At 70.2% G+C, this 57,671-nt stretch carries 41 protein-coding genes (1 of these 41 running past the window's edge); 19 read left to right on the plus strand and 22 right to left on the minus strand.

All coding sequences use genetic code 11. The features are described from left to right. Positions 1-129: 129 nt before the first annotated feature. The 3 genes from ADL15_RS52745 to ADL15_RS09215 all read right to left on the minus strand — a co-directional run bounded on the left by ADL15_RS52745 (position 130) and on the right by ADL15_RS09215 (position 13,589). Positions 130-879: a hypothetical protein gene (locus tag ADL15_RS52745; protein WP_157441259.1), complete on the minus strand. Its 750-nt coding sequence runs from the start codon at positions 877-879 to the stop codon at positions 130-132. A 79-nt stretch (positions 880-958) separates the two neighbouring features. Further along, on the minus strand, positions 959-12,667 hold the full coding sequence (locus tag ADL15_RS09210; protein WP_067687170.1) for a LamG-like jellyroll fold domain-containing protein: 11,709 nt from the start codon (positions 12,665-12,667) through the stop codon (positions 959-961). Between the two features lie 199 nt (positions 12,668-12,866). After that, positions 12,867-13,589, minus strand: a complete 723-nt coding sequence (locus ADL15_RS09215) for a helix-turn-helix domain-containing protein (protein WP_067687172.1) — start codon at positions 13,587-13,589, stop codon at positions 12,867-12,869. A gap of 216 nt (positions 13,590-13,805) precedes the next feature. Here ADL15_RS09215 and ADL15_RS09220 point away from each other — a divergent pair, with 216 nt between their 5' ends. Next, the gene (locus ADL15_RS09220; protein ID WP_067687175.1) at positions 13,806-14,474 is read left to right on the plus strand and encodes a DUF4097 family beta strand repeat-containing protein; all 669 of its coding nucleotides are present in this window, start codon (positions 13,806-13,808) and stop codon (positions 14,472-14,474) included. Between the two features lie 78 nt (positions 14,475-14,552). On the opposite strand, the gene ADL15_RS09225 is transcribed toward ADL15_RS09220, so the two are convergent. From ADL15_RS09225 to ADL15_RS09240, 4 genes are read right to left on the minus strand one after another with little or no spacing between them, the layout of a single operon-like run. After that, a complete protein-coding gene (locus ADL15_RS09225; protein WP_083971036.1) occupies positions 14,553-16,166 on the minus strand; it encodes an MDR family MFS transporter in 1,614 nt (537 codons plus the stop codon). A gap of 46 nt (positions 16,167-16,212) precedes the next feature. After that, positions 16,213-17,538 (minus strand): cation:proton antiporter, encoded by a 1,326-nt coding sequence (locus tag ADL15_RS09230; RefSeq protein ID WP_232343978.1) that lies wholly within the window; start codon positions 17,536-17,538, stop codon positions 16,213-16,215. A 7-nt stretch (positions 17,539-17,545) separates the two neighbouring features. Continuing rightward, entirely contained in the window at positions 17,546-18,124 is a 579-nt protein-coding gene (locus ADL15_RS09235) for a flavin reductase family protein (RefSeq protein ID WP_067687184.1), read from the minus strand. Position 18,125: 1 nt separating this feature from the next. After that, positions 18,126-19,169 (minus strand): methyltransferase, encoded by a 1,044-nt coding sequence (locus ADL15_RS09240; protein ID WP_067687187.1) that lies wholly within the window; start codon positions 19,167-19,169, stop codon positions 18,126-18,128. Between the two features lie 142 nt (positions 19,170-19,311). On the opposite strand from ADL15_RS09240, the gene ADL15_RS09245 reads away from it, so the two are divergent. Next, the gene (locus ADL15_RS09245; protein WP_394326920.1) at positions 19,312-20,631 is read left to right on the plus strand and encodes a beta-ketoacyl-[acyl-carrier-protein] synthase family protein; all 1,320 of its coding nucleotides are present in this window, start codon (positions 19,312-19,314) and stop codon (positions 20,629-20,631) included. Next, on the plus strand, positions 20,628-21,884 hold the full coding sequence (locus tag ADL15_RS09250) for a ketosynthase chain-length factor (protein WP_067687395.1): 1,257 nt from the start codon (positions 20,628-20,630) through the stop codon (positions 21,882-21,884). Before ADL15_RS09245 ends, ADL15_RS09250 begins: the two co-directional genes overlap by 4 nt. Here the strand turns inward: ADL15_RS09250 and ADL15_RS09255 are convergent. After that, complete coding sequence (locus ADL15_RS09255; RefSeq protein WP_083971037.1) at positions 21,850-22,878, minus strand: acyltransferase domain-containing protein; 1,029 nt, start codon at positions 22,876-22,878, stop codon at positions 21,850-21,852. The genes ADL15_RS09250 and ADL15_RS09255 overlap by 35 nt on opposite strands. A gap of 166 nt (positions 22,879-23,044) precedes the next feature. Here ADL15_RS09255 and ADL15_RS09260 point away from each other — a divergent pair, with 166 nt between their 5' ends. Beyond that, positions 23,045-24,685 carry an FAD-dependent oxidoreductase gene (locus ADL15_RS09260; RefSeq protein WP_067687190.1) on the plus strand — a complete coding sequence of 547 codons (1,641 nt, stop codon included), beginning with the start codon at positions 23,045-23,047 and terminating at the stop codon, positions 24,683-24,685. A 29-nt stretch (positions 24,686-24,714) separates the two neighbouring features. Continuing rightward, positions 24,715-25,491: a cyclase family protein gene (locus tag ADL15_RS09265; RefSeq protein ID WP_067687192.1), complete on the plus strand. Its 777-nt coding sequence runs from the start codon at positions 24,715-24,717 to the stop codon at positions 25,489-25,491. 26 nt (positions 25,492-25,517) lie between these two features. Here ADL15_RS09265 and ADL15_RS09270 read toward each other — a convergent pair whose 3' ends face one another. The 3 genes from ADL15_RS09270 to accA form a co-directional block, all read right to left on the minus strand. Next, on the minus strand, positions 25,518-26,870 hold the full coding sequence (locus ADL15_RS09270; RefSeq protein ID WP_067687399.1) for an acetyl-CoA carboxylase biotin carboxylase subunit: 1,353 nt from the start codon (positions 26,868-26,870) through the stop codon (positions 25,518-25,520). Positions 26,871-26,878: 8 nt separating this feature from the next. Beyond that, positions 26,879-27,349 carry an acetyl-CoA carboxylase biotin carboxyl carrier protein gene (locus ADL15_RS09275; protein ID WP_067687401.1) on the minus strand — a complete coding sequence of 157 codons (471 nt, stop codon included), beginning with the start codon at positions 27,347-27,349 and terminating at the stop codon, positions 26,879-26,881. Positions 27,350-27,411: 62 nt separating this feature from the next. Continuing rightward, on the minus strand, positions 27,412-29,115 hold the full coding sequence (gene accA, locus ADL15_RS09280; protein ID WP_067687195.1) for an acetyl-CoA carboxylase carboxyl transferase subunit alpha: 1,704 nt from the start codon (positions 29,113-29,115) through the stop codon (positions 27,412-27,414). A 226-nt stretch (positions 29,116-29,341) separates the two neighbouring features. Here accA and ADL15_RS09285 point away from each other — a divergent pair, with 226 nt between their 5' ends. The 7 genes from ADL15_RS09285 to ADL15_RS09315 all read left to right on the plus strand — a co-directional run bounded on the left by ADL15_RS09285 (position 29,342) and on the right by ADL15_RS09315 (position 38,089). After that, positions 29,342-29,599: an acyl carrier protein gene (locus ADL15_RS09285; RefSeq protein WP_067687403.1), complete on the plus strand. Its 258-nt coding sequence runs from the start codon at positions 29,342-29,344 to the stop codon at positions 29,597-29,599. 18 nt (positions 29,600-29,617) lie between these two features. Then, a complete protein-coding gene (gene asnB, locus ADL15_RS09290) occupies positions 29,618-31,468 on the plus strand; it encodes an asparagine synthase (glutamine-hydrolyzing) (protein ID WP_067687198.1) in 1,851 nt (616 codons plus the stop codon). Between the two features lie 1,147 nt (positions 31,469-32,615). After that, the gene (locus ADL15_RS09295; RefSeq protein WP_198170664.1) at positions 32,616-33,254 is read left to right on the plus strand and encodes a LuxR C-terminal-related transcriptional regulator; all 639 of its coding nucleotides are present in this window, start codon (positions 32,616-32,618) and stop codon (positions 33,252-33,254) included. A gap of 78 nt (positions 33,255-33,332) precedes the next feature. Continuing rightward, a complete protein-coding gene (locus tag ADL15_RS09300) occupies positions 33,333-34,370 on the plus strand; it encodes a glucose-1-phosphate thymidylyltransferase (RefSeq protein WP_067687204.1) in 1,038 nt (345 codons plus the stop codon). After that, a complete protein-coding gene (gene dapC, locus ADL15_RS09305) occupies positions 34,364-35,452 on the plus strand; it encodes a succinyldiaminopimelate transaminase (protein ID WP_394326922.1) in 1,089 nt (362 codons plus the stop codon). The genes ADL15_RS09300 and dapC overlap by 7 nt, the downstream gene beginning before the upstream one ends. A gap of 45 nt (positions 35,453-35,497) precedes the next feature. Beyond that, positions 35,498-36,691, plus strand: a complete 1,194-nt coding sequence (gene metK, locus ADL15_RS09310) for a methionine adenosyltransferase (protein WP_067687207.1) — start codon at positions 35,498-35,500, stop codon at positions 36,689-36,691. A gap of 24 nt (positions 36,692-36,715) precedes the next feature. Further along, positions 36,716-38,089 (plus strand): NDP-hexose 2,3-dehydratase family protein, encoded by a 1,374-nt coding sequence (locus ADL15_RS09315; RefSeq protein ID WP_067687210.1) that lies wholly within the window; start codon positions 36,716-36,718, stop codon positions 38,087-38,089. Here ADL15_RS09315 and ADL15_RS09320 read toward each other — a convergent pair. From ADL15_RS09320 to ADL15_RS09335, 4 genes are all read right to left on the minus strand, one after another. Then, positions 38,074-39,054, minus strand: a complete 981-nt coding sequence (locus ADL15_RS09320) for an NAD-dependent epimerase/dehydratase family protein (RefSeq protein WP_067687407.1) — start codon at positions 39,052-39,054, stop codon at positions 38,074-38,076. The genes ADL15_RS09315 and ADL15_RS09320 overlap by 16 nt on opposite strands. A gap of 26 nt (positions 39,055-39,080) precedes the next feature. Then, the gene (locus ADL15_RS09325; RefSeq protein WP_269748323.1) at positions 39,081-40,016 is read right to left on the minus strand and encodes a putative sugar O-methyltransferase; all 936 of its coding nucleotides are present in this window, start codon (positions 40,014-40,016) and stop codon (positions 39,081-39,083) included. Continuing rightward, positions 40,013-40,798, minus strand: a complete 786-nt coding sequence (locus tag ADL15_RS09330) for an AfsR/SARP family transcriptional regulator (protein WP_083971040.1) — start codon at positions 40,796-40,798, stop codon at positions 40,013-40,015. The genes ADL15_RS09325 and ADL15_RS09330 overlap by 4 nt, the downstream gene beginning before the upstream one ends. Before the next feature lie 132 nt (positions 40,799-40,930). Beyond that, on the minus strand, positions 40,931-42,898 hold the full coding sequence (locus ADL15_RS09335) for an elongation factor G (RefSeq protein WP_067687215.1): 1,968 nt from the start codon (positions 42,896-42,898) through the stop codon (positions 40,931-40,933). Positions 42,899-43,141: 243 nt separating this feature from the next. On the opposite strand from ADL15_RS09335, the gene ADL15_RS09340 reads away from it, so the two are divergent. The 3 genes from ADL15_RS09340 to ADL15_RS09350 are packed head-to-tail and all read left to right on the plus strand — an operon-like array spanning position 43,142 to position 47,533. Beyond that, positions 43,142-44,350 (plus strand): nucleotide disphospho-sugar-binding domain-containing protein, encoded by a 1,209-nt coding sequence (locus ADL15_RS09340; protein ID WP_083971041.1) that lies wholly within the window; start codon positions 43,142-43,144, stop codon positions 44,348-44,350. A 42-nt stretch (positions 44,351-44,392) separates the two neighbouring features. Further along, positions 44,393-46,012 (plus strand): NAD(P)/FAD-dependent oxidoreductase, encoded by a 1,620-nt coding sequence (locus ADL15_RS09345; protein WP_067687221.1) that lies wholly within the window; start codon positions 44,393-44,395, stop codon positions 46,010-46,012. 15 nt (positions 46,013-46,027) lie between these two features. Further along, the gene (locus ADL15_RS09350) at positions 46,028-47,533 is read left to right on the plus strand and encodes an FAD-dependent monooxygenase (protein WP_067687223.1); all 1,506 of its coding nucleotides are present in this window, start codon (positions 46,028-46,030) and stop codon (positions 47,531-47,533) included. A gap of 67 nt (positions 47,534-47,600) precedes the next feature. On the opposite strand, the gene ADL15_RS09355 is transcribed toward ADL15_RS09350, so the two are convergent. Genes ADL15_RS09355 through ADL15_RS09365 form a run of 3 tightly spaced genes read right to left on the minus strand, consistent with a single transcriptional unit; the run spans position 47,601 to position 50,808 of the window. Beyond that, the gene (locus ADL15_RS09355) at positions 47,601-49,109 is read right to left on the minus strand and encodes an FAD-dependent monooxygenase (protein ID WP_067687226.1); all 1,509 of its coding nucleotides are present in this window, start codon (positions 49,107-49,109) and stop codon (positions 47,601-47,603) included. 14 nt (positions 49,110-49,123) lie between these two features. Further along, entirely contained in the window at positions 49,124-49,825 is a 702-nt protein-coding gene (locus ADL15_RS09360) for a class I SAM-dependent methyltransferase (RefSeq protein WP_198170666.1), read from the minus strand. Between the two features lie 35 nt (positions 49,826-49,860). Further along, positions 49,861-50,808: an aromatase/cyclase gene (locus tag ADL15_RS09365; protein ID WP_067687412.1), complete on the minus strand. Its 948-nt coding sequence runs from the start codon at positions 50,806-50,808 to the stop codon at positions 49,861-49,863. A 190-nt stretch (positions 50,809-50,998) separates the two neighbouring features. On the opposite strand from ADL15_RS09365, the gene ADL15_RS09370 reads away from it, so the two are divergent. After that, on the plus strand, positions 50,999-51,448 hold the full coding sequence (locus ADL15_RS09370) for a nuclear transport factor 2 family protein (protein ID WP_067687230.1): 450 nt from the start codon (positions 50,999-51,001) through the stop codon (positions 51,446-51,448). Positions 51,449-51,503: 55 nt separating this feature from the next. On the opposite strand, the gene ADL15_RS09375 is transcribed toward ADL15_RS09370, so the two are convergent. Genes ADL15_RS09375 through ADL15_RS09385 form a run of 3 tightly spaced genes read right to left on the minus strand, consistent with a single transcriptional unit; the run spans position 51,504 to position 54,494 of the window. Beyond that, a complete protein-coding gene (locus ADL15_RS09375; protein ID WP_067687233.1) occupies positions 51,504-52,529 on the minus strand; it encodes a methyltransferase in 1,026 nt (341 codons plus the stop codon). Further along, entirely contained in the window at positions 52,526-52,834 is a 309-nt protein-coding gene (locus ADL15_RS09380) for an antibiotic biosynthesis monooxygenase family protein (protein ID WP_067687236.1), read from the minus strand. The genes ADL15_RS09375 and ADL15_RS09380 overlap by 4 nt, the downstream gene beginning before the upstream one ends. Positions 52,835-52,850: 16 nt before the next feature. Further along, positions 52,851-54,494, minus strand: a complete 1,644-nt coding sequence (locus ADL15_RS09385) for a class I adenylate-forming enzyme family protein (RefSeq protein ID WP_083971044.1) — start codon at positions 54,492-54,494, stop codon at positions 52,851-52,853. Positions 54,495-54,717: 223 nt separating this feature from the next. Here ADL15_RS09385 and ADL15_RS09390 point away from each other — a divergent pair, with 223 nt between their 5' ends. Next, entirely contained in the window at positions 54,718-55,524 is an 807-nt protein-coding gene (locus tag ADL15_RS09390; protein WP_067687239.1) for an AfsR/SARP family transcriptional regulator, read from the plus strand. A 13-nt stretch (positions 55,525-55,537) separates the two neighbouring features. Here the strand turns inward: ADL15_RS09390 and ADL15_RS09395 are convergent, their stop codons facing one another. After that, a complete protein-coding gene (locus ADL15_RS09395; protein WP_067687242.1) occupies positions 55,538-56,518 on the minus strand; it encodes a carbohydrate kinase family protein in 981 nt (326 codons plus the stop codon). Positions 56,519-56,683: 165 nt separating this feature from the next. Between ADL15_RS09395 and ADL15_RS09400 the strand changes: the two genes are divergently transcribed. Both ADL15_RS09400 and ADL15_RS09405 read left to right on the plus strand, forming a co-directional pair. Further along, positions 56,684-57,106, plus strand: a complete 423-nt coding sequence (locus ADL15_RS09400; protein ID WP_067687245.1) for a PPOX class F420-dependent oxidoreductase — start codon at positions 56,684-56,686, stop codon at positions 57,104-57,106. After that, positions 57,103-57,671 carry the 5' portion of a DegT/DnrJ/EryC1/StrS family aminotransferase gene (locus ADL15_RS09405; protein ID WP_067687248.1) on the plus strand. The gene runs 553 nt beyond the window's last position, so 569 of the gene's 1,122 nt are visible here — the first part of the coding sequence; it begins with the start codon at positions 57,103-57,105; its stop codon lies off the right edge, out of view. Before ADL15_RS09400 ends, ADL15_RS09405 begins: the two co-directional genes overlap by 4 nt.

Below are 57,671 nucleotides of genomic sequence, written 5' to 3' on the forward strand. Positions count from 1 at the left end.
AACAGGACTCTTCGACAAGCCCTATTTTCCCTGATCAGAAGGCACTTCTGCGTTTCCGGCCCACTCCTTGGACAACCCTTAACGAAGGGCCGAGGCTAATCTGCGCCGACCGAACCGCAGTGCATATTCTCAGAATGGCGGATCATCGACCGGCCCTTCACTAGAATCCCAGTCACTGTTCGGTAAATCATCACCGACCCGCTCAGAGTCAACAACACTCCTGAGCGAATCCACATTCTCACCCCAGGTCGCCAATGCCTCGATCGCTATGCCCCGGAGCCACTTATCCGAACTAGCGGCAAGAAAGTTCCTAGCCAAAGGCACAAACAGCTGACGCTGGGATACCAAATCCGAGGATTCCAGCAACTGAACAGCCGCGATCAGAGCGGCTTCCCTAACCTTCGGATCCGGATCTTTTAGATATGCATCAACGCTTGGGAAAATAAGTGGATAGAGTTTCCGAATCTCCAGAAAACGAGGAAATGGAACTGTCGGCGCATATCCTGCCCAAGACCGGATTCGCCGTTCCGACTGCATACTCACATCGTAGGCGACATTGGACAACCATGTCAGCAATTTACCCCGAAGCGGGTACTTCCCCTTCTCCCAGTCCGGAGCGAGCAATTTCCGGCTTCTCGGATCACCCAAGAGCGCGGCGACGTACCGAACCGCTGGAGCTGTCGCGGAGTAAACCACCCCGTCGTTAAGCAAAGCATTGTCGAGGTGATCGAGAGCACCTTGAACGGCGCCCGGATCAGTCGCCACCAGGTCAGCGAGCTTGGCCGGGGTTTCGGGGTAAGCACATCCATCAGCATTCTCCAAGCCGGACCAGTCGACAGCCTGGAGAATCGTTGAAGGTTCAGGAAACTCGTCGATCATCTTTTATATTATGCCACACCCCACCTTCATACAGCGGTGGGCGCGGCTTGCATTGCCGCGCCCACCGTCTGCACTTATTCTAGTTCTCGAAAAGCTTTTCGCTAAATACTTGTCGCAGCTGAGATCGCACTGTCAATGCTGAACCCTCTGGCAACATTCCCGCCACATTGGGCAAGCAGAAGGAGCAGGGACCACCAGGCTTGGAAACCATCAGCCTAGCCTCCAGTTTGGGAGCACCCTGGCCAGCCTGTTTCGCCAGGATTCTCATCAACGTGGCGGCTTGCACCTCAACATGTGAACCAAAAAATGTGTCCGGGTCAGGGCGCGCTTCCGCCGGAATTTCGTCCATATTCTTCTTGATCAAGGAGTGAAGCTTGTCGGATGAAAGATCAAACGTTCCATGCCCCTTGATCCAAAGATAGCCACCAGTAGCTCCCGACTTTGATGTCGAATTTCCTGGCCGCGTCGAGTATGCAGCATTTTCTGAAGCTCTGGCATGCGCGCGCTCATCAGGCGTCAAACAATTGTTGTTGTGTACGAGAACCGGTCCGGCCCCGGCGACCACGTAGTACGTGTGGATGTCGGCGACTGTCAGGTCGCGCATGACCTTGGCGCCGGCGAAATTGTGGACCGCGGTGACGTACTGGAGTTCGCCGTTCGGGCCGGTCAGGGTCGATTTGCCCGCAACCAGGTCGGCGGCTTCTGCCCAATCACCGGTGGTCGCGTCCCAGAAGGGATGGTGTGACGTGGTGTGCAGGACCGTCGACTCGGTCGGGCCGCGGGTACTCCGGCCGCCCTTGCCCTCGGTCTGCTCCTCGGCCCCGGTCGTGGAGTCGGCCGGCTTCTCGGCGACCGTCACGTCGGTCAGGTCCAGGTCGCGGTTGGAGTGCAGCAGAGTGACCTGCCGCGAGGTGACGTCACCGGAGCCCGGGTCCTTGGTCAGGACCGAGTCACCGATGTTCACCTCGGCGATCGGCCGGGTGGAGCCGTCCGCCATCACCACCAGCGTCGACGGATCGAAGCTGTGCGGTTCGGTGCTGTCCTGCGGCGGCGGCGCGGTCGGGCACGTCTCCGCGGTCTCCGAACCCTCGCCGTCGTCCTGCTCCTGCTGCTTCTCCTTGGACTTCTTCTTCGGTTCGGCCTTGTCCTTCTGCTTCTGCTTGGTCTGCTGGGGCTTGCCCTTCGTGGGCTTGTCCTGCTTCTTCGGAGCCTTTTCCGGCTTCGGCTTCTTCGCCGGTTTGGACGGGGCCGGCTTCTTTTCCGGCTTCGGCTTGGGTTTGGGCTTCTTCTTCGCCGGGGGCTTCGGCTTCTTCTTCGGCGGCTTCGGTTTCTTCGGGACCTTCGACATCAGGTCGCCGAGCTTCTTGCGCGCCATGTTCATCAGGTCCTGGGCGCGGCGCATCACCGTGCGGGCGCCTTCGACGATCCGTTTCCACAACCGGTATCCGGCGAACGCCCGGTCGGCCGCCTTGTACAACGATCGGCCGATCTTCAGGGCCTTGATCGGGCCGACCGCGCTCAACGCCAGGTCGACGCAGTCCATGATGCTGCCGCCGAGGCAACCGACCACCGAGTTGTAGCCGATCATGTCGAGCAGCATCCCGATGCCGACCTGCAGCAGGATGTCCAGCAGGTTGGTGTTGCTCTCCCGCAGCGCGCGGACGTACTCGGCCTCCTGCCGGACGATCTCGGTGCCGACCGCCTTCATGTCCCGGTCGCGCGCCTCCATCGCCAGGTTGTAGACCTGGAGTGCGGCCTGGTACTTCTTCACCTCGCAGGCGTAGTCGTACTGGCCGCACTTGCCGCCGACACCCTCACCGCTGGGGTCGGTGTTGGTCATCGGGTTGCCCTCGGCGTACGCGAACCGGTTGGCCGCGCCCGAGTCCGGGGACGGGCTGTTGCTCGCGGCGTCGCGGGTGTCGAACGTGCCGGTCTCCGGGTCGTACCAGCGGGACAGCATGTTGACCTTGCCAGTGCCCTGGTCGGTCCACTCCTGCTGGTAGCCGAGCTTGCCGAGCATGCCGCCGCTGGCGACGACCTTGCCCCACGGGTCGTAGGACACCGACCCGGAGAGTGCCGTCCCGGACGCCTCGAACTCGCCGACCACGTCGGTGTGCAGGTCGGTCCAGGCGTACCGCTGGGTGGTGCCGGAGGCGACGCCGACCAGGTTGTCGCTGACATCGCGGACGTAGGCGGTGGCACCGTCGTTGGCGACGTCGTTGCCGAGGCCGGTGTAGGTCAGGTTCGGCAGGATCAGCCGGCCCAGACCGTCGTAGGAGTAGGTGGTCGTGCCGCCGGTCCTGGTGCCCTGCGAGATGACCTGGTTGAACGCGTCGGTGACGGTCTTCGTCTCCACCCCGTTGCCGGCCGTCGAAGTCAGCGTGCCGCGTGGCGAGTACGTGTAGGTGGTACCGGCGGAGTCCGAGACGAGCTGGTTGCGCTCGTCGTAGGTGAACGTCTTGGTGCCGGCCTGGATCCGGTTGCCGGACTTGTCGTAGGCGTAGACGAGCGGGGTGACGCCGTTGTCGTAGCCGGTGAGCCGGTTGGCCCAGTCGTACTTGTAGGTGTTGGTCGACGCCCCGTTGAAGCCGGTCGTCGTCTTCTTCGTCAGGTTGCCGTCGAGGTCGAACCCGTAGGCGATCTTCCCGACGCTGGCGCCGGCCGACGTCTTGACCTCGTCCGACTCCAGCTGCTTCAGCTTGTTGTAGGTGAAGGAGCGGGTGTTGCCGCCGTACGCGATCGTCTTCACCCGCGACAGGGCGTCGTAGGCGTAGGTCATGTGCACGCCGGCGGTGCTGTTGTCCACCTTCGCCGGGCGGCCCGCGGTGTCGTACCCGTAGGTGGTGACGCCTGCCCCGTCGGTCCGGGTGGTCAGCGAGCCGTCGGCGTTGTAGGCGTACGACGAGTTGCCGGAAACCCCGGTGATCGAGGTGACCAGGCCGCGGTCGTCGTACTCCAGGGTGTTCGCCCCGGCCGCGCCGCCGAACGACTTCACCCGTCCGACCAGGTCGTAGGTGAACGTCCGGTCCTTCGTCGCGACCTGCGCCCCGGTACCCGAACTCTTGGTCAGCCGGCCCATCACGTCGTACTCGGACGTCGCGGTCACGCCGCCCGGCGAGTCCAGGCGGACGGCCCGGCCCCCCGCGTCGTAGGACATCGTGAAGGTGCGGTCGGCCACCGCCGGCGTGCTCGCGGTGGGCGGTTCGATCTGCGACTCCGGCAGACCCCATGAGTTGTACGTGGTGACGAACCGGCTGCCCCGCCCGTCGGTGAACCGCGTCTGCTGCCCGCCCACGTCGTAGCCGAACGTCGACACGAGCGCGTCCGCGGAGCTGATCGGCTCGCGCTGGGAGATCAGCTGCCCGGCCTCGTCGTACTCGAACGTGGTCTCGTGCTTGCTGCCGGGCAGATCGGTGTTCGCGGCAACGGCGGGGTTGTACGCGTTGCTCGCCGCGAGCGTGTTCCCGACGATGTCGTACCGCTGCGACTGGGTGCTGACCAGCTCGCCGGTGCCCGCCGCGTAGTCCGACGTGCCGACGGTCCGGCCCAGCAGGTCGTACGCGACGGTGGTGTAGCTGCCGTCCGGCGCGGTCGACTTCACCGGCCGGCCGAGGCCGTCGTACCGCACCTTGGTGGCGTTGCCCGCGGCGTCGGTGACCACGGTCTGCTCACCGGCGCTGTTGTACTTGACCGTCGTGACCACCCCGCCGGCCGACTTCACGCTGGTCGGCCACGGGCTGTTGTCGTACGTGTAGCTCGTGGTGTATCCGGTGCCCGCCTGCCGCACCGCCTCCGTGGCGGTGAGGGTCCGGCCCAGGTAGTCGACCGTCGACAGGGCCTGCGCCCCGCTCGGGTCGGTGTGCGCGAGCAGTTCGCCGTTGTCGTCGTAGGTGTACCGGGTCACGCCCTTGTCCGGCGTGACCACCTTGGTGGTGCGGCCGAGCTGGTCGTAGGTGTAGTCGGTGACGGCGCCCAGCGGATCCGTGCTGGAGACGACCTGCCCGACGCTGTTGTACCGGACCGCCGTCTTCGCGTAGATCGGCGCGCCACCGGTAGGCGCGACGTAGCCGGGCGACGTCTGCTCCACCATCTGGCCGAGTCCGTCGTACCGGTTGGTCACGATCTTGCCGTTCGGGTCCTGCTGCTCGGTCACCTCGCCGAACGTGTTGTAGCCGATCCGGGAGATCGCGCGTTCGCGGGCCGCGGCGCCCTCGCCGGTGACCGTGGTGATCGCCGGGCCGGTGGTGGTCACCGCCCGGCCGACCTGGTCGTTGGCGATGTAGGTGACGACACCCTTGGCGTCGGCCGCCGAGGTGATCGTGCCGTCGCTGTCCAGCTGGTAGGTGCTCCGGCTGACCTGGGCCCCGGCCGCCGGCAGGGTGCCGGCCTGGAGCTGCCCGATCTCGGTCGCGGAGAGCGCCTTCTGGTACGCCTGCACGTCGTCGATCTGGCCGGAGAAGACCCCGGTCGTCTCGTTCTGCGCGCCGACGAGCAGGCTGGTCGCCTGGTTGTTGAACTGCTTCGTGGTCGACAGCGCCGCCTTGACCACACCGTTCACGTACAGCTGAGCGGTGTTGGTGCCGCCGGCCGCGGGGTTCGGCGTGACCGCGACCGCGAGGTGGGTCCAGTCCGCGGTCGCCGACCCGCTGGTGTACGTGCTGGCGCTGCTCGGCCAGCTCGTCTCGCCGTCGGCCTCGCGCACCGACATGGCCAGCCGCCACGAGTTGGTCTTGTTCTCGTAGTACACCTTCAGCGCGGAGCTGCCGATGTCACCGGCGAGCGCCGCCACGTACCGGTCGACGCTCTTGTCGTCCAGTTTGACCCAGGCGCTCAGCGTGTACGGCTGCAGCGTGTCCACCGGGGCCGGCCCGGCGATCGAGCCCGAGGCGCCACCGGCGAAGGTGGCCGCGCCGCCCCGGTCGGTCGACCAGCCGATGCCGGTCGCCGTACCGATGCTGTTGCCCGCCGTGTCACCCACGGTCGTGCCGGACTTCTCGTCCAGCTTCCACCGCATCGTCGGGGTGACGTCCGCGGACAGGTAGCTGGTCTGCTGCCGGACCCGCCCGAGCCGGTCGTACGCGCTGCCGGCCAGGCCGAGCACCGAGGTGCCGTCGCTGAACGACGTGCTCAGCAGCTCGTCCTCGGCCGAGTAGGTGTACGTCGTGGTCCGGGTGGTGGTGGTCTCGCCGTCCTCGGTCACCTCGAGCGTCGCGCTCGTGTTCCGGCCCGCGGCGTCGTAGGCCCGGGTGGTCTTGGTCCGCCCGTTGTTGGTGATCTGCGTGGTCAGGTTCCCGGCCACGTCGTACGTGTTGTTCTCCAGCACGTACGACTGCTTGGTGCAGCCCGGCGTCCTGGCCGGGTCACAGCCGTTGGTCCGGGTCACCGACACCAGCAGGTTGTTGTCGGTGTACTTGTACTCGTTGACGAAGCCCATGCCGTCGGTCTCGGACGCCAGCCGCCCGGCCGGGTCGTAGGCCAGCTGCCGGACCTTCAGGTCGCGCGCCGCCGTCGGCGCGTCCGGGTCGCCGGTGAAGCCCTTGACCACCGTCGACACCTCGTTGCCGGCGCCGTCGTAGTTGGTCAGCACCGTCGAGCCGTCCGCGTGGGTCTGCCGGTTCACCTGGCCGAAGCCGTCGTAACCCAGCTTGACCTCGTTGCCGTTCTGATCCCACTCGGAGGTCCGCCGGCCGTGCGCGTCGTAGCCGTAGACCACCGTCCGGGGAGCGTCCCCGCCGGTGGCGTCGGACACCGTCTCGGTGGTCATCAGGCCGTCGACGTCGTAGGACAGCGTCGTCACCGGCGTGTGCACCGCGTTGGTCACCGCGTTCGTCGTCGCGGCGTCGGTCACCGACACGACCCGGTCCAGGCGGTCGTGGACGTAGGACACCGTCGCACCGGCCACCCCGCCGACGACGTCGATCTCCTTGACCGTACGGCCGAGGCCGTCGTACTCGTACCGGGTCGTGGCGCCGGCCGGGTCGGTCGTCTGGGCGATGTCCCCGTTCGGCAGGTAGAGGATGGTCTGCATCCCGCCGCCCGGCTTGACCACCCGCCACGGCAGGCCGGCCGGCACGGATCCGCCCAGGTAGCCGCCTCGCATCGAGCCGTCGGCGAGCTTGACCCCGTCGGTGTAGCTGATCGTCGTACGGCGGCCCAGCGGATCGGTCTCGCTGATCCGGTTGCCCTGGTCGTCGTACTCGTACTTGGTCAGATACGTGGCATCGGTGACCGATTTCGATCCGGCGCCACGCATCTCGATGAGCCGGTCGTTACGGATGTTCGCCGGCGGACTGACCGTCGTCGCGTCCGGGTAGTACAGCGAGTACGACGTCGAGCAGTTGTTCTCCGACCGGTCCTGGCACGTCGTCACCGACACGACGTTGCCGCGCACGTCGTACTCGTTGATCGTCATGTTGCCGTTGCCGTCGGTGACCGTGCGCAGGTTGCCCTTGCCGCTGTAGCCGTACTGCAGCTCGTTGCCGAGCGCGTCGATCTCCGCGACCTTCCGGCCGTACAGCAGGTCGTTGACCGTGGTGGTCCGGGTCGCCTTGTCCTCGTGGTCCTTCGGCCCGGTGATCACGTAGTTGATCTGGCCGGAGGGCGCGTTCTTGACCGCGTCGCGCGCCTTGAACTGGTACTGCGCCTGGGACGCGTCGAGCTCGGAGGCGTAGAACGCCACCTCGGCGAGGCTGCCCTTGTAGTACGGCGTGGTGTTCGAGTCGAGGTAGTACCAGTTGGCGCCGGTGATCGACCCGTCGATATAGCCACCGCCGAGGGTGTACTTCGTCGGCTCGAGGAGCGTCATCTGGGACGGGGCCATCGCCACCGACCCGGTGGTCGACTGCGCTGCCGCACCGTCGACGTACAACGTCTGCGCGGTGCCGTTGGTGCTGAGCACCACGTGGTGCCACTTGCCGTCGTTCACCGCGGCCTTGCTCGCCAGCGACGGGATCCAGGTCTGTGCGGCGCTCTTGTTGCAGGTGTACAGCTGCAGGTCGGTGCCGTTGGTCTTGGAGCTGCCGGGCAGGTCCAGGCACAGGCCCGAGAACGAGTTCAGCAGCCCGCCGCCGGCCGGCTCCCAGTCCTGTGAGCTGTTGCCGTTACAGGTGGAGAGGACGATCTTCGTGCCACTGACCTTGGCGTTCCCGGCCGGGGTCAGGCACTTGCCGAAGGCCTGCACGGTCGTCAGGTCACCGCCGCCGAACCGGCCCGAGACCAGGGTCCAGTTCTGCGCGGCGGAGCCGTTGCACTCGTAACTCTGCACCACCGTGCCGTCGGCGGTGCCACTGCTGGTGACGTCGGCACACTTGCCCTTGACCCCGACGGAGTTCAGCGGGGCGGTCGGCGTCACCGAGGGCGACAGCGCACGCAGCCTGCCGTCCGGGGTGATCCACAGCGACGGGGAGTCGTACCGCAGCGTGCTGGAGGTCTGGCTCTTCATACCGAGCAGCACGTCGCTGGTGGTGGTCGTGTTGAACCACATCGAGACGGAGCTGTTGCCGGCCGGCGCCACCCCGGACGGCAGGGAGACGTACGAGCTGGTGCCGTTGAACGACGCCGCCTTGCCGAGGGCGGCGCCGAACGGGCCGTCGGCCGAGCCGAGGGTGACCGTGCTGTAGGTGGCGACGCCGCCGTTGACCTCGTTCTTCGCGTCGGTGACGCCGGACTCGGCCATCCGCCAGTAGTTCGTCGGCGCCCCGCCGAGGACACCGCTCTCGTACACCTTCGTCGAACCGACGATGGCCGGTGTCTCCGGCGTCCAGGTCTCGCCGTTGCCGTCGATCACCTTGCTCACCCGGCTGGTGGCGGTGTTGTAGGAGATCTCCGCGGTGGCGTTGCCGGAGGGCCGCACCACCGTGGTCAGCAGGCTGACCGAGGTCCGGGCCGCGTAGAGGTCGGCGGCCAGCTGACCGTCGACCGCGTTGTCGAACAGCGCCACGTCGGAGACCGACCCGGTGAAGTAGTCGCGGGTGCCCAGGTTGCTGTAGGTGCTGGGGTGCGACTGGTTCGGCCACGCGCCGCCGAGGAAGCCCTTGCCGACGAACGCCGAGGCCGGGGCGATGTCCTGCACGGTCACGCCGGTCTCGGCGGCGACCGGCTTGCCGTCGAGGTACAGGTCCTGCCGGTTGCCCGACGCGGACAGCATGACGTGGTGCCAGACGTCGTCGTTCACCTTGACCGGTGACGTCACGCCGTTCACCGTGGCGGTGGCCGCCATCGGGGTGTGGATCCGGGACAGGAACAGCTGGTCGACCGGGCGCGTCTTGCCGCACGCCCAGATCTGCATGAGCGCGCCGGTCTGCGAGCCGTCACCGACCGAGTCCAGGCACAGCCCGGAGTAGTCGCTGACGATCTGCCCGTCCGCCTGCACGTTCCAGTCCTGGCTGCCGGCGGTCGAGGCGCACGTGTTGATGACCAGGTCGGTGCCGTTGGTGCCCTCCTGGTCCTCGGTGTCGACGCACTTGACCACGCCACCGGTGGTCACCTGCAGCTGCCGGGTCGTGGCCCAGGTGAACACCTGGTTCGCGGTGCCGGCACAGTTGGCGAGCGCCAGCCGGGTCCCGTTCGTGGCGACGTTGCCCGGCACGGTGAGGCACTGGCCCTGGCCGACCGCGGTCAGCGTGCCCAGCGAGGCGCCGAGCTTCGAGGCCTTGGCGAAGCCGCCCATCAGCTGGCCGTCCGCGCCGACGTACAGCGTCGGGTTGTAGGCCCGATTGGTGGTGGCCGCGGTCGATGCGGCGGCCTCCATCGACTGGCCGTAGAGCACGCCGTCGCCGCCGGTCTTCGACGCCTTGAACCACATGCTGATCGCCTGGTTCGCGCCGTCGCTGGCCAGGTTCGCCGGGATCTGCAGCTGCGCGGACGTCCCGTTGAAGCCCGTGGCGGTGGCCGACGAGCCGGCCAGCGGACCGGTCTGGCCCAGCGTCACACCGCTGTAGACGCCGACGTCGGCGCCACCGTTCTCCAGCATCGAACTGGCCGCGATCTTGGTGTCGCCGGTCTCGTTCAGCCGCCAGTACGAGTGCGGCCGGGCGTTGACCGTCGCGGTCGGGAACAGCGAGCCGGTGGTCTCGTACTTGTAGGTGTTGCACTTCTCCCAGTTGTCCGGCGGGCACACCTTGGTCAGCGCGTCCCCGGTGTACGAGTACCACCAGGTGTTCACCGAGTCCCAATCGCCCGGCGTGACCGGGTCGGTGGCGACGTAGGCGACGTGCTTCGGCGCGGTCTCGGTCCAGTACAGGTCCAGGGTCCGGCCGGAGGCCGCGGTGATCGTGGCGAGCAGGCCGTCGGTGTAGGTGAACCTCTGCGCGCGCCCGGAGATGTCCTTGATCGACGCGACCGGGTACTCCTCGGACCCGTCCACGAGCTGCTTGAACTCGTAGCTGGTGCCGTCCTTCTCGGTCAGCCGGTAGGTCCGCTTCCCGTCCGTGGTGACCTCGGTGAAGGTGGCGGCCTGACCGGCCGGCGAGGAGTAGCTGCCGTTGTTGTTCCGCCCGAACGCCAGCTCCCGGCCGCTCGGGTAGGTCACCACGACGGTGTTGACCCGCTGCGAGCCGTTGATGGTGACCGGCTTCTCGGTGGCCTTGACGTCGATGATGCTCGACCAGCCGGCGCCGAACGCCTGCCCGGTGCGCGGGTCACCGCTGTTGTACGAGCGGGTGATCTCCAGCGGCGGGCCGACGGTGTTGACCATGGCGTCCTGGGCCGTGGTCGTGTAGTTGCCGATCACCGGGTCGAAGCCCTGCCCGGAGTTCTGCGACAGCACGGACGTGATCGACGGCTGCGGCACCGGCGTCACCAGCAGGTTCTTGATCAGATACTCGTGGTTGTCGGCCAGCCCGTCGCGGACCTGGACCGTCCAGTAGTACGACTCGTTCCAGCTGAACGTGCCGGCCGGCACCGTCCAGGACTTCTTGGCCTGCCAGTCCGAGGTGGCGATCTGGGTCTTCTGGTCCTTGTCGTAGACGAAGAAGTTGTACTCCAGCGTCTTGGGCCAGTTGTCCGGGTCGCTGGCGTCGGCGATCAGCTCGGGGGTCAGCGTCGCCGCCGACGCCCCGTACGCCGGGTACTGCTCGTTGACCTGCGGGTCGGTGTTGTAGTCGTAGGTCAGCTCGAGGCGCGGGTCGGTGTCGTACCCGCCGTAGTTGGCCGAGGTGAACCGCTTGAACGCCGACGAGTCGGTCTCCGAGGCGGTCAGCGCCAGGCCGAAGTTCGACATGGTGCCGGTCGACCAGCCGTTGAACGTCTGCGTCGGCAGCGCCACCGACCGCATCGCGCCCTTGCCCCGGTCCCCGCCGCTGTTGTTGCACGCCGGGGTGTTGTCACTGATCACCCACTGGGCGATCGGCGACGAGTAGCTCGGGCCGGCGCTCAGCTTGCCGTCGGCCGCCTCGATGTCGGCGACGGTCCACTTCGTGGTGGCCCGCCGCACGTAGATCGGCTCGTGGTCGGCGCAGTTGTACGACCAGGTGTGGAACATGAACAGCTTCGCCGACTTGATCTGCGTGCCGACCAGGCCGTTGTCGTCGAACTCGTCGAAGTGCATGAACGAGCGCGACCGGGTGGTGCCGCTGTCCCAGGTGCCGACCGGCAGGTTGTCGCCGTTGTGCTCGACGGTCGAGGTGCTGTCGTCGGTGAAGACGTCACCGGTGTCGGCCGTCTCGATGGTCGGGTCGACCCGGACCGGGTACTGCCGCGCCGGGTCGGCGAGCCACGCCTCGTCCGCGGTGACCTTCAGGGCCTGTCCGCCGTCGACGGTGATCAGGTCGTAGCGGACCGCGCCGGACTCGGCCGGTGCGCCCGAGTGCGGGTCGACCTTGGAGTCCTGCATGTAGCCCCGCGGGACCCGCATGGCGACCTTGCCGTCCGCGGCGACCAGCTCGAGTGAGCCGTCGCTCCGCTTCTTCGCGGTCACGCCGTCCAGCGTCAGCGGGAAGACCCACTCGTGGCCGGCCGCCGGCGACGCCAGGACCAGGGTCTCCTTCAGACCGTCGTTGGTGGTGCGCAGTTCGAGGTCGGTGCCGGGCAGGATCTCGCGGTACGTCGCGGTCGAGCCGTTCAGCACGGCGGGCACCGCGGCGGCGCCGGCCAGGTCGTAGGCCATCGAGTAGCCGGAGGCCGTGGTCACCGTCGCGAGGGCGTCGCCGGCCGACGGCGCGGACGAGGACGGCGCGGCGGAGGGCGGGGCCGAGGGCGTGACGGAGGGCGTGACGGAGGGCGTGACGGACGGCGACGACGACGGGGCGATCGACGCACTCGGGGTGCTGTCGGCGCCGGTCGCGCCGAGCGCGACGTCGATCGAGTTGGCGGCGGTCGCCAGGACGTCGCCGCGCTTGGTCAGCGTGGTGTCGATCGGCTGGTAGGACCCGTCCGCGGCCTTGAAGTTGACCCGCTCGTCGAAGAGCACCCGGGTGAACGAGCCGTCCTCGTTCTGGAACTCGTCGTACGTCGCCGTCGACCGTTTCGGCAGCCGCTTGCTGGTGCGCTCGTCGAAGCTGGTGGCGTCACCCGGCTTCCCCGGGGTGGTGAACTTCTTCTGCGCCGGTTGCCCGGGCTGCGCCGGGTCGGCGATGCCCTTGCCACGGCCGGGCGCCGTCCCGGCGCCGCCGTTCACCGTGGTCGTCGCGGTGGACACGTAATGGTCCACGTCACCGGTTGCGCCACCGCGCTCCTGCTTCGGCAGTCCGGTGACCGCGGCGAGCGCGGGCACCTGCCGGAGGGCGGACAGCAGCCCGGAGAGCGGCCATCCATCTCGTTCCGTGGGCACCACGTCCGGTGGCACACCCACCGACAGTCCCAAAGCGAGCGCTGTGACGACAGCGATCCGCCGCCTCATATGTCGAGCCCCGTTCTCAGCTTCTTCCAAGGATCGGCGAAGCATGAGGGAAGATCATCGATCTCCACAAGATCCTATTGAACGGGGCGCGTCTATCTACCCAGCGCTGGCGGGCCTAAACCCGAGTTCACGGCATCCACTGTGTACTTGATCACATTTCCGGATCGGGTTTGGCGTGCAGGATTTCGCGGGCCTGCTGGGCCGCGCGGACGATGCTCTCGCCGACGAACTCGACGAAGCGGGCGATGCCCTCCAGGCGCGCGGCGGCCGGGCTGTCCGGGCCCAGCACGCCGACGCCCTGGCGCGCGGTCTCGGCGAGCTGCTCGTGCGACTTGGCGCTGGCGATCATCGACTGGTACCAGACGTCGTCGTCGACCACGTAGCGCTCGTGGCGGCGCTCGCCGCGCTCCCGGCGGATCAGGCCCTGCGCCTCCAGGAACGCGACCGCCTTGGACACCGACGCCGGGCTGACCTGCAGCCGCTGCACCAGCTCGGCCGCGCTGAGACTGCCCGCGTCCGTGGTGAACAGGCAGGTCAGCACGCGGGCCATCATCTTCGGCAGGCCCTGCCCCATCAGCAGGGTGGTGAACACCTCCTCGTACGCGAGCACCGCGGCCGGGTCCCGCCCGTTGGCCGGCGCGGGTGCCTGCGCACCCCGGGGCGCGGTCTGCCGGCGCCGGTGGGCGCGCTGCTCGGTGGCGCGGTGCGCCAGGTCGCCGCGGTACCCGGCCGGGCCGCCGTTGCGCATCACCTCGCGGGTGACCGTCGAGGTGGGACGGTCCAGCCGCCGGGCGATCTCCGCGTACGCCAGCCCGTCGGCCAGGCCCAGCGTGATCTGCTGACGTTCCTGCTGGGTGAGCCGGCCACCGGGCATGTCGATCTCCTTACGCGCACCTGTCTGACGCACGGCAGCATAGCTTTTATTCTCCACTCAATGCAACGATGCGTTGCGTTGATTTTCCAACCGTTGCAACGATTACGGGGCATCTAGCTGCCAATATGTCGTCATTAAGCAACGATCCTGTTGCCCAATACGCGAACGCAACGTAGCGTTTTGCACATCGGAAACAACGGATCGAAGGAGCTAGTCATGCAGAAGTTCGCCACCACCGCCCCGATCGCCGCCGTCCTGGACATCCCGGCCGGCCGGCTCCAGCTGATCGCCGCCGACCGCGCCGACACCACTGTCGAGGTCCGGCCCGCCGACGCGTCGAAGGGCCGCGACGTGAAGGCCGTCGAGCAGGTCACCGTCGACTACCGGGACGGCGTGCTGCGGATCGCGACGGCCGCGCCGAAGCACAAGCTGCTCGGCAACTCCGGCGCCGTCGAGGTCACCGTCCAGCTGCCGGCCGGGTCGCGGGTCGAGGCGACGACGGCCGCCGGGGACCTGCGGGGTGTGGGCCGGCTCGGCGAGGTCACGTTCGACGGGGCGCAGGGCCAGGTCAAGCTGGACGAGACGGCGAGCGCCCGGCTGACCCTCCAGGACGGCGACATCACGGTCGGCCGCCTGACCGGGCCGGCGCGGATCAGCACCCAGCGGGGTGACATCCGGATCGCCGAGGCGGTGGACGGGGCGCTCGTCCTTCGTACCGAAGCCGGAAACGTCGCGGTCGCGGCCGCCAGCGGCGTCTCCGCGTCGCTGGACGCCGGCACCGGCAGCGGCCGCATCCAGAACTCGCTGCGCAACGGTGACGGCGCGGCCGCCCTGACCATCCACGCCACCACGGCCTACGGCGACATCACCGCCCGCAGCCTGTAGTCCCGCAGCCTGGGGTATGGACATGCCGACGAGTGGCGCACCGGCACGGTGCCGGTGCGCCGAGCGGTCTCGCCCGGGTCAGACCTCGATCTCCACGCCCTCGTCGATCCGGACGTCCTTGAGCATGAGGCTGAAGACGAGCGCCAGCACCATCAGCGGGATCGTCCAGAGGAAGACGCTGCGGATCGTGTGCGCGAACGCCAGCTCCACCGCAGCGCGCAGGTCGGCGGGGAGCGCGCGCAGATCCATCGGGGAGATCGATCCGTCCGAGGGGATCCGGGCCGCGGTGCCGGCCGGCAACCGCTGCGACAACTCGGCGCTGAGCCGGATGCTGAACAGCGCGGCCAGCGCGGCGAAACCGAGTGAGCCGCCGATGCGCTGGGAGAACGCACCGGTCGCCGTCGCGCTTCCCATGTCGCGCTCGGGCGCGGTGGCCTGGATGGCGACCATCAGCGGCTGCATGCAGAGCCCGACGGTCAGACCGAAGAACACCATGTAGGTGACGACGAGCCACAGGCTGGTGTCCGGGGTCATCGTGGCGAACAGGAGCAACGACGGCACGGCCAGGGCGCTGCCGAGAACCGGTGACCACTTGTATCGGCGCCATTTGGTGATCAGGCCGCCACCGACGATGGAGACCACCATCAGCCCGAACACGATCGGCAACTGCAGCAGACCAGAGTTGAAAGCGCTGATGCCCATGGCGAGCTGGATGAAAAGCGGCACGAACGTTCCGATGACGGTGACCCAGGTATGCACCATCACGTTGGCCAGGCAGGCGAAGGTGATCGACGGAATACGGAACAACCGCGGCGGCATGATCGGCTCGGGCGCCCGCAACTCGCGCATCACGAACAGTGCTACCAGCACCATCGCGCCGGCCGCCAGAGCGATAATGATCGGGGAGGACCAGGCATATTGCGCGCCGCCCCAGGACGCCAGCAGCGTGATGTCAGCGATCAATGCCGCGAGCAGGAAGAAACCCGCGTAGTCGATGGGAGCCGTGGATTTCTTCGGTGGCAGTTTCAGCTCCCGGACGATGGCGACCAGCGCGATCAGACCCAGTGGCAGGTTGATGTAGAAGATCCAGCGCCAGGAGAGCTGATCGGTCAGGATGCCGCCGAGCAGCGGGCCGGCGATGGCACCGACGCCGAGCACGGCGCCGAACATGCCCATGAACTTGCCGCGTTCGCGCAGCGGCACGATCTCCGCGACGACCGTCATCGTCAGCACGGAGAGGCCACCGGCGCCCACCCCCTGGACGGCGCGGAAAACGATCAGTTGGATCATCGACTGCGCCGCGCCGGACAGGACCGAGCCGACCAGGAACGCGCTGATGGCGAAGATGTACAACCGGCGCGTGCCGTACAGGTCGGCGAGTTTGCCGTAGAGCGGCGTGGTCACGCCCGCCACGATGATGTACGTGGTGAACAGCAGGGACAGGTACTGAACGCCGTCGAGCTGGCCGACGATCGTCGGCGCGGCGGTCGACACGATGGTCAGATCGAGGGAACCGAGCGCGGAACAGATCATCATCGCGATGACGACGATACGCATTGAGCTGCGACCCAGCGGCCCCTCACGCGACGGTGCGTCAACTGCCTCGGGTTCGGGAGTCGTCATCACTGTCTCCTCGGGAAAGATGGGCCGTTCCGAGCCAATGGAAGATATCGCAAACCCGTGCCGGACCATAGTTCGGCTCGAGTTCGGCGGGCCTCCTGAAGTGTGGGAAATTCGTTTACCGATATGGGGTTCGCTGTGCTGTCGATTCACCACTCCGGTCGCCGCGCAGGGATTCCTCCGCGGTCAACTCCACGCGACGCATGGCGATCCGGAGGATGGGCGGCGCCATCAGCGAGGTAGCGATGGCCACCATTACCACAATGGTGTAGGTCTCGGTATTGAGGACACCCAGACGCAACCCGACCATGGCGATGACGATCTCGACCACGCCGCGGGCGTTCATGCCGGCTCCGAGGGCGAGCGATTCCCACTTGGTGAGCCGGCTGGTCAGCCCGCCGATGAACGCGCCCGCGAACTTGCCCGCCACCGCCACCGTCAGCACGACCAGTCCGGCCAGCAGGACGACCGGCCGGCCCAGCGCCGTCAGGTCGACACGCAATCCCGCGGTGGCGAAGAAGAGCGGCGCGAAGAAGGCCAGCACCGTCGTGTGCAACGGCACGAGCGCCGCTCGCGGCACGCCGCCGCAGCTGCCCACCAGGAGGCCGCCCACGAAGGCCCCGAAGACTGCCTCCATGCCCAGCGCCTGTGTGCCCGCGGCGCAGGCCAGCATGCCGATGGCCGCGACGGTCACCACGCCGGTCGGCCCGGCCGCCCGGTCCGCCTGGCGTAGCGCGACACGGAACAGCGGCCGGCCCACGGTGGCCGCCGTCACGACGATCGCCAGCAGGGTCAGCACCGCCGTCACGATCACGCCGGCCTGCAGGGCGGTGGCCGCCATCGCCACGACGATCGACAACATCAGCCAGCCGAACGCGTCGTCGACCATCCCGGTGATCAGGATCAGCTGACCGATGTTGCGATGCAGCAGCCGCATGTCGGTCAGCGTCTTCGCGATCACCGGCATCGCGCTGAGGCACATCGCGACGCCCAGGAAGAGCGCGAAGACGATCCGGTCGGTGCCACCCGGCACCAGCGCGGCCGGCAGCAGCAGGCCGGTGGCCACGCCCAGCCCCAGCGGCAGCAGCAACCCCGCCGTCGCCACCCGCACCACGGTCGCGCTCCGCCGGCGCAGCAGCAGGAGATCGACTTCTATCCCCGTCACCCCGACCAGCAGCAGGACCCCGATCTGGGCGACGGCGTCGAGCAGGTGGAACTGGCCGGCCTGCTTGGGCAACAGCCACGCCGCCAGGCCGGGCGCGACGTGGTCCAGCAGGGTCGGCCCGAGCAGCAGCCCGGCCGAGAGCTCACCGACAACCGCCGGCATGCCCAGCCGGACGGCCAGCCGGCCGAGCACGAAGGCCAGCGTCAGCAGCACCGCCACCTGGAGCAGGAAGAGCATCAGCTGCGGCGCCGGGATCAGCGGAACGGGGGTGTGCGACACGGTCCGCTCACCCTTCCGCGGCGAGGGTGAGCGCGACGGTTCGCGTGTCGTCCTCGGCCGGCCAGCGTCCGTACCTGCGGCGCCAGTACATCAACGGTCCGCTCGCCTCGTCGTGCACGCCGCCGTCCACGGCCGCGCCGACGACGATCGTGTGGTCGCCGGCGTCGATCACCCCGGCGACGTCGCACTCGGCGTGCGCGAGGGAATCGGCCGACAGCAGCGGGAGCCCGCCGCGCCGGGAGGGCTGCCACCTCGCCGTCTCGAACCGGTTCATCGTGCTCGACGCGAACAGTGACGAGGTGCGTTCCCGGCTGTCCCGCAAGAAGTTGACGATGAACTGGCCGCGGTCGACCAGCGCGCTCAGCACCCGGCTGTTCCGGTTGAGGCACACCAGCAGCAGCGGCGGCTCCAGAGACACGCTGCACGTCGCGCTGCAGGTGACACCGAGTGGCGCGCCGTCGGCGCCGAGCGTGGTCACCACCGTGACGCCGGACGGGAACGCGCTCATCACCGACCGGAAAGTGGCCGGCTCGAGACAGGCCGCGGCCACCTCCGGAGACACCCGGAGGTCGTGCTGCCCGCGCATGTCACGCCGCCTTGCGGGCGACCACCACGTGGTCGCGGGTGATCGTGTCCGCCCGGAAGACCTGCTCCACCTCGAAGCCGGCCTCGCGCAGATACCCCTCGCAGTCGGACACCGAGTACGCGGAGTTGTCGTCGCGGATCATCGCGCTGTTGAGACGTTGCAGCAGAGTCTCCAGGTCGTCCCGGCTCGGGTCGATCATGACGTCGTAAACCGCGATCCGCCCACCGGGCGAGACCGCCCGGTACGCGCTGTGCAGCAACCGCATCCGCTTCTCCAGCGGCCAGTCTGCCAGCACGTGACCCATCACGATCACGTCCGAGGCGGGCAGCGGGTCGACGAAGAAGTCACCGCCCGCGAAGTGGACCCGGTCGGCCGTGCCCAGTTCCCGCATCAGCTCGTCGCAGAGCGGTCGCAGCGCGGGCAGGTCCACGACCGAGCCCCGCAGGTGCGGATGTGCCCGGGCGATCCGCGCCGCCACGTTGCCGCGGGCGCCGCCCACGTCGGTGAACGTCGTGTACTCCGACCAGTCGAGCCGGCGAGCCAGTTCATCGGCCGTGAAGCCGTTGTGCGCGTCCATGTGCGTCATGACCTGCCGAGCCTTGTCGAGGTCCCGGTAGTAGTCCGGATAGGCGGTCGAACCCTGCGCCGCCACCGCCGACTTCGCGTGGCCGTCCCGCAGCGCCTCGGTCAACCGGCCCCACGCGTGGTAGTGCAGTTTCGCGTGCTGGGCGCAGGTGCCGCCCAGGTAGGTCGGTTGCCCGGTCACCAGGAACTCGGCGGTGAGGTCGCTGTTGCGGTACTCCGCTCCGTCGCGTTCCAGCAACTCCAGCCCGACGAGCGCGTCGAGGAAGTCGGGGGTCAGCCGGTGCCGGACGGCCAGCTTCTCCTGAAGCGTGTCCGCCGTGGCCGGGCCGTCGGCGAGCAGGTCGAACACGCCGAGCTCCACCGCACTCTGCAGGACCTTCGTCTGGAAGTACGCCGTGTTGAGCCGGACGACGGCCCGGGCCCGGGCCACTGAACTGCGGGGAGGTACGCCAACGGTCATCGTCTGTCCTTACTCCCGATCGGTCGTTGCGGGGCACACCGTCGCACCGGTCGGTCGTGCTCACGTCGAGCGGCGGCCGAGCCCGCCGGCTGTCCAGCGCGGGTCAAGGGCGAATCGAGGTCGGCAGGACAGCCTTGGCCGGTTGGCAACGGTGAAGGGAGACGGGGTGCTGCGGAAGAGCGAGGAAGGACCGCGGGGTGGACGGCGGGTGGTCGTGACCGGGATCGGGGTGGTCGCACCGGGAGGCATCGGGACGAAGCAGTACTGGGACCTGCTGACCGCCGGGCGGACCGCCACCCGGACCATCACGGCGTTCGACGCCACCCAGTTCCGCTCCCGGGTGGCCGCCGAGTGCGATTTCAACCCCGTCGAGGCCGGCTTGACCCAGAGGCAGATCCGCCGGTGGGATCGGACCACACAGTTCGCGTACGTGGCGGCCCGGGAGGCGCTCGTCGACAGCGGCATCGTCGGCGAGCTGCACCCGGAGCGCACCGGGGTGATGGTGGGCACCGCGTGCGGGATGACCATCAGCCTCGACCACGAATACGCGGTGGTCAGCGACGAGGGCCGGATCTGGCAGGTCGACGAGGCGCACGCGATGCCGTACCTGTACGACTACTTCGTGCCCTCGTCCATGGCGGCCGAGGTCGCGGGCCTGGTGGGGGCGGAGGGGCCGGTGGGCATCGTGTCCACCGGGTGCACGTCCGGCATCGACGTGGTCACCCACGCCGTGGACCTCATCCGGGACGGCGAGGCAGATGTGATGATCGCCGGAGCGTCGGACGCCGCCATCTCGCCGATCACCGTCGCGTGCTTCGACGCGATCAAGGCGACCACGCCGCGCAACGACGAGCCGGAGACGGCGTCGCGGCCGTTCGACCGGACCCGCAACGGCTTCGCGCTGGGTGAGGGCTCGGCCGTCTTCGTCCTGGAGGAGCTCGGCCACGCTCGCCGCCGGGGCGCGCACGTGTACGCCGAGATCGCCGGATACGCCTCCCGGTGCAACGCCTTTTCGATGACCGGGCTGCGTCCGGACGGCGTGGAACTGGCCGCGGCCATCACCGGCGCGTTGGACCTGGCGCGCGTCGACCGGTCCGAGATCGACTACATCAACGCGCACGGCTCCGCGACCAAGCAGAACGACCTGCACGAGACCGGCGCCTACAAGCGCAGTCTCGGCGAACACGCGTACACGACACCGATCAGCTCGATCAAGTCGATGATCGGTCACTCGCTGGGAGCGATCTGCTCACTGGAGGTCGCGGCCTCCGTGCTGGCCATCGAGCACTCGGTCATCCCGCCGACGGCGAACCTCCGGGAACCCGACCCCGAGTGCGACCTGGACTACGTCCCCCTCGTGGCCCGGGAACAGCGCACCGACGTGGTGCTGAGCGTGGCCAGCGGCTTCGGTGGCTTCCAGAGTGCGATCGTCCTCGCCGGGCCGGGCCGGTGGGCGGCATGACCGCGCCCGGAACCGCCGGGACGGCGCCGGCCCGGGCAACCGGCACCGCGGTGGTCACCGGCCTCGGCGTGGTCGCACCCAACGGCCTCGGCGTGGCGGAGTACTGGGCGGCGACGTTGCGCGGCGAGTCCGGCATCGGCCGCATCACCAGGTTCGACCCGGCGCCGTACTCGGCGCAACTGGCCGGTGAGGTCACCCTGGACACGGCCCGCCGGCTGCCGAGCCGGCTGCTGCCGCAGACCGACCGCATGACCCAGCTCGCGCTGATCGCGGCCGAGGAGGCGCTTGCCGACGCGGGCGCCGACCCGCGGCAGCTGGCCGACTACGCCACCGGGGTGGTCACCGCCGCATCCGCCGGCGGCTTCGAGTTCGGGCAGCGCGAGCTCGAGGCGCTGTGGAGCAAGGGCGGCGCGTACGTGAGCGCGTACCAGTCCTTCGCGTGGTTCTATCCGGTCAACAGCGGCCAGATCTCGATCCGGCACGGCATGCGAGGGCCGGGCAGCACCCTGGTCGCCGAGCAGGCCGGCGGGCTGGACGCGATCGCCAAGGCTCGCCGGCACGTACGCGACGGCACTGCGCTCATGCTCGCCGGCGGGGTGGACGGCTCGCTGTGCCCGTGGTCCTGGGTCTGCATGATCCGCTCGGGCCGGGTCAGCCCGGTCACCGAACCGAGCCGGGCGTATCTGCCGTTCGACCGGGACGTCACCGGTCACGTGCCGGGTGAGGGCGGCGCCCTGCTCGTCGTCGAGGATCCTGCCGAGGCCCGGCAGCGCGGGGTGGACCGGATCTACGGGGTGGTCGCCGGGCACGCCGCCACCTTCGACCCGCAGCCCGGCTCGGGCCGGGAGCCGGGCCTGCGCCGGGCCATCGAGCTGGCGCTGCGCGACGCGCGACTGTCCGCGGCGGAGGTGGACGTGGTCTTCGCCGACGCCGCCGGGGTCGCGGCGCTGGACCGGGTGGAGGTCGACACCCTCGCCACCGTCTTCGGGCCGCGGGCGGTGCCCGTGACGGCGCCCAAGACCATGACCGGCCGGCTACTGGGCGGCGGGGCCGCGCTCGATGTGGCCACGGCGCTGCTGTCCCTGCGCGACTCGGTGATCCCGCCGACCATCCACATCGATCGCCCCGCCTTCGCCGAGGCGATCGACCTGGTCGGATCCGAGCCGCGGGAAGCCACGCTCACCAACGCGCTCGTCCTCGCCCGGGGGCAGGGTGGCTTCAACTCGGCGATGGTGCTCCGGCGTCCCGCCTAGCGTCCGGGCGCGCCGCGCCCAGCTCCAGCACCGCGGCGCACCAGGTGTCCCACGACCCGCTCGCGCCCCGGGGCAGCAACGGAACCACCGTGCTGCGCCCGGCGCGGACGGCGGGATGCCGGCGCGCCAGCATCGACAGCCCTTGGCCGGGACCCGCGTCGACCAGGGTGTAGTCGCCGCCGGTCAGCAGCGCGTCCAGGGCCGGCCAGAACAGCACCGGCGCGGACAGCTGCCCGGCCCAGAACTCCGGTCTCCCGGCCTGCTCGCGGTCCACCACCCGGCCGGTCCGGGTGGACCAGATCGGCACCGCCGGGGAGCCGAGTGGCAACGCCTCGAACGCCGTCGCGAAGGCTCTCGCCTGATCGGCCACGGCGGGACAGTGGAAGGGCTGCCGGGCGCCGACCCGCCGGCTGACCAGCCCGGCTGCCCGCAGCTCGCGCTCCACGGCGGACAGGCGTGGTTCCGGCCCGGCCAGCACCGTCTGCCGCGGCGCGTTCCGCGCGCCGATCACCACGCTGCCCGGCTCGCCGGCGACGCCCAGGTACGGTGCGAGTTCCGCGGGCGTCGCGCTCACGGCGAGCAGGCCACCGGGCGGTGCCGTAGCCATCACCACCGAGCGTGCCAGCATGACGGCGGCGGCACCGGGCAGGTCCAGCACGCCGGCGAGAGCGGCCGCGGCCAGTTCACCGACGCTGTGCCCGAGCAGTGCCACCGGCGGACATCCCCGGGCGTGCAAGGCGCGGCCGAGGGCGTACCCGATCGCGAACAACAGGGGTTGTGCGGTCCCGGCGTCGTCGAGCGAGACCGCTGGCCGGTCGGCGAGCCAGTCCGTGCGCAGCCGGTGCCCCGGTGCGCCCATGAGCTCGAAGAACTCGTCCATGACCGCGCTGAAGACGGGTTCACGGCCGTACAGTTCCACGGCCATGCCGTGATGCTGGGCCCCCTGACCGGCCATCAGCAGGGCGATCGGACGCCCGGTTCCCTCGTACGTCATCGGTTCTGGTCTCCGCTCCTCGTCGGTCACCGCGTGGCCGGATCCTCGCTCGCCGCCCTGGAGCGCCGATCGAGCGGGCGCGGCCTCCAGCGGCGTTCCGCCCGGAGTCGAGCCTCGCCCGGCAGGCTGCCCCGGAAACACTGCAACGCGGGGAGGTAGCAAGCCGATGAGCCCTTCTAGCTACGACGTGCTCGTGGTGGGTGCCGGCCCGGTCGGCCTGACGGCCGCCTACGAGCTGGCGCGGCGCGGCGCGGCGGTACGAGTGGTCGACCAGGCATCCGGGCCGGCCACCACGAGCCGTGCGACCGCCACCCACGCACGCACCTTGGAGACGTACCACCAGATGGGGCTCATCGACGAGTTCCTGCGGCGTGGGCAGCGGGTCGAGCACTTCACCATGCACCAACGGGGACGGCGGCTGATCCGTCTCGACACCGACTACTCGAGCGTGCCGACCCGGTTCCCGTTCACGCTCCAGGTGGACCAGGTCACCACCGAGGAGATCCTGCGGACCGCGCTGCGGCGCCTGGGCGTCACGGTGGAATGGGGTGTCGGCCTGACCGGGCTGGACCAGACCGACGACACGGTGACCGCCGCCCTGCAGCACGCCGGCGGTGGCATCGAGCAGGTCGAGGTGGGGTGGCTGGTCGGCGCGGACGGCGGCCACAGCGTGGTCCGCAGGCAGCTCGGTTTCACGTTGGTCGGCGAGTCCTCGGAGACCTGGCTGATCGCCGACGCGGTCCTCGACGCCGACCTGCCGCGCGACAGCCTGCACTGGATGCACGCCGGTAACGGCACGATCATGCTGGTGCCGTTCCCGGAGCCGGGCAAGTGGCGACTGCTGGACACGGTGGACGTCGACGGCGCCGACGACGCCGACGCGGTCGCCGGCCGATTCAGCCGCAAGATCACGAAGGCTCTCGGCACGCCGGTCCGGGTGTCCACCCCCAGCTGGGTCTCGGTCTTCACGATCCAGCAGCGCATGATCCGGCAGATGCGTTCCGGGCGTTGCTTCGTCGCCGGCGACGCGGCGCACGTGCACAGCCCGGCCTCCGGCCAGGGCATGAACACCGGCATCCAGGACGCGTACAACCTCGGCTGGAAGCTGGCCGACGTGCTGCGCGGTCACGCGGACGACGCGCTGCTGGACAGCTACACCGCCGAGCGGGTGCCGGTCGGCGCCACGCTGCTCGGCACGACCAGGACGGCCACCGCGCTCGTGGCGCTGCGCAACGCCGCCGCGCCCGTCACCCTGCCGATCGGGCTGGGTCTGCTCAACCTGGCCACGCCGCTCAAACGGCGGGTCGAACGCAAGATCATGGAGGGGATGTCCGGTTTGGCGTTGCACTACGGCGCCAGCCCGCTGAGCCAGCCGGTGGTCGCGGCCCGTGGCATCGGGCCGGGGTACCGCGTCGCCTGCTCCGGAGAGACGGCGCTGGCCAGCGCCGGTTGGCGGGACATGTGCACCGAGTTGACCGACCCGCGGTGGACGTTGCTCGCCACCACCGACGACACCGGACCGGACGGGCTCGCCGCGGTGCTGGCGGACGTGGAACGTGACTTCGGCCGGGCCCTCTCGGTGCGCACGGTCGCCGACACCGCCGACATCGCCGGCACGTACCCGGGGCCGCTCGGCGACCCGGGCGGCACGCTGCGCCGCCAGATCGGCCTGGACGCCGGGGAGTACGCCCTGATCCGTCCGGACGGTTACCTGGCGGGCAAGGGCCGGATCGCGGGCGACGAGGGGCTGACGGCGCTGCTGCGCCGGTGCAGCCTCGTCCCGCACGAGCCCGAGCCGACCCGCTGATCCCGCTGATCCCACCGAGGAGTGCCACCATGCGCATCATCGACCTGTCCACGCCGATCGACGCCACGGTCTGGGAACCGAACCCGACCGAGCACACGGTGCTCTCTCCCGCCGAGGGCGCCGTGCACATGGCGGAGAGCATGCGGGAGAACCACGGCCTCGACTTCGACCCCGCCGTGCTGCCGGACGGCGAACTGCTGTCGCTGGACACCCTGCGGCTGACCACCCACACCGGTACCCACGTGGACGCGCCCTCGCACTACGGCTCCATCACCGAGTACGGGCCGCCCCGCCACATCGACCAGATGCCATTGAACTGGTTCTTCCGGCCCGGCCTGGTGCTGGACGTCTCCGACGCGCCGGTCGGCACGGTGGGCGCGGACCGGTTGCGGCAGGCCTTCGACCATGCGGGCCGGGCACCAGAGCCGATGGACGTGGTGCTGCTGCACACCGGCGCGAACACCCTCGCCGGTACGCCCAAGTACTTCACCGACTTCGTCGGACTCGACGGCCCGGCCACCGACCTCCTGCTGGATCGGGGTGTGCGGGTCATCGGCACCGACGCGTTCAGCCTCGACGCGCCCTTCGGTCACATGATCGTGGAGTACCAGAAGAACGCGGATCCGAGCGTGCTGTGGCCGGCGCACTTCGCCGGTCGCCGGCGCGAGTACTGCCAGATCGAGCGGTTGAACAACCTGGAAGCGCTGCTCGACACGCCCCGCTTCACGGTGTGCTGCTTCCCCGTGAAGATCGCCAACGCGGGCGCCGGGTGGGCGCGGGCCGTGGCGCTGGTCCCGGAGGAATGAGCCACGGCCGGCCCGGCCCGGACGGGTCAGCCGGCCCCGGCACCGTCGTACACCCACTGGGTGCTGTGCGCCGCCGCGCGGAAGCACGGGTCCGCCAGGACCCCGCCGAGATGTGCGGCGGTGGTGTGCACGCCGGCTCCACTGACCCGTAGTTCGTCCAGGGCCAGACGCATCCGCGTGATCGCCTGCTCCCGGTCGGGCGCCCAGACGAGGACCTTGGCCAGCAGCGAGTCGTAGCTGGCCGGCACCCGGTATCCCGGAAAGGCGTGGGTGTCCACCCGGACGAACGGGCCCGACGGAGCGACGAACTCGGTGAGGACGCCGGGGGTGGGCATGAAGTCACGGGCCGGGTCCTCGGCGTTGATGCGGCACTGGATCGCCACCCCGCGCGGGCGTACGTCCTGCTGCCGCAGGTCCAGCGGCATGCCCGCGGCCACCCGCAGTTGCTCCCGCACCAGGTCGACGCCGGCCACCAGCTCGGTCACACCGTGCTCGACCTGGAGACGGCAGTTGGCCTCCATGAAGTAGAACTCGCCCGCGGCGTCCACCAGGAATTCGAAGGTGCCCACGCCCGCGTACCCGGCGGCCCGCGCGCCGCGGACCGCCGCCTCGGCGATCCGGCCGGTCAACTCCGCAGGCAGGCCGGGCGCGGGGCTCTCCTCGATGAGCTTCTGGTGCCGCCGCTGCACCGAGCAGTCGCGTTCGCCGAGATGCAGACAGTTCCCGTGCAGGTCGGCGAGCACCTGGATCTCGACGTGCCGGGGTGCGGCCAGGTACCGCTCCAGATACACCCGGCCGTCACCGAAGAGCTGCCGGGCGGTTGCCGTGGTCTCCCGGTACGCCTTCGTCAGCTCGTCCGGGCCCCGCACCACCCGCATGCCACGGCCGCCACCGCCGGCCGTGGCCTTGATGATCAACGGGTATCCCACGGCGCCGGCCGCCCGTGCGGCCTCCTCCTCGTCGCGCACCGGGTCCAGCACGCCGGGCAGCAGCGGCAGCCCGGCAGCGGCCATCGCGGTCCGCGCGCTCATCTTGTCGCCGAGCTGCCGCATCGCGGCGACCGGCGGTCCGATGAAGGTGAGTCCGCTCGCAGCGCACGCCTCGGCGAAATCGGCGTCCTCGGAGAGGAAACCGTACCCGGGATGCACCGCCTCGGCTCCGGTCATCAACGCGGCCTCGATGATCGCGGCCGCGTTCAGGTAGCTCGCGCGCGGCGCCGCCGGCCCGATCACGACCGTACGGTCGGCGAGCCGGGTGACGGCCGACCCACGATCGGCCTCCGAGCAGACGGCCACCACGCGGATGCCCAGTTCCCGGCAGGCGCGGGCGACCCGCACCGCGATCTCACCGCGGTTGGCCACCAGCACCGTCCGGAACATGCCGTCGGTCACGACGGGTCCAGCTCGAACAGCGGCTGGTTGTACTCCACCGGCTCGCCGTCGGCGTGCAGCACCTTGCCGATCCGCCCGGCCGCGGTGGCCTCGACGGGGATCATGAGCTTCATCGCCTCGACGATGCCTACCTGCTGACCTGCCACGACCAGGCTGCTGGGGCGGACGAAGGGCTCGGCGCCGGGCGAGGGCGCCAGGTAGAAGGTGCCGACCGCCGGCGCGGTGATGTAGTCGGCGGACGGCCGGCCGGCCTGCTCCACCGGCGCGGCCGGGGCACCCGCCGGGGCACCGGTCTCCGGTCCCGGCACGGCCCAGGTCATCTCGATCCACACCTCGCCGGCGCGCACGCTGAGCGTCGCCGGGGGCGGGCCGCCGAGGCGCAGCAGCCGGTCGGCCGCCTGCGTCGCCTGCCGGAGCGCGGACGAGGTCCCGGCGTCGTCGTGGGGTTCGCCGCTCCGTTCGGGCATGTCGGGCTGCGGCTCGGCGAGCGCGCGGCCATTCGGTGCGGGCCGGAAATTGTCCACTGTTCTCACTCCATTCCCATGCTGTCCGAACGGGGCGACGACAAGCCGCCGAACGCTGCGAACCGGCGGGAGCGACGGCAGCGGATCTCCCCCGCCGACAGGTCGCCCAGCTCCGCCAGCGTCGCGGTCAGGGCGGCGCGCAGCAGTTCCGCGGTGGCCGCGTGGTCGGTCTGCGCGCCGTCGCCCGGCTCCGGTATCACGCCGTCGACCACACCGAGTCGCAACAGGTCGGGTGCGCTCACCCCCAGCGCGGCAGCGGCGCGGGGCGCCTCGGCCGCGTCGTTCCACAGGATCGCCGCGCATCCCTCCGGGCTGATCACCGAGTACACGGCGTTGGCGAGCATCAGCACCCGGTCCGCGACGGCGAGCGCGAGAGCACCGCCGCTGCCGCCCTCGCCGGTGATGACCGCCACCACCGGCACCGGGAGTTCCGTCAGCAGGCGCAGGTTCTCGGCGATGGCCAGGGCCTGCCCCTGCGCCTCGGCCTCGATCCCGGCGTGCGCGCCGGGTGTGTCGATGAGTGTGACGACGGGTGCGCCGAGCTTCGCCGCCAGCCGCATCAGCCGAGCCGCCTTGCGATAGCCGGCCGGCGACGCCATGCCGAAGTGACGCGCGGACAGTTCGGCCGCCGTATGCCCCTTCTGGGTGCCGACCATCACCACGGGACGCCCGTCGAGGCGGGCCAGTCCGCCGATGATCGCGGGGCAGTCCTTGGCCAGGCGGTCGCCGTGCAGCTCCAGGAAGTCGGTGAAGACCCGGGCGGCGTAGTCCGCCGTGGTCGGGCGTGTGATGTCCCGCGCCCGGCGGACCGACTGCCACGGGTCCCGCTGGTGGAGAGCTTCCGGGTCGGTCACGGTGCCGGCGTCCAGCCCGGTCCGGTCCTCCGGGGCCGCCGGCGCGGTCAGCGCGAGCAGCCTGCCCAGCAGTGCCCGTTGGTCCCCTCGCGGGCAGACCAGGTCGAGGTGCCCCTGGTCGCGCAGCGCCTCGGCGGTCTGGAAGCCGGTCGGCAACGGCTTGCCGAGCAGCTGTTCGATCACCCGGGGACCGGCGAAACCGAGCCGGGCGCCGGGTTCGGCGAGGATGACGTCGGCCAGGGTGGCGTAGGAGGCCGCGACGCCGCCGAACGTAGGGTCGGTGATCAGCGAGACGGTGAGGATGCCGGCCGCGTCCAGCCGTGTGAGCGCCTGGGTGGTCCGGGCCATCTGCATCAGGGAGAGCACGCCCTCCTGCATCCGGGCGCCACCGGACGCGGTCACCATGAGCAGGGGAACCCGGCGCGCCAGGGCGATCTCGGCGGCCCGGGTGAGCAGATCGCCGACGGCCACCCCCATGCTCCCGCCCAGGAACCGGAAGTCCGACACCGCGGCCACCAGCGGCTGGCCGTGGATGGTGCCCGTGGCGACCAGCATCGCCTCGCGCATCCCGGTACGCCGCCGAACCCGCTCACGGCGGCGCGGATACGGCTCGGTGTCGCTGAACCCCAGCGGGTCGGTGTCCGTCGACGACGAGTCCACCAGCCGCGCCGAACCGGGATCGAACAGCGCGTCGAGCCGCTGCGCGGCGGTGATCCGCAGATGGTGCCCGCAGCCGGGGCACACCCACAGCCCGCGCAGGAGCCGGTTGCCGAGATGTACGGTCCGGCAGCCCGGGCAGAGTGCCCAGGACACCGCATCGGCCGCCCGATCCGTGCTCACCGCAGTACTGGTCATCGCAGGCCTCTCCGTTTCGACGCCGGGCCGCCAGTGTGCGAAGCGGGCATCGAAGGCGCGTCAAGCCGCGCTGGAACCGGACCGGCCGCCGGGATCGCGGCGGGCTCTCCACCGGGACTCGATCGTCGTTCGACGGGTGCGGCGCAGCGTCGTCACCGGCGGATCGGCTGTCCCGAGCGCCGGCGGACATCGCCGGCGCGTGGCCGCGGACCGGAAGGGTGACGACATGGCGGAGCTCAGCATCGAGACCCTGTTTCAGCTACTCAAGGAGAGCGCCGGTGAGGAGGAGGGCATCGACCTCAGCGGCGACAGCATGGACCGGGAGTTCGAGCTTCTCGGCTACGACTCGCTGGCGATGCTCAACACCGTGAGCCGCATCGAACGGGAGAACGGCATCCGGCTGCCCGACTCGGTGGTGGCGGACGCCCGTACCCCACGAGAGCTCCTCGACGAGGTCAACAACCGGCTTCAGGCGAACGCGTAGCGACGGAGAGGCAATACGGTGTGCGGAATCGTCGGCTGGGTGGACTTCCAGCGTGACTTGTCCGGTTCGCGAGCGACGGTCCAGGCGATGACCGACACGATGTGCTGCCGGGGGCCGGACGCGGAAGGGCTGTGGCTCGGCCGGCGGGCCGCGATCGGGCATCGCCGGCTCGCGGTCGTCGACCTGGCCGGCAGCACGCAGCCGATGACCGTGGAGACCGACGGCCGGACCGCCGTGGTGCTGACCTTCTGCGGCGAGCTGTACAACTTCGTGGAGCTCCGGCACGAGCTGGAGGGGTACGGGCATCACTTCCGCACCCGCGGCGACACCGAGGTCGTGCTGCGCGCGTACCTGCAATGGGGTGCGGACATGGTGACCCGGTTCAACGGGATGTTCGCGCTCGGCGTCTGGGACGAACGGAACCAGGAGCTGCTCCTGGTCCGGGATCGGATGGGCGTCAAGCCGCTGTACTACTACCCCACCCCCGGCGGCGTGCTGTTCGGCTCGGAACCCAAGGCGATCCTCGCCAACCCGCTCGCGTCGGCCCGGGTCGCCGCCGACGGGATGTGCGAGGTCCTGGACATGGTCAAGACGCCCGAGCACGCCGTGTTCTCCGGGATGGCGGAGGTCCGACCGGGCCACCTGGTCCGGGTCCGGCACACCGGTGTCACCCGCCACCGGTACTGGACCCTGGCGGCGCAGCCGCACGCCGACGATCCACTGTCCACGGTGCGACACGTGCGGGACCTGTTGGACGACACGGTCGCCCGGCAGCTGGTCGCCGACGTGCCGGTCGGCACGCTGCTCTCCGGCGGTCTGGACTCCTCGGCGGTCACCGCCCTGGCCGCAGGCACCCTGCTGCGCGGCGGCGCCGGTCCGGTGCGGTCGTTCGCCGTCGACTTCGTCGGTGCCGACGAGCATTTCGCCCCGGACGCGGTGCGCGGCGACGCGGACAGCCCGTTCGCCCGGGAGCTGGCCCGGCACGTCGCCGCGGACCACACGGAGGTCCGGCTCGACAGCGAGCAGCTCACCGACCCGGCGGTACGGGAGCGGGTCCTCGCCGCGACCGATCTGCCACCGGCGTTCTGGGGCGACATGTGGCCGTCGCTGTATCTGCTCTTCCGCGCCGTCCGCGACCGGTGCACCGTGGCGTTGTCCGGTGAGGCGGCCGACGAGCTGTTCGGCGGGTACCGCTGGTTCCACAATCCGAGGGCGGTCGGCGCGTCGACGTTCCCGTGGCTGACCTCCGGGTCGGCCCGGTACTTCGGCGGGCTGTCGCTGCTCGACCGGGGCCTGATCGAGAAGCTCGACATCCCCGCCTACCGGGCGATGCGGTACAGCGAGGCGCTGGCCGAGGTGCCGGTGCTGCCCGGCGAACCCGCCGCGGAGAGACGGATGCGTGAGGTGTCCTACCTCAATCTGACCCGCTTCGTGCAGACCCTGCTGGATCGCAAGGACCGGATGAGCATGGCCGTCGGCCTCGAGGTACGCGTCCCGTTCTGCGACCACCGGCTGGTCTCCTACGTGTTCAACGTGCCGTTCCCGATGAAGACCCTCGACGGCCGCCCGAAGGGCCTGCTGCGGGCCGCGATGGACGATCTCCTCCCGCGCTCGGTGCTGGACCGGGTGAAAACTCCCTATCCGGCCACCCAGGACCCCGGTTACGAGATCGCGCTGCGCGCCGAGCTGACACGCGTCCTGGCGGACCGTGATGCGCCGGTGTTGCCGCTGCTGGACCGGGACCGGGTGCGACGTCTGCTGGACCGCCCGCTGCACGGCCCGAGCCGGCCGTACGACCGGGGTGGTCTCGAGATGGCTCTCTGGCTCAACGACTGGATCATCCGCTACGACGTCGCCCTCGATTTCTGAGGTGCCGCCGGCATTCCCTTGCGCCGAGCCGGGGAATGCGGTCGCGTCCGATGACCGTAATGGTGCGGTCCGGAATCCGGTGCGGTGTCGCGCCCCGAACCGGAGAATGCGTCACGAAATCACCCACATCATCGCCCCGGCAAAACCATCCGGAGGAATCCACAAGGACCCGCACCGGGTGCAGAACCTTTTCCCGGACAAGGACACGTCATCATCCGGATCCCGCCAGGGGGAATAGCGGCGGGGCGAACAGACGTGCTGGCGAATCCGGCGGCACCGACAATGCCGGTGGCGCGGCGGTGGCGTCGAGAACGGTGGTGACGCCGGTCCGCGTCTCCGACGTGGTCGAAAAATGTCACGGAGAGTAACCTCACCTCGGGATGTCCGGATCGGCATCATCCGCAAGGGCTGCCGCACCTGCGGCTGCACGTGCAGAATGCCGTGCTCCTCACCATCAGTGACCGGGCCGACGAGGTGCCGATGCCACGCCGGCGACCGGACGACACGCCGGGAGGAACGATCTCATCGGCGGCCCCGGCTTCGGCGTGCCACTGCGGGCGGACGATCGCCATCGTCGACAAGGCTCGCAACGACCGCCGAATGCGCAGCTCAGCGCCCTTCCGGCGGCACACGGGTCAATGGTCACGATCCGGATTCCGCCTTGACGCCCAACAAGACCGAATCACGGAAATCAATGTTACATTCGTCACACAGGATGAATGTCGCGACCGCGCACCCCCGAGGGTCGGCCGGGCGGAATGGGAAATGTCAGCACCTTCACCATTCGCTCCGAGTGGCTCGGGGAAAGTGTGCAAGTTGCACGTTGATCAAGGACGATAATGCTACACTCTGCACCGTGATGGTTACGGAGAGTTGAAGTTTTGCGGGCGGCAATGATGCCGCATTGCGGCGCATCCACGACGGACTGTTTCGTATTCGCCGTGCTGGGCCAGCACGGCATCACTCTCCCCCGCGTCCCGCGTATCCCGGCCGCACCCGTTCCCGCGGAGCGGGGAACGGCCAGGGCTCGGCACCCTGTCCGGTCGGCCATGCGGTTCACGCCGAGCCGCTGCCCACTGACGCCGAGCGTTTCCACTTCCTGTCCAACCCCGGGGGCTTTCGCATGACCGTTGCCGTGATGTCATCAATGAGCGTGCTCGTGGTGGAGTCCCATCCACTGTTGCGTGGTGGCCTCGAGGCGCTGCTGAGTGCCAATGACGACATGACTGTCATCGCCGCCGTGTCCGGGATCGAGCAGGCCCTGCACGCCATCCCGCTGAGCCCTCCGGACGTCGTGGTGTTCGGCATAGACGAGCGCGTACACGAGGTGAGCGGAGCCCTGGCCCGGCTCCTCGCCGTGGGCGGCGGCCAGCGCGTCGTGATCCTGGGCCCCGACGACCATCCCGGCCATGCCGAGTCGCTGCTTCAGCAGGGCGCGCGCGCCTACCTGCCGAAGGACGTCTCCCACGGCTATCTGACCTCGGTGATTCGAGAGATGTGCCGGGAGGACGAGCGGGTCTTCATCTCCGCGTACCCGTCCGCCATCCCGTCCCTGACCCGCAGCGGCACCCGGGTGCTCTCCAACCGGGAACGCGAGGTGATCGTGCTGGTCGCCCAGGCGATGAGCAACGCACAGATCGCTCGCAAGCTCTCGATCACCAAGGGCACCGTCAAGCGCCATCTGCACAACATCTTCGCCAAGCTCAACGCGGTGTCGCGCATCGACGCCGTGAACAAGGCCCGCGCCCTCATGATGATCGCCGCGACCATACGACTGGACCTCTGATCCCGTCCCCGGCACGCCGGCCCGGCTGAACAGCGACGCTCGAACACGTCTCGACCGACCGGCCGCAGGATGCGGTGCATGAAGGCACTCGTGTTGGCCGGTGGCACCGGCAGCCGGTTGCGCCCGTTGACGTACTCCCTCCCCAAGCAGCTGATCCCGGTCGCCAACGAGCCCGTGCTGCGCCATTGCCTGGAGAACATCCGGGTGATGGGCGTGCGGCAGGTCGGCATCGTGCACGGCGAGCACGGCGAGCAGATCAGGGCGGCGTTCGGTGACGGATCGGCCCTGGGCCTGCACCTGACGTACATCCGGCAGGAGAGACCGGCCGGGCTCGCGCACTGCGTACGCATCGCCGCGGACTTCCTCGCGGACGAGGACTTCGTTCTCTACCTGGGTGACAACGTGGTCGTCGGCGACCTGGCGGGCGCGGCGGACGAATTCCGGGCCCACCGCCCGGCGGCGAAGCTGCTGCTCGCCACGGTCGCCGACCCGAGCAGGTACGGCGTGGCCGACCTGCGGCCGGACGGCGGCCTCCGTGCGGTGGTGGAGAAGTCACCCCGCCCGCCGAGCCACCTGGCGATCATGGGCGTCTACTTCTTCACCTCGGCGATCTGCGCCGCGGCCCGCCGGATCACGCCGAGCGCGCGCGGCGAGCTCGAGATCACCGACGCGATCCAGCACCTGATCGACGCGGGCCAGACCGTCTCCGCCCGGCCCTTCACCGGTTTGTGGAAGGACACCGGGACCGTCGAGGACCTGCTGGACTGCAACCGGTTGCTGCTGGACCGGCTGCCGCCGGAGATCGCCGGCGAGGTCGACGCCGGCACCGTCGTGCACGGCAGCGTGACCGTGGAGCGCGGTGCACGAGTGACCCGCTCGGTGCTGCGGGGCCCGCTCGTGCTCGGGGCCGGCACCGTGGTCGAGGACAGCCAGATCGGCCCGTACGTCGCCGTCGGGCCGGAATGCAAGGTGCAGAACGCGGTCGTGCGGGGCTCGATCCTGCTCGCCGGCGCCGTCATCCGGGGGCACCCGCCGGTGATCGGCGAGATAACCAACGGCTGGTGGCACATGCGCGCCCCGGCGAACCCCTCGGTTCAGGACTGGAGTGCATCGTGATCAAGGCTCTTCCCGAGTTCCCGTGGTCGGCGCTCACGCCACTGCGCGACAGCGCGGCACAGCACCCGGACGGCATCGTCAACCTCGCCCTGGGCACGCCCGTCGACGCGCCACCGGACTTCGTCCAGCGGGCCCTGTGCGAGGCCGCGAACGCACCGGGCCATCCGGCGACCGAGGGAACACCGGCCCTGCGTGAGGCGGCCGCGGCATACCTGCGCCGGCGGTTCGGGGTCGCGGCGGAACCCGAGGCGATCCTGCCGTCGGTCGGCACCAAGGAGCTGATCGCGTGGCTGCCCACCGTGCTGGGCGTGGGTCCGGGTGACCTCGTCGCCTATCCGGAACTCGCGTTTCCCACCTATGAGGTCAGCGCGCGGCTGGCCGGCGCCACGCCGATGCCGGTGAACCTGGACCATGGCCTGCCCGACCCGGCGCCCCGGGTGCTCTGGCTCAACACGCCGTCCAATCCCGACGGCCGGGTGCTGTCCGCGGAGCGCATGCGCGAGATCGTGTCGTGGGGCCGCGACCGGGGGGTCCTGGTCGTCAACGACGAGTGCTACCTCGAGTACGGCTGGGAACAGCAACCCACCTCGATCCTGCACCCCGACGTCTGCGGCGGCTCACACACCGGAGTCCTCGCCGTGCACACCTTGTCCAAGCGCTCGAACCTCGCCGGGTACCGGGCCGGTTTCGTCACCGGGGATTCCCGCATCGTGCGGGAGATGCTCGAAGTACGCCGGCACGCCGGCCTGATCCTGCCCACGCCGATCGCCGCGGCGATGGCCGCGGCGCTGGCCGACGACACGCACGTCGAGCTGCAGCGGGAACGCTATGCACGCCGCCGGGCCTGGCTGCGCCCCGCGCTGGAGGCGCGCGGCCTGCGGGTCGATCATTCCCACTCCGGCCTGTACCTCTGGGCCACCAGGGACGAACCCTGCTGGGACACCGCCGCGTTCCTGGCCGGCGAGGGCATCCTCGGCGCGCCGGGATCGATCTACGGCCGGCCCGGCGAGAACCACATCCGACTGGCCGTCACCGCGACCGACGAGCGCATCGCCTCGGCCGTGGCCCGGCTCACCGCCTGAGAACAGCCGGCACACCGGCATTCCACTCACCACCCTGGAGGGCAGATGCAAGCACGCCGCCTATTCACCTCGGAGTCGGTCACCGAGGGGCACCCGGACAAGATGGCCGACCAGATCAGCGACGGCATCCTCGACGCCATGCTGGCGCAGGACCGCGCCAGCCGGGTCGCCGTGGAAACGCTGCTGACCACCGGCCTGGTGCACGTCGCCGGCGAAGTCGCCACGACGGCGCGGGTGGACATCCCGGCGATCGTACGAGAGACGGTGCGCGACATCGGGTACGACTCGTCGGCGAAGGGGTTCGACGGCGGCTCGTGCGGGGTCACCGTGTCGGTCGGAGCGCAGTCGCCGGACATCGCCCGGGGTGTCGCCTCCGCGGTCGAGCACCGCGACGGCGAGCGGGACGCCCGCGACCAGCAGGGCGCCGGCGACCAGGGGCTGATGTTCGGCTTCGCCTGCCGGGAGACACCCGAGCTCATGCCCCTGCCGATCGCCCTGGCACACCGGCTGGCCTGGCGGCTGTCGAACGCCCGCAAGGACGGCGCCGTGCCGTACCTGCGGCCGGACGGCAAGACCCAGGTGACCATCGAGTACGACGGCGACCGGCCGGTGCGGCTCGACACCGTGGTCGTCTCCTCGCAGCACGCCCCCGTCGTCTCGCTCGACGCGATGCTCGCACCCGACATCCGTACCCACGTCGTCGAGCCCGAGCTGGCCGGATTGGAGCTGGATACGTCCGGATACCGGCTGCTGGTGAACCCGACCGGCCGCTTCGAGATCGGTGGTCCGATGGGCGACGCCGGCCTGACCGGCCGGAAGATCATCGTGGACAGTTACGGCGGTTACGCCCGGCACGGCGGCGGGGCGTTCTCCGGCAAGGACCCGTCGAAGGTGGACCGCTCGGGCGCCTACGCGATGCGCTGGGTGGCCAAGAACGTGGTGGCGGCCGGCCTGGCCGAACGGTGCGAGGTGCAGGTCGCGTACGCCATCGGCAAGGCACGTCCGGTCGGGCTGTTCGTCGAGACCTTCGGCACCGAGGCGGTGCCGGCCGAGCGGATCGTCGCCGCCATCGACGAGGTCTTCGACCTGCGGCCCGCCGCCATCATCGAGGATCTCGGCCTGTTGCGTCCGATCTACCGGCAGACGGCCGCCTACGGGCACTTCGGCAGGGAACTGCCGGACCTGACCTGGGAACGCACCGACCGGATCGCCGAGCTGAAGGCCGCCGTCAACGCCTGATCGCGCACACCGAAGGAGCCCAGCATGACGATCGCGACGCGGTTGGCGGAGCGGGAGGACAACCGGCTGCCGGCCCGGCTCGCACGGTCCCTGCGGACCATCACGACCCGGGCCGGCCTGCCGATCGAGGAGTTCGACAGCTGGTTCGCCGAACGCCGCCAGGCCCACCGCTTCGCCGTCGAGCGGCTGCCGCTCGCGAAGCTCCAGGGCTGGTCGTCCGAGCCGGGCGGCAACCTGGTCCACCACAGCGGGCGGTTCTTCCGGGTGGAGGGGCTGCACGTCACCGTCGGTGCCCGCGAGTGGCAGCAGCCGATCATCGTGCAGCCCGAGGTGGGGATCCTCGGCATCCTGGCCAAGGAGTTCGACGGCGTCCTGCACTTCCTGATGCAGGCCAAAATGGAGCCGGGCAATCCCGGTCTGCTGCAGCTCTCCCCGACCGTGCAGGCCACCCACAGCAACTACACCGGAGTACACCGCGGCGCCGGGGTGAAATACCTCGATCACTTCATCGGTCCGGGCCGGGGCCGCGTGCTCACCGACGTGCTGCAGTCGGAACACGGCTCCTGGTTCCTGTGCAAATCGAACCGCAACATGATCGCGGAAACCACCGACGACCTGCCGCCGGACGACGACTTCCGCTGGCTCACCCTCGGACAGATCGGCACGCTGCTGCAACGGGACCACGTGGTGAACATGGACGCGCGCAGCGTGCTGGCCTGCGCCCCGACGACCCGGCCGGAGGCCGGCGCGCTGCACTCCGACACCGACCTGCTGTCCTGGTTCACCATGGAACGGGCCCGGCACGACGTACGGGTCCGACGCGTCCCGCTGGCCGACGTCCGCGACTGGGTGCTCACCGACGAGGACATCCGCCATCGCGACAACCGTTATTTCCGGGTCACCGGGGTGTCGGTCGAGGCCGGCAACCGTGAGGTCACCTCATGGATGCAGCCGCTGTTCGAACCGGTCGGGCTGGGACTGTGCGCGTTCCTGGTCCACCGCTTCGGCGGGGTGCCGCACGTCCTGGTCCACGCCCGCGCCGAAGGCGGCTTCCTGGACACCGTCGAGCTCGGACCGACCGTGCAGTGCACTCCGGAGAACTACGCCCACCTGCCGGAACATGAGCGCCCACCCTTCCTCGACCTGGTGACCCGGGTCGGAACGGACCGCATCCGGTACGCCGCGGAGCACTCCGAGGAAGGCGGCCGATTCCTCAACGCCACCAGCCGCTTCCTGCTCGTGGAAGCCAGCGAGGCCGAGGCGGCCGACGAACCCCCGCCCGGGTTCACCTGGGTGACCCCCGGCCAGCTCAGCTCACTGAGCCGGCACGGGCACTACCTCAACGTCCAGGCCCGCACCCTGCTGGCCGTCGCCGGCCTGTGTCAGGGCCGGCTGTAGGCGCGCTCTCCGGCGTCCCGGGCGAACGCGTCGACGCAGCGCCGCAGCGCGGTGTGCAACGGCACCCGGGGACGCCAGCCGGTGGCCGCCCGGAAGCCCGACGCATCGATCACGATGCTGTGCATGTCGGTGGCCGTGGCGACGTCGGGCGGCGGTACGCAGACGACCGGCACCGGGGGTCGTCCCGAGCGGGCGGCGACCAGATCGGCGATGGTCCGCAGCACGTCGCCCAGGGGCACACCACGTCCCGTGCCGAGCGGCCAGTGCCCGCCCGCGAGCAGATCCACGTGGTCCAGCCCGGCGAGGAAGGCGTCCGCCGCGTCGTGCACGTACAGCAGGTCACGCTGGACCGTGCCGTCGTTCCACAGGGTGAGTTCCTCGCCGGCGAAGGCCTTGCGCACCATGGTCGAGACCACGCCGCGGCCGGTGAGCCGGCCGCGGGGGCTGTCACCGTAGACCGTGGGCAGCCGTAGCGACACGCCGCGGACGGAGCCGGCGGCGGTGGCCGCCTTGAACACCTGCTCCGCGGCGTGTTTCTGCCGGTCGTAGGTGGTCGTGGGCCGGTCCGGCTCGCTGCCGTCCAGCGGCAGCCGCTGCGGCACGCCGGCCTGCGAGGTGGAACCGGCGAACACGACCGTGGGCGGCGGGGCCGTCCCGCGCCGCTCCCGCAGCACCCCGACGAGGTCGCGCGCCACCCCGACGTTCACCCGCTCGCTCGCCGGGTCGCTCGCGGCCTCACGCCAGCCGGCGGTGTGCATCAGCAGATGGATCACCGCATCCGCGCCGGCGACCACGGCTTCGAGCTCCCGGCGGGCCGTGAGATCGGCGGACCGTACCTCGATCTGGGCCACGGCGCCGGCCGGCGCCGACTGCGGCCGGCGGCCGGCGGTGCGCAGCCGGATCGGCCGCCGGGCGAGGGCTTCGACGACCGCGGCGCCCACGAAGCCGGAACCACCCAGCACCACGACCAGCGGCCGGTCCGCTCCGGCCGTCACCGCGGTTCCGGATCGGCGCGGTACAGGGCCTGCCAGTAGTAGCTCCACGACACGGCGCGGTCCTGCGCCACGCACCGCCAGCGCTCGGCGGGCCGGTACGCGGACACGAAAGCCGGCGCCTGCTCGCGCACCGCCTCGCTGTCGTGGATGTCGATGACGTCGCGCAGGAGCCCGCTGTTCAGCGCCAGCCGCACGACCTCGGCGCCCTGCGAATGGCCGTCCAGCGTCTCGTCGAGGTATTTGCCGACCGGGTTGTTGACGTAGAAGTGATCGCAGGTCGCGTCGATCAGTTCGAGGTAGTCGTGCACGGTGCCGGGATCCATCTCGGCGAACGAGTCGATGTTGAGACACAGGTCGAAGCGGGTGCCGCGCACCCGCTCGTCCACCTCGGTGACTCCCACGAACCGAATCTTCGCGAACTGCTCCGGTGTCAGCACCGTCTCCAGGTACCGGCGGGAGAGCGCCAGCGTGTTCGGCAGATCGACGATGGTGTACCCGGCGACCTCGTGGTTGGAGAGCAGGGTGTGGCAGGTCCGGCCGTAGCCGGCGCCGATCTCCATCACCTGGGCGCCGTCGAGGGGCAGCTGAGCCGCCAGGAACTCCACCTCGTGCACCGCCTGCAGGTAGTCGAGGCAGACCGGCTCGCCGTTGCACCGCACCGCATAGGGCCTGCCGACCTCGCGATGGCGGGTGCGGCGCAGCCGCTCGCGGTTCGCGGGGGTCAGCCGCATGCCCAGGGCGAAGGTGAGCGCCTTCAGATACCGCACGCCGTTCGGCTGGGGGTTCCACAACGCCAGCTTGAAGTTGACCGCGTTCGACTTGAAGCCGGTGAGATCCACCGCGGCTTCCTCGGTGATGTGCGCCTCGGTGATGTGCTGCCACTGCGCGCTCGGACCGTACCGCCCGGCCGGCGGTCTCACCTGTTCTGTCACGCCACTTCCTCTACGACGTGGGGGCTGCGCACGACGCCGACGAGTACGTCGTGCTGAAGCTGCCGCAGGGCGTGCGACGGCTCGATACCGAGCTTCTGATCCAGCATGCGTTGCAACTGGCGGTAGGCGTCCAGGGCGTCGGCCCGGCGGCCCTCCTCGCTCAGAGCGATCATCAGCTGCTCGTAGAACCACTCGTCGAACGGGTTCTCCAGCGCGGCGAACCGCAGCTCGGGGATGAGTTCGCGATGCCGGCCGAGTCGCAGGTCGGCCAGGATGCGGGTGCGTACCGCCCGGGTGCGCGCCTCCTCCAGCCGGCGCAGGTGCGGAGTCAGCACCGGGCCCGCGGTGATGTCGGCGAGGACCGGGCCGCGCCACAGGGCCAGTGCCTCGCGCAGCAAGCGGGCCGCGCGCTCCGGCTCGCCCGCAGCATGGGCGGCGATGCCCTCCCCGCTCAGCCGTTCGAAGGCGAACGCGTCGATCTCCGATTCGTGGCATCGCAACAGGTAGCCCGGCGGCCGCGTCTCGATGAACTCGCCCCAGCCGAGCTGATCGGCGTACCGCTGGTAGTTCTTCCGCAACTGGTAGATGTAGGTCTGCGCGGTGGTGACGGCGCTGCGTGGCGGGTTCTCCCCCCACAGCTCCTGGATGATGCAGCCTCGATCGACCACCTGATTGGCCCGCAACAGCAGCAGGGCAAGCGTCCACCGCACCCGTGTCGCGCTGGGTGTGCTCGGCTTCCCCTGCATCGAACTCTCGAGCGGGCCGAGTATTCGGAACTTCATGAAACGTTTCTAACAGCCACCGGTGCGGGATCGACAGAACTCGTTGTCCTATGGGGAACGCGCGACGGTCCGCTGTGGACATCCGGATACACTCCCGGCTACACCGGCCCTCAACCCCGCCCCGGCGATCGATCACCCGCGCTTGAGCACGTGCGTCAGGTACTCCTTGGGGTTCAGCGGATTGCCGTCGGTGCGCCGGCGGGTCGGCGGGGCGCCGGCGGTCTTGCGGTAGCCGCTCAGCGCGGAGACGAACACACCTTCACCGTGGGACAGGCCCGGTAGTTGCCGCTCGAACTCGTACACGCCGCTCGCCGGGATCGTGCCCTGCAGGTGGCTGACCGAGCCCCGCGCCTCGCACTGGTCCACGACCGCCCGCACGGCGGCCAGCCGGGACATGACGGCCCGGACCGTGTCGTCCGGCACCTCCAGCTCGAACTGGTCGACCGGTTCGTGCACCGTGGTCCCGGCCTCGCGGAGCGCGGTCATCAGCACCAGGGGGGTGAGCTTGCGGAAGTCACCCGCCGAGGTCACCGGGCTGAAATACGCGGTGTCGGTCAACGTCACCACGCAGTCCACGACCTCCCAGCCGTACAGTCCCTGCTGCGCCGTCTGCCGCACGGTCTCCTCGATCGCCTTGTGGAAGGCCGCCGGCAGGCCGCCGGGCTCGACCTCGAGCTGGTATCGCAGGCCGGTACCGGCCGGACCCGGTTCGATCCGCAGGCCGACGGTGGCGGCGAACGCGTTCTGCCAGATCACTTCCAGCCCACGGCCGACACCCGCCACCTTCTCGACGTACACCGTGGTGATCTCGTCGAAGACCACCTCGATGCCGTACCGGTCGAGGAGCAGGCCCTTGATCACCTCACGTTGCACCTCGCCGTAGAGCGCCACCGAGATGCTCTGCTCCGCCTCGTTACGGCGCACATTGATCAGCGGGTCCTCCTCGGCCAGCCGTCGCAGGCGCTGGTACAGCAGGCCGGTCTGCTCCGGCCGGGCGGCCCGTACCACGGTCTCCAGGCTGGGCGGCGCGAAGAAGCCGCTGGACGGCAGCCCCTCGGGCGAGCCGAGCTGGTCGTCGACCTGCACGTGCGTCAGCCCGTACACCTTGGCGATGTCGCCGGCCTCGGCCACCGTCTCGCTGGTGGTGGTGCCGTTCTGGAAGACCTGCACCGACGTCGTCTTGCCGGTGCCCTCGACCACGTCACCGGTGCGGCCACGGCGGTACGTGTCGACCGGCTCCCGCGCCGCGAGCCGGCCGGAGTGCACGCGTACGTAGGCGACCTTCTCGCCGCCGGACGCCCAGTCGATTTTGAAGACGCCGGCCCGCAGCGGCGCCAGCGGGTCGCCGGGCGGCGGCGGGAGGAACTCCTTGATCGCTCGGACCAGGTCCTCCACCCCTTCGCCGGTCATGGCCGAGCCGAAATAGACAGGCGTCACCAGGGACTGCCGCACCTGACGGGTCAGCTCCGCGGCGAAGTCCCGCTCGGTGAGGTGCGTGTCGTCGTCCAGATAGGACTCCAGGAAGGCGTCGCTCGCGTCGGCCAGCAGGTCGGCCACCAGCGCACCGCGCCGGCCCTCGGACAGCGGCAGCGGCACCGATCGCGCCCGGCCGGTGCCGGGATCGGTCACCGTGCTCATCGCGAGCGGCCGGGGAGTCAGCTTCTCGCCGATGCTGTCCAGCAGATCCTGGTAGCGGGCGCCGACCCGGTCGATCTTGTTGACGAAGATGAGGACGGGGATCCGCAGCCGGGCCAGTGTCCGCATGAGAATCCGGGTCTGCGCCTGCACCCCTTCGACGGACGAGACGACCAGGACGGCTCCGTCGAGCACGCGCAGCGCGCGTTCCACCTCGGCGATGAAGTCCGGGTGTCCGGGCGTGTCGATGAGATTGACCTGAAGGTCGTCGATCGTGAAGGACACCACGGCTGACCGGATGGTGATCCCGCGACGTCGCTCCATCTCCATGGAGTCGGTCTGGGTGCTGCCGGCGTCGACGCTGCCGACGTGATCGATGACGCCGGTGTGATGCAGGAGCCGTTCGGTCAGGCTCGTCTTTCCGGCGTCAACATGCGCAACGATCCCGATATTGAGGGAGTCCATTGATGAACGTCACCTTTAGGTAGATAGCCGACATGACCGTCCCGTCTACAGCTCCGGACTGTCGGCGCATCTCAACTCCCTCTCGAAACCGATTGAAATGACGATCTACCCGACACGCAGCTTACCACCGCGGCGACCCCGTGCCGCCGCGCGCGATCCGTCGAGTCGCCGTCGACGTCGCGTCGAGACACCCCCTCTAGCGTCCGGTGGCAGCCAGCTGACGATCATCACCAGGAGGTGTAGATGCGAGTTCTCTTCGTTGCTGCGGCGGGTCCGCACGTACCGTGGATCGTGCCGTTGAGTTGGGCCTGTCAATTGGCGGGACACCAGGTCAGGGTGGCGGTCCGGCCACAGGGTGTCGACGCGGTCAAGGCCACCGGGCTGGTCACCGTGCCGGTGGGTGACGAGGCCACCATCCAGCAGGCACAGAACCGGCACAGCGGCCTCGCCTACAAGGGCACGCCGCGCGACATCACCGGCAACTGGTTCGCCCGGCCGGAACTGCTCGACAAACAGCTACGGGTGGGCATGGCCAACCGGTTGCTCGCGGCGGCCGAGGCGACCGCCGCGGACACCGTGGCACTGGCGCGGGCCTGGCGTCCGGACGTCGTGGTCTACGACACCGTCGCGTCCGCCGGGCTGGTCGCGGCGGCCGCGATCGGGGTGCCGGCGATCGGGCACACGGCCGGCTACACACTGGACTTCGACTACCGGGGCGAGCCGGAACTGTGGGCTGCCTACCAGGGGCTGTTCGACAAGTTCGGCCTCGAGCCGATCTTTCCTGAGATCCTGGTCGACCCCTGCCCGCCCAGCCTGCGCGACCCCTACCGCATTCCCTGGGCCGGCATGCGGCTGGTGTCCTACAACGGTCCGGTGGTGGCCCAGCCGTGGCTGGTGCCCTCCGGGGACCGCCCCCGGATCTGCCTGACCTCCGGCATCACCACGACCGTGCTCGACCCGCTGACCGCCCGGATCGCGCGGGCCGTCCAGAAGACCGGCGCGGAACTGGTCATCGCCGTGGAGCGCGCGGACCGCGCCGGCGTCGCGCAGAGCCTGCCGGACATCCGCGTCGTCGAGTCGTATCCGCTGAGCGTGCTGCTGCCCACCTGCGACGCGGTCATCCACCACGGCGGGCTGGGCACCGGCATGCACACCGCCGCCAACGGCGTTCCGCAGGTCACCCTGCCGCAGAGCACCTCGCAGGACTTCTGGGCGAACAAGGTCGAGCAGTTCGGCCTGGGCGTGTCCATCGCCGATCCGGAGGCCGCCGATGAGCTCACCATCCAGCATGCGCTGGAGACGGTCCTGACCCGGCCGGAGTACCGGCAGCGGGCCATGGCCCTGCAGCGGGAGGTCGCGACGACACCGGCGCCGGCCGCCGTGGTCGGCCTCCTGGAGGACTGCGCGGCCGGCGCGGACATCCGGAGCAGTCCGCTGGTGGCTTCCGCCTGACGCCCGAGCCCGCGAGGGCCCCGCTCGATAGGAGATCCCGACGTGACGACAGACAACGCCACCTACGACGTCACCATCATCGGTACCGGGTTGTCCGGCACCATTCTCGGCTCCATCCTGGCCCGGCACGGTTTCCGGGTGATGCTGCTGGACGGCACTCAGCATCCGCGCTTCGCGGTCGGTGAGTCGACGATCGGGCAGACCCTCTCGGTGATGCGCCTCATCGCCACCCGGTACGACGTGCCGGAAGTCGCCAACCTGGCGAGCCTCGACGGGGTGCTGACGAACATCAGCAGCGGGCACGGGCGCAAGAGCAACTTCGGCTTCGCGTTCCACCACGACGGCCAGGAGCCGGACCCGCGGGAGACCAACATGTTCCGCATCCCGACCGGGATGGGGCAGGCAGCGCACTACTTCCGCCAGGACACCGACGCCTACATGTTCCACACCGCCATCCGGTACGGCTGCGACGCCCGCCAGAACTACCGGGTGGAGAAGATCGACCTGGCGGCGGACGAGGTGACGGTCACCGGCGCCGACGGCAGCGCCTACCGCAGCCGGTACCTCGTGGACGCCAGCGGGTTCCGCTCGCCACTGGCCCAGCGGCTGAACCTGCGGGAGACGCCGAGCCGGCTCAAGCACCACGCACGTTCGATCTTCACGCACATGATCGGCGTCGAGCCCGCGGACGACCACCTCGGGTTCGGGCCCCAGGACCAGCCGCCGGTGCCGTTCAACGACGGCACCATGCACCAGATCTTCGACCGCGGGTGGATGTGGATCATCCCGTTCAACAACCGGGAGGGCGCCACCAACCCGCTGTGCAGCGTCGGCATCCAGCTCGACCCGCGGCGCTATCCGGCACGCCCCGAGCTCTCACCCGAGCAGGAGTTCTGGACCCACGTGGACCGGTTCCCGGCGGTGAAGCGGCAGCTGGCCAACGCGCGCAGCGTCCGCGAATGGGTCGGCACCGACCGCATGCAGTACTCCTCGGCACGCACCACCGGACACCGCTGGTGCCTGATGTCGCACGCGGGCGGCTTCATCGACCCGCTCTTCTCCCGCGGGCTCTCCAACACCTGCGAGGTCATCAACACGCTGGCCTGGCGGTTGATGGAGGCGCTGCGCGACGACGACTTCTCCGCCGAGCGGTTCGCACCCGTGGAGCGGCTCGAGCAGGGGTTGCTGGACTACAACGACCAGCTGGTGAACTCGGCGTTCATCGCCTTCGGCAACTACGACCTGTGGAACGCGGTGTTCCGCATCTGGGCCGCGGGCAGCGTGCTCGGCGGCAAGCACGTGCTCAATGCCATGATCGCCGCACAGCGGACCGGCGACGACGAACCGTGCCGCCGGCTGGACGACAGCCCGTACCCGGGTCTGTGGTGCCCGATCGACTTCTATGCGGAGCTCTTCGACGAGGTGGTGGCCGCCTGTGCGGCGGTGGACGCCGGCACGGAGCAGGCGCAGCAGGCCGGCGACCGGATCAACGAGAAGATCCGGGCCGCCGACTGGATGCTGCCGCCGCTGGAGTTCAACCGGCCCGAGGTCCGCTACATCGATCCGACCCCGGAGCGGATGGGCGCGATCGCGGGGTGGGCGGCCGGCCATCCGCGCCGTGCGATCCGCGAGCTCCTGGCCGACGCCGCGCCGACCCACTGACTCAGGAGGAGAGACATGACTGCCGATGTCGTCATCGTCGGTTGCGGCCCGGTCGGCGCGTTCCTCGCCGGCGAGTTGCGCCTGGCCGGCGTCCGGGTCGTGGTGCTGGAGCGGGCCGCCGCGCCGACCGTGCACTCCCGCGCCTTCCGGCTGCAGACCAGGACACTGGAACTGCTCGATCTGCGCGGGTTGCTCGACCGGTTCGTCGCCGACGCCGTCAAGATACCCAAGACGCACTTCGCGGCGATCCGGCCACCGCTGCTGGACCTGGACCTGCTGGACAGCGAGCATCCGTACACCCTGGGCATCCCGCAGGCACGCACCGAGGCGTACCTGGCGGAGCACGCGACCGGGCTGGGCGCCGAGATCCGGCGGGGCCACGAGGTGACCGGCGTGGAACAGACCGACGACCGGGTGGTGCTGCAGGTGAGCAGCCCGGCCGGCCGGTACTCGCTCGCGGCGGACTACGTCGTGGGCTGCGACGGCGGACGCAGCGTCGTCCGCAAGACGGCCGAGATCGGGTTTCCCGGGTCCCCCGGCACCGTGAGCGCACTGCTGGGCGACGTCACGCTCGCCGACCCGGCGGCCTTCCCCTCCGGCATCCCCGGCACGCTGCGCACCCGGTCCGGCCTGGTCATGGCGGTGGCCATGCCGGACACCGGCATCCGCGTGTTCACCTGTGAGTTCGACCGGCCGGTGCCCGACCGGGACGCGCCGGTGACGATGGAGGAACTGCGCGCCGCGGTGGCCAGGGTGACCGGCACGGAGATCGAGATGACCGCGCCGACCTGGCTCGCCCGCTTCACCGACGCGTCGCGGGTGGTGGACCGGTTCCACAGCGGCCGGGTGTTCCTGGCCGGCGACGCGGCACACGTCCACTTCCCGATCGGCGCCCAGGGGCTCAACCTCGGCATACAGGACGCCATGAACCTCGGGTGGAAGCTGGCCGGCCGGATCCACGGGTGGGCGCCGGATGACCTGCTGGACAGCTACGACCGGGAGCGGCGCCCGGCAGCCGATCGCGTCGTCCTGGAGACCCGGGCCCAGCTCGCGCTGATGAACTCGGACGAACGGATCGACCCGCTGCGCGAGGTGTTCCGGGAACTGCTCGCGATCGACGAGGTCAACCGCCACCTGTCGCGCATGCTGACCGGGCTGGACGCGCGCTACGCACCGGCCGCCGGTGCGCACCCGCTCGTCGGACAGCTGTTCCCGCCGCTGCGGCTGTGCACCGCGGACGGCCCGGTCCGGGTGGCGGACCTGCTCCGTACCGGGCGGCCGGTCCTGGTCGACCCGGGCGACGATCCGTCGGTGGCCGCCGTGGCGGCCGGGTGGCGCGACCGGGTCGACGTCGTCACGGCCCGGCAGGAGGGCGGCGCCACCCTGGGCGGGCTGCTGATCCGGCCGGACGGGTACGTGGCGTGGGCCGCCACTCCGGGCGGGGAACCGGCAGCGGCGGAGTCGTCGCTGCCGGCCGCCCTCGCGACCTGGTTCGGACGGGCCACGGCGGCGGTGCGCTGATCGTCGGCCGCAGCCGGCACACCACGGTGGCCGGGTTCGTGTCACGAACCCGGCCACCGTTCTGGTGTCACCGCAGGGGTGCTCCGAACCAGGTCTCCAACGCCGCGCGCAGCTCCGCGGCCTCGGCGACCGGGTCGCCGGCCCAGCAGACATAGCCGTCCGGCCGCACCAGGAAGGCGTTCGCGAGCCGGTCGTCCGGCTCGGCGGCCGTACCGGTGACGACGTCGACCCGGTCCTTCCACGCGGTGCCCGCGTCGCTCGCCCCGGCGGCCCGGCCCAGCATGACCAGCACGCCGTGACCACAGTGGAAGTACTCGCTCAGGTAGCGGCGGGACTCCGGGGTGACCAGCGGCACGTCCGGCATCCGCCGCCCGATCATGGGATGCGCGCCGGGCAGGTCGTACTCGATGTCCAGCGCCACGCCGAGCCCGGCGAAGTAGCGGTTGACCTGCGGCATGCGCAGCAGGTCGGTGAAGGTGTCGCGCAGCGCCCGCAGGTTCGGGTCGGGATCGAGGAGCACGACCTGGAGACGGGTGTTGCGCAGCACCAGTTCACCCACCGGATGACGCTCGCTGTGATAGGAGTCCAGCAGCGCGTCACCGCCCCAGCCGTGCACGGCGGCGCCCAGCTTCCACCCCAGGTTCATCGAGTCCTGCAGCCCCATGTTCATGCCCGGTCCGCCGGCCGGGAACGTCACGTGGGCGGCGTCGCCGGCCAGGAAGACGCGTCCCCGCCGGTACTGTTCGGCCTGCCGGGAACTGTCGGTCAGCCGGGTCAGCCACTCGATGTCGCACAGCCCGAAGTCACTGCCCGCGATGTCGACGAGTGCCGCCCGCATCTCCTGCTCGGTCACCGGCGCACGGCGGTCGGGGAAGGTCCGCCCGTACCAGAAAACCATGACGCGGTGCAGGCCCGGTTCGAAGAGCGGGACCGCCGAGAACCAGGCACGTTTCTCGGGCCGCACCACGCCGTACGGGCGCAGCGGCCCCATCCCCTCGCCGACCGGCAGTTCCCCGCTGAACTTGGCATCGGCCAGCAGCACGGCGAGGCTGGGCTCCTGTCCGGGGAACTCGATGCCGGCGAGCTTGCGGGTGGTGCTGCGACCGCCGTCACAGCCGACCAGATAGCGCGACCGGATCTGGTACTCCCCGTCCGGCCCGCGGATGCCGGCGGTGACACCGGTGTCGTCCTGCTCGAGCCGGACCAGCTCGTGCCCACGTCGGATCTCCGCACCGAGCCGGCGGGCCCGCGCGGTCAGCAACTCCTCGACCTCCACCTGCGTGCGGTACAGCCCGTACGGGTGGCGGCTGTCGAGCACCTCGTACACCAGTGGCGAGGGCAGACTGGCGAAGTGGCCGCCGCGCAGCTTCGGCGCGCCGTCGAGAAGGTCCTCGTGGGCCCCCCGGAGCTCGAACTCCTCGATCGTGCGGGCGTGCAGGCCCAGGGCCTTGGCATGACCGAACGGTTCGGTCATGCGTTCCACGACCAGCGTCCGGACCCCCGCGAGCCGCAACTCACAGGCCAGCATCGTGCCGGCGGGGCCGCCACCGACCACCACAACGTCGACGTCATCCATCGACTGTCTCCCTCCTAGACGACCGACACCTCGAACATCGCGACCGATCCCCGCACCCGCAGCTGGTAGCGCTCGAACCGGGCCCCGAGGGCCGCGTCGAGGTCGGCCAGCGAGTCGTCCTTGTTGCTCATGACCCCGTCCGCGTTGAGCGACTCGAGCGCCTTCGGGGCGAGCCGTCCGTGCCGTACCCCGTGGGTCAGGACGGTGGCGCCGAAGATCCGCCCGCCCTTCACCACGTACGGCAGGACGTTGTCGAAGACCACGGCCTTCTGCTTGATGTCACCCGGCATGCAGTGCAGCAGGAAGTTCATGCCGACCGAGTCGAATCGGGCGGCGCCGAGCTCCAGTGGTTGCAGCACGTCGCGGCGGTACATGGCCGGGCGGTACCGGGCCAGGCGGCCCGCGGTCTTGCGCAGGACCTCGTCGTTCAGGTCGGCCAGAACCACCTGGGGCCGGTCCGCGGGGAACGTGCAGCGGTCCAGGAAGAAGCCGGTGCCCGGGCCGAGATCCAGGTGGCGGCGGCCGACGTTGCGGTCGTAGTGCTTCAGCATGTACCGCCGCGGGCAGTGCCACACGGCCGAGCAGACGAAGCCGAGCACCCACACGTCGTAGGCGGCCAGGATGCTCCGGCTGTACACGGCGGCGCCGGCCATCACCTGGTCCGGTGCGAGGGCGATCACCGCGTCGCCGGAGCCGTCGGCGGGCTGGACGGGCATGGCGGGGTCTTCCCCATGCGTCGGTTCGGTCCGCTTCACGCTTCCGCCCGCTCCTCGGCGTACGCCTTGGCCAGGCGCAGGTTGCCCATGCTGTTCGCGCTGAGCACCTTGCGCAGATAGCGCCGGGCCCCGGCGACCGTGGTGCCCGCACCCAGCAGGTGCAGCCCGTCGGGACGGATCGTGCAGGTGTGCCGGGCGCCGAGGATCAGGCCCTCCGGCGTCTCGGTGAACATCCAGTGGCCGGCGTGCGCGGTCATCGTCGCGGGCGGCTGGGTCTGCTTGTAGACGATCTTCCGGTTCGGCAGACAGATACGGACCGAACGGGTGGTGTGCTCAGACCCGTCCGCGGAGACCGTGTCCATGTCGAAGAACTGGATACCCGGCACCTCCTCGGTCATCGTCAGCCGGGCCACGTGCGGGATGCGCTCCGGCCACTTGTCCGCCTCGTAGAGGTAGGTGTATGCGTCGCGCACGGAACCCGCCACGAACAGCGGGTCCTCGAAGGAGATGATCAGCTCGGCCAGCTCGTCGCGGTGTTCGGCGGCGTACCGGAGGGTCTCCAGCTCCGCGAGGCTGTCCTGGCGCAGCAGGCCGGCCCGGCGGGTCAGCTCGGCGGGATCCGGATCCAGCAGCGCGAACTCGTGACGCAGGACGACAAGCGTGGTGCCGTCCGGCTGTTCCTCGAGATACCAGGCCCCTCGCAGGTCCGCGAAGGGCGGGTCGGCCGGCTCGTGGACGAACGTGACGCGCCGGCCGTCGTCCTCGGCCGTGCGACGCTCACGCCAGGTCCGGACGGAGTCGGGTCCGGTGACGTACCACCGCTGGACCAGCTCACCGGAGGCGTCCCCGGCCAGGTGTTCGGCGTGCACCGCCGGCCGGTGCAGCTGGCTCCAGCCGGCCAGGTCGGTCACGAGGTCGCGGCACACCTGGACCGGCGCGCGGACCGGAATCTTCTCCTCAACGACATGGGTAGCACTGGTCAACACTGGATGATCCCTTCGGCCATGGAAATCGCGGGCGATGGTTGCCACCGTCGACGCGGCTGCTGGAGGCACGGTGGAGCACCGGTCGACAGCGGGCCCGTGAACGACGCTCCACCGCGGTTCGAGAGCTGCGGCACAGACTGAGCCGGTGCGCGCGGTAACCCAACCCACCTGCCCTAACGGAGTGGCCATGCCTACACAGGTCGACCTGCCCACCACGGACCTCGCCTTCGAACGCCGCTACGTCCAGGTCCAGCAGTTCTACGCACGACACATGCAGCTGCTGGACGCCGGCGCGGCGCGGGAGTGGGCGGAGACCTTCACCCAGGACGGCACCTTCGAGGCGCCGACACTCGACGAGCCGACCCGGGGCCGGGACGAGCTGATCGCCACGATGAGCCGGGCCGCCGCGGAGCTGGCCGCGGCCGGCGAGATCCGCCGGCACTGGCACGGCATGCTCGACGTCCGGCCGGCTCCGGACGGCACGATCGCGGTCCGTTGCTACGCGCTGGTCTTCTCGACGCTGCGCGGCGAGACCCCGCGCCTGCACCGCACCTGCGTCTGCGAGGACGTCCTGGTGCTCGAGGACGGGCAGCTCCGGGTGCGGTCCCGCCGGGTCACTCGCGACGACCTGGCCTGATCCCGACCCGCACGACGGCGCCCCGTCCCCGATGATCGGGACGGGGCGCCGATGGTCAGGCGGATACCACGCAGGTGAACATGTGCAGGTAGGAGTTGACCGGTTCCACCCTGCCCAGGATCAGGCCGGCCTGTCCGATCAGGTCTTCCAGGCCGGCCCGGGTGTGCTTCCGGCCGCCGACGTTGAGCAGCAGGAGCAGGTCCATGGCCGTGGTGAACCGCAATTCCGGGCTGCCGTCGATGAGGTTCTCGACGATGACCACCCGTGCCCCCGGCCGGCCGCTCGACGCGATGGCCCGCAGGGTCGCCACCGTGCTCACGTCGTCCCATTCCAGGACGTTCTTCAGCAGGTAGAGGTCGGCTTCGACCGGGACCTCGCGCCGGCAGTCACCGGCGACCAGCTGGACCCGATCACCGAGGGAGCCGCCCGGGCGCAGGCACGGGTCCGCGTCGGCGATCACCTCCGGCAGATCGAACAACACGCCGCGCAGCGCCGGGGTGCGCTCCAGCAGGGCGCGCAGCACGCCGCCCTGCCCGCCGCCGACGTCCGCCACCACGGCCATCCCGCGCAGGTCCAGCACACCCGCGAGGGCCTGCGCGGACAGCGCGCTGGCCTGGGTCATCGCCCGGTCGAAAACGGCGGCCGACTCCGGCGCGTCCTCGTGCAGGTACTCGAAGAAGCCCTTGTCGTGCAGGTCGCCGAAGACGCTGCGGCCGGCCCGTACCGCCTCGTCCAGCCGCGGCCACAGTTCCCAGGTCCACGGCTCGGTCGCCCAGAGCGTGGTGTATCGCAGGCCGCGTGGCGTGTCCTCGCGGAGCAGGCGCGAGGCGTCGGTGTGCGCGAAACGGTCGCCGGTCACCTCGGTGAAGATGCCGTTGCTGGCCAGGGCGCGCAACAGCCGCCGCAGCGCACCGGCGTCGGCCTTCACCGTCCGCGCGATCTCGTCCACGGACGCCGGGTCGTCGTCCAGCGCGTCGGCCACACCGAGCCGCGCCGCGGCTCGCAGCGCCGCGGCGCACGCGGCACTCAGCGCCAGCTCACGCAGCTGCCGGACGGCCGGCGGTACCGTCATGTCGCTCATGACGGCGTCACCGCGCCGGCGCCGTGGCTGGAGCGCAACTCGTACGGCGAGAAGTCGACAGTGGCATTCTTGATCACCTGCTGCAACGGCGTGCGGAAGCCCTCCGAACTGGTGGCCGTGCGATGCGCGGCCGCGTCCTGCCAGTGGGCGATCTCCACGTACACCTTCGGGTCACCGGCCGACTGGTACAGCTGGTGGGAACGGAAGCCCGGTTGCCGCGCCATGTGGTCGGAGATCTGGGCCAGCGCCCGCTCGAACTCCTCGACGTCTCCGGTGACCGTCATCCGGTCGATGAAAATGAACACGATGTGGTCCTCACCTTCAGCTGCGTCCTGCGGGGAATGAGTCCTGGTCGGCGCGGGCCGTGGTGACCCGGTGCCGGTCGAGCGTCTGGTCGCGCAGCTCTCGCCGCCGCACCTTGCCGGTGGCCGACCGCGGGATCTCGTCGACCAGCTCCACCCCGGCCAGGTGCTCGTAGTAGGGCAGGCGATCGTTGACGTACGCCATCAGGTCGGCCGGACCGGCGGCGCCGTCGCGGACCACGGCCAAGCCGTAGGCCACCGCACCGCTGAACTCGTCCGGGTAGTCGAAGACGACGCAGTCGGTGACCGCCGGATGCCGGCGCAGCTCGCGCTCGACGGTGGCCGGCGCCACCAGCCAGTTGTCGCGTTTGAAGACGTCCTTGAGGCGATCGACGAGGAAGAGGTAGCCGTCCGGGTCGATCCGGCCGATGTCACCGGTCGCGAACCAGCCGTCGGGGTCGACGTCCTGGGAGCGTTCACGACCGAGGTACCCGTGCATCAGCTGCGGGCCGCGCACCTGCACCTCGCCCTTGGCGCCGATCGGCAGCACCGTACCGGTGTCCACGTCGACGATCCGGCAATCCGTGCCGGGCACCAGCAGCCCGCAGGAACCCGTCCGGGGCCGGTCCAGGTCGCCGAGGTGCGTCGACGGCGACGTCTCCGCCAGGCCGTACCCCTGCACCACCGGTATCCCGAAGTGCTCGCTCAGGGTGACGGTCGCCGATTCGGGCATGGCCGAGCCGCCGGACAGGATGGCTCGCAGGGAGTCGATCCGCATCGCCGGCAGCCGCGGATCCACCGCCAGCCGGGACAGCCGCACGGGCAGGCTGTACAGGTGCGTCGCGCCGCACGCGGCGGCGGCCCGCATCGCCACGGCGAGGTCCGGCTCCGCACAGAGCACGTGTGTCGCCGTCGCGACCAGTCCGATGGTCAGATGCATCAGGTGGAACGTGGGCAGGTAGTTGAAGAGCACCGAGTCTGCGGTGAGCCGGTGGCCGTACACGGTCTGCGCGGCGTTGACCGTCAGGTTGCGATGGGTCAGCTGCACGGCCTTCGCCGGCCCGCTCGTCCCGCTGGTGAGCTGGAGGCAGGCCACCGCGTCCGGCGTGCCCGCCGGCGCCGGCACCCCGGGCGGGGCGGCGGCGATCAGTTCGCTCAGCGTGGGAACGTCAGGGTCGGCCGGCACGCCGTCCTCCCGGTGGGTCAGCACCAGGTGGAGCAGCCCGGGCAGCCGATGCCGCACCGGCTGGATCCGGCGGTGCATCTCCGGCGTCGCCACCACGGCGCCGGCCCGGACCGTGTTCAGCGCGTGGACCAGGCCGTCCTCCCGCAGCAACGGGTTGATCAGCGCGCTGACGCCGCCCGCCCGCGCGATCCCGAAGAATCCGGCCGCGAAGACCGGATCCAGCACGCCGGCCAGCGCCACCACCTGGTCCGGCCCGCCGGTCAGGGTGCGCAGCGCGGCCGCGCTGCGTGTCGCCAGCCGGTCCAGCTCGGCGAAGGTCAGCGAGGCGGCGCCGGAGCGCACGGCGATCCGGTCCGGCGCCAGTAGCGCCGCACGGGTCAGGAGTGCGTCCACGCGTGCGTCGATCTCGTGCGCGACGGTGCGCTCCAGCGGCGGACCGCGAAGGAAGCCGTCCGCCGCGATGGTGGTCTCGGACATAGATCAGCCCGTCCGTTCTCGGAGGTGCCGGCCGCACCGTGCGGCCCACGGCTGACTCTTCGCCCGCCCGCTCGACGCCGGGTCGAGATTCAAGCGACGATCAGTACGGGTTGAGCGGCACTGTCACCCGGTGCCCAGTGCCGCTGTACCCCCGGAACCAGCGACACTCCTCATTGGACCGCTCAACCTGTCACGCAGAGCACCTGTGGTGTTACAAAGCGGCATGATCTTTCGAGTACTCGGCCCGTTGGAAGTCACCGTGCAGGGCACGGTCGACACGCCCACGGCGGCCAAGGTCCGCTGGACGCTCGCCCTGCTGCTGCTGCGGGCGAACCACGTCGTCGGCCGCACGTCGATCATCACGGAGCTATGGGGCGAGAACCCGCCTCGCAGTGCCGTGACCACCGCCCAGACCTACATCTACCAGCTGCGCAAGAAATATCAGGACCGGCTCGGCGCGGGCGAGCTCGTGGAGACCCGCCTGGCCGGATACCTGCTCAAGGCGGACGAGGCGCAGATCGACGCGCGGGTGTTCGAACGGCTCAGCGACCAGGGGCACGCGTCACTGGAGGCCGGGCACGTCGAGCGGGCCGCACGGCAGCTGCACGAGGCACTCGCGCTGTGGCGCGGCCCGGCGCTGGCCGACGTCCCGGCCGGGCCGGTGCTGGCGCCGCACCTCACGCACCTGGAGGAGACCCGGACCTGGACCCTGAGGCTGCGTATCCTCGCCGACCGGCGGCTGGGCCGCCACCATGACCTGATCCCCGAACTTCAGTTCCTGGCGGCCGCCCACCCCCTCGACGAGTGGTTCCACCAGCAGTTGATGATCGCGCTGACCGAGACCGGCCGGCGCGCCGACGCCCTGCAGGTGTACGAACGCATCCGGGTCACCCTCGGTGCCGAATTGGGGGTACACCCCTCGCCGGGGTTGTGCCGGCTCCAGCACGACGTGGTCACCGGCGACCCGTGGACGCCGGGACCGGAGGCCGACCTGGACCTTGTGCTGCCGCGGTCGCACGCTGTGGCGTGAGGACGAGCCGCGATCAGGCCGTCCAGTGCGACCACACGTCGGCCGCCGCCTCGTCACCGTAGGAGGCGGCGAGCCGCTCACCGAAGCCGGCGGGGTCCACGGTGTACTCCTGGGTGCCGACGCTCTCCAGCGCCAGGGCCCCGAGCTGGCACCCGACCTCGGCGGCCCGCCGCGGCGACAGCCCCCAGCCGAGGCCACCGAAGAAACCGGCACGAAAGGCGTCCCCGGCGCCGGTCGGGTCGACCGGCCGCACCCCGCCGGCCGCCGGTACGCACACCGGCTCGATGTCCCGGCCGGTGATCCGGACGCCGCGTTCGCCGAGCGTGGTCACCTGCACGGCGACCCGGTCGAGCAACTCTCGGGGGGTAAACCCGGACTTGGCCAGCAGCAGGTGCTCCTCGTACTCGTTGGTCACCAGATAGTCGGCGCCGGTGATGAACGCGGTGACCACCTCGCCCGGCATGGTCGCCAGTTGCTGCGACGGGTCGGCGACGAAGGGCTGCCCGATCCGGCGGCACTGGTCGGCGTGGCGCACCATCGCGGCCGGGTCGTCCGCGGCGACGATGACCAGGTCGGGTGGGTTCGAGCGGGCGAGCAGCGGCGCCAGGTCGATCTGAGCCGCCTCCGCCATGGCGCCCGGATAGAACGACGCGATCTGGCACATGCTGGTGTCGGTGGTGCAGGTGAACCGGGATGTCTGTGCCGTCTCGCTGACCCGGACGAACTCGCAGTCCACGCCGTGGCTCTCCAGCCACGTCCGGTAGGCGGCGAAGTCCGTGCCCACCGCGCCGATCAGGAACGGGCTCAGGCCCAACCGGCCCAACCCGTACGCGATGTTGCCGGCCACCCCGCCGTACCGCACGTCGAGCGCGTCGACCAGGAACGACAGTGAGACGGTGTGCAACTGGTCGGGCAGCAACTGCTCGCTGAAACTGCCCGGGAACCGCATGAGGTGATCAGTCGCGATGGAGCCGGTGACGGCGATGCGGCCCATGACGGCGGCCTCCGGGGTAGTGGGTCGGTGCGCCGAACCGTACGGATGCCGGTTCCAGAACCGCTCGGGCGGCGGACGACCCCGCCCCCCAACCGCCCTTGAGGAGATCTCGATCGGCGTCCCGAAGGATCACCGGCGTCGCAGCCCCGTGCAGAAGGGAACGCCATGTTGTTCACCGCAGGGGAAGTCGCCTACTTGCGGACACAGCCGCTGGGCCGCCTGGCCACCACCGGCGGCGCCGGCCATCCGCATTGCGTCCCGGTGAGGTTCACCTACAACGCGGACCGGGACACCATCGACATCACCGGCCGGCAGTTGAGCGGGAGCCGCAAGTACCGTGACGTGCGGGCGGACGGCCGGGTGGCTTTCGTCGTCGACGACATCACCTCCGACTCGCCGCCGGCGTTCCGCGGCCTGGAGATCCGGGGCGAGGCCGAGGCGCTCCCGGCCGCCGGCGGCGCCGGTACCGAGCTGATCCGGATCCACCCGGTCCGGATCGTCGCCTGGGGCATCGACGCGGGCTGGGAAGCCGGGGCGGCGGGCCGCGCGGCCGATGGCGTGCCCGCCGGTCTCAGGGGGCGGCGATGACGATCCGGGTGTGGGACTACCTGCCGGAGTACCAGGAGGAACGTGCGGACATCCTCGCCGCGGTGGCGAGGGTGTTCGAGTCCGGCCAGCTGATCCTGGGTCCCGGGGTGACCGGGTTCGAGGAGGAGTTCGCGGCCTACCACGGCATCGGCCACTGCATCAGTGTCGACAACGGCACCAACGCGATCAAGCTGGCCCTGCAGGCGCTCGGCGTTGGTCCGGGCGACGAGGTGATCACGGTGGCCAACACCGCCGCGCCGACCGTGGTGGCCATCGACGGCACGGGTGCCGTACCGGTCTTCGTGGACGTGCGCGAGGACGACTTCCTGATGGACACCGAGCAGGTCGCGGCCGCGATCGGCCCGCGCACCCGTGCGCTGGTCCCGGTGCACCTGTACGGCCAGTGCGTGGACATGACCCCGCTGCGCCGGCTGGCCGCCCGGCACGGCTTGGCCGTGCTGGAGGACTGCGCCCAGGCACACGGCGCGCGCCACCAGGGCAGGCTCGCGGGCACGATGGGCGACGCGGCCGCGTTCTCGTTCTATCCGACGAAGGTTCTCGGCGC

Origin of the sequence: Actinoplanes awajinensis subsp. mycoplanecinus, from assembly GCF_001509495.1 — a bacterium.
Lineage (GTDB): Bacteria > Actinomycetota > Actinomycetes > Mycobacteriales > Micromonosporaceae > Actinoplanes > Actinoplanes palleronii.

Coding starts and splice junctions, on each gene's coding strand:
- ADL15_RS52745 (WP_157441259.1), bottom strand. CDS start 879: ATGATCGACGAGTTTCCTGAACCTTCAACGATTCTCCAGGCTGTCGAC.
- ADL15_RS09215 (WP_067687172.1), bottom strand. CDS start 13,589: ATGCCCGGTGGCCGGCTCACCCAGCAGGAACGTCAGCAGATCACGCTG.
- ADL15_RS09220 (WP_067687175.1), top strand. CDS start 13,806: ATGCAGAAGTTCGCCACCACCGCCCCGATCGCCGCCGTCCTGGACATC.
- ADL15_RS09225 (WP_083971036.1), bottom strand. CDS start 16,166: ATGGTCCGGCACGGGTTTGCGATATCTTCCATTGGCTCGGAACGGCCC.
- ADL15_RS09235 (WP_067687184.1), bottom strand. CDS start 18,124: ATGCGCGGGCAGCACGACCTCCGGGTGTCTCCGGAGGTGGCCGCGGCC.
- ADL15_RS09240 (WP_067687187.1), bottom strand. CDS start 19,169: ATGACCGTTGGCGTACCTCCCCGCAGTTCAGTGGCCCGGGCCCGGGCC.
- ADL15_RS09250 (WP_067687395.1), top strand. CDS start 20,628: ATGACCGCGCCCGGAACCGCCGGGACGGCGCCGGCCCGGGCAACCGGC.
- ADL15_RS09255 (WP_083971037.1), bottom strand. CDS start 22,878: ATGACGTACGAGGGAACCGGGCGTCCGATCGCCCTGCTGATGGCCGGT.
- ADL15_RS09260 (WP_067687190.1), top strand. CDS start 23,045: ATGAGCCCTTCTAGCTACGACGTGCTCGTGGTGGGTGCCGGCCCGGTC.
- ADL15_RS09265 (WP_067687192.1), top strand. CDS start 24,715: ATGCGCATCATCGACCTGTCCACGCCGATCGACGCCACGGTCTGGGAA.
- ADL15_RS09270 (WP_067687399.1), bottom strand. CDS start 26,870: ATGTTCCGGACGGTGCTGGTGGCCAACCGCGGTGAGATCGCGGTGCGG.
- ADL15_RS09275 (WP_067687401.1), bottom strand. CDS start 27,349: ATGCCCGAACGGAGCGGCGAACCCCACGACGACGCCGGGACCTCGTCC.
- accA (WP_067687195.1), bottom strand. CDS start 29,115: ATGACCAGTACTGCGGTGAGCACGGATCGGGCGGCCGATGCGGTGTCC.
- ADL15_RS09285 (WP_067687403.1), top strand. CDS start 29,342: ATGGCGGAGCTCAGCATCGAGACCCTGTTTCAGCTACTCAAGGAGAGC.
- ADL15_RS09295 (WP_198170664.1), top strand. CDS start 32,616: ATGAGCGTGCTCGTGGTGGAGTCCCATCCACTGTTGCGTGGTGGCCTC.
- ADL15_RS09300 (WP_067687204.1), top strand. CDS start 33,333: ATGAAGGCACTCGTGTTGGCCGGTGGCACCGGCAGCCGGTTGCGCCCG.
- metK (WP_067687207.1), top strand. CDS start 35,498: ATGCAAGCACGCCGCCTATTCACCTCGGAGTCGGTCACCGAGGGGCAC.
- ADL15_RS09315 (WP_067687210.1), top strand. CDS start 36,716: ATGACGATCGCGACGCGGTTGGCGGAGCGGGAGGACAACCGGCTGCCG.
- ADL15_RS09330 (WP_083971040.1), bottom strand. CDS start 40,798: ATGAAGTTCCGAATACTCGGCCCGCTCGAGAGTTCGATGCAGGGGAAG.
- ADL15_RS09335 (WP_067687215.1), bottom strand. CDS start 42,898: ATGGACTCCCTCAATATCGGGATCGTTGCGCATGTTGACGCCGGAAAG.
- ADL15_RS09340 (WP_083971041.1), top strand. CDS start 43,142: ATGCGAGTTCTCTTCGTTGCTGCGGCGGGTCCGCACGTACCGTGGATC.
- ADL15_RS09350 (WP_067687223.1), top strand. CDS start 46,028: ATGACTGCCGATGTCGTCATCGTCGGTTGCGGCCCGGTCGGCGCGTTC.
- ADL15_RS09355 (WP_067687226.1), bottom strand. CDS start 49,109: ATGGATGACGTCGACGTTGTGGTGGTCGGTGGCGGCCCCGCCGGCACG.
- ADL15_RS09360 (WP_198170666.1), bottom strand. CDS start 49,825: ATGCCCGTCCAGCCCGCCGACGGCTCCGGCGACGCGGTGATCGCCCTC.
- ADL15_RS09370 (WP_067687230.1), top strand. CDS start 50,999: ATGCCTACACAGGTCGACCTGCCCACCACGGACCTCGCCTTCGAACGC.
- ADL15_RS09375 (WP_067687233.1), bottom strand. CDS start 52,529: ATGAGCGACATGACGGTACCGCCGGCCGTCCGGCAGCTGCGTGAGCTG.
- ADL15_RS09385 (WP_083971044.1), bottom strand. CDS start 54,494: ATGTCCGAGACCACCATCGCGGCGGACGGCTTCCTTCGCGGTCCGCCG.
- ADL15_RS09390 (WP_067687239.1), top strand. CDS start 54,718: ATGATCTTTCGAGTACTCGGCCCGTTGGAAGTCACCGTGCAGGGCACG.
- ADL15_RS09395 (WP_067687242.1), bottom strand. CDS start 56,518: ATGGGCCGCATCGCCGTCACCGGCTCCATCGCGACTGATCACCTCATG.
- ADL15_RS09400 (WP_067687245.1), top strand. CDS start 56,684: ATGTTGTTCACCGCAGGGGAAGTCGCCTACTTGCGGACACAGCCGCTG.